The sequence below is a fragment of the Melissospora conviva genome, assembly GCF_049523535.1.
GTDB classification, from domain to species: domain Bacteria; phylum Actinomycetota; class Actinomycetes; order Mycobacteriales; family Micromonosporaceae; genus Melissospora; species Melissospora conviva.
Genome location: NZ_JBLLDT010000002.1, coordinates 451,511 through 506,231, shown reverse-complemented (window position 1 = coordinate 506,231; position 54,721 = coordinate 451,511). Strand labels below are relative to the sequence as shown.

Annotated in this window: 56 protein-coding genes (2 of these 56 cut by a window edge); 32 read left to right on the top strand and 24 right to left on the bottom strand. The window is 72.0% G+C overall.

All coding sequences use genetic code 11. The features are described from left to right. Window positions 1-2,786 carry the 5' portion of a penicillin acylase family protein gene (locus ACK8GG_RS07440; protein ID WP_440355911.1) on the bottom strand. 442 nt of this gene lie to the left of the window's left edge, so only the first 2,786 of its 3,228 coding nucleotides appear in the window; it begins with the start codon at window positions 2,784-2,786; its stop codon lies off the left edge, out of view. A gap of 193 nt (window positions 2,787-2,979) precedes the next feature. Between ACK8GG_RS07440 and ACK8GG_RS07435 the strand changes: the two genes are divergently transcribed. Further along, on the top strand, window positions 2,980-3,633 hold the full coding sequence (locus ACK8GG_RS07435; protein ID WP_440355910.1) for an acVLRF1 family peptidyl-tRNA hydrolase: 654 nt from the start codon (window positions 2,980-2,982) through the stop codon (window positions 3,631-3,633). Window positions 3,634-3,690: 57 nt separating this feature from the next. Here the strand turns inward: ACK8GG_RS07435 and ACK8GG_RS07430 are convergent, their stop codons facing one another. Beyond that, entirely contained in the window at window positions 3,691-4,107 is a 417-nt protein-coding gene (locus ACK8GG_RS07430) for a PPOX class F420-dependent oxidoreductase (protein WP_440355909.1), read from the bottom strand. 74 nt (window positions 4,108-4,181) lie between these two features. After that, window positions 4,182-5,102, bottom strand: a complete 921-nt coding sequence (ypfJ, locus tag ACK8GG_RS07425; protein WP_440355908.1) for a KPN_02809 family neutral zinc metallopeptidase — start codon at window positions 5,100-5,102, stop codon at window positions 4,182-4,184. Window positions 5,103-5,354: 252 nt separating this feature from the next. On the opposite strand from ypfJ, the gene ACK8GG_RS07420 reads away from it, so the two are divergent. From ACK8GG_RS07420 to ACK8GG_RS07405, 4 genes are all read left to right on the top strand, one after another. Then, window positions 5,355-6,959 (top strand): ABC-F family ATP-binding cassette domain-containing protein, encoded by a 1,605-nt coding sequence (locus ACK8GG_RS07420; RefSeq protein ID WP_440355907.1) that lies wholly within the window; start codon window positions 5,355-5,357, stop codon window positions 6,957-6,959. Between the two features lie 175 nt (window positions 6,960-7,134). Next, window positions 7,135-7,362, top strand: a complete 228-nt coding sequence (locus ACK8GG_RS07415) for a helix-turn-helix domain-containing protein (RefSeq protein ID WP_007462679.1) — start codon at window positions 7,135-7,137, stop codon at window positions 7,360-7,362. A gap of 46 nt (window positions 7,363-7,408) precedes the next feature. Further along, window positions 7,409-8,173 carry an enoyl-CoA hydratase/isomerase family protein gene (locus ACK8GG_RS07410; protein ID WP_440355906.1) on the top strand — a complete coding sequence of 255 codons (765 nt, stop codon included), beginning with the start codon at window positions 7,409-7,411 and terminating at the stop codon, window positions 8,171-8,173. 111 nt (window positions 8,174-8,284) lie between these two features. Then, the gene (locus ACK8GG_RS07405) at window positions 8,285-10,261 is read left to right on the top strand and encodes an ABC transporter ATP-binding protein (RefSeq protein WP_440356082.1); all 1,977 of its coding nucleotides are present in this window, start codon (window positions 8,285-8,287) and stop codon (window positions 10,259-10,261) included. 66 nt (window positions 10,262-10,327) lie between these two features. Here the strand turns inward: ACK8GG_RS07405 and mug are convergent, their stop codons facing one another. The 6 genes from mug to ACK8GG_RS07375 form a co-directional block, all read right to left on the bottom strand. After that, the gene (gene mug, locus ACK8GG_RS07400) at window positions 10,328-10,897 is read right to left on the bottom strand and encodes a G/U mismatch-specific DNA glycosylase (protein WP_440352830.1); all 570 of its coding nucleotides are present in this window, start codon (window positions 10,895-10,897) and stop codon (window positions 10,328-10,330) included. Next, window positions 10,897-11,658 (bottom strand): SDR family oxidoreductase, encoded by a 762-nt coding sequence (locus ACK8GG_RS07395; RefSeq protein ID WP_440352831.1) that lies wholly within the window; start codon window positions 11,656-11,658, stop codon window positions 10,897-10,899. The genes mug and ACK8GG_RS07395 overlap by 1 nt, the downstream gene beginning before the upstream one ends. A gap of 32 nt (window positions 11,659-11,690) precedes the next feature. Further along, the gene (locus ACK8GG_RS07390) at window positions 11,691-12,134 is read right to left on the bottom strand and encodes an SCO6045 C-terminal-like domain-containing protein (RefSeq protein WP_440355905.1); all 444 of its coding nucleotides are present in this window, start codon (window positions 12,132-12,134) and stop codon (window positions 11,691-11,693) included. Next, window positions 12,131-12,952 carry an MbnB/TglH/ChrH family RiPP precursor modification enzyme gene (locus tag ACK8GG_RS07385; protein ID WP_440352833.1) on the bottom strand — a complete coding sequence of 274 codons (822 nt, stop codon included), beginning with the start codon at window positions 12,950-12,952 and terminating at the stop codon, window positions 12,131-12,133. Before ACK8GG_RS07385 ends, ACK8GG_RS07390 begins: the two co-directional genes overlap by 4 nt. Before the next feature lie 78 nt (window positions 12,953-13,030). After that, entirely contained in the window at window positions 13,031-13,957 is a 927-nt protein-coding gene (locus ACK8GG_RS07380) for a TIGR04222 domain-containing membrane protein (RefSeq protein ID WP_440352834.1), read from the bottom strand. Window positions 13,958-14,045: 88 nt separating this feature from the next. Continuing rightward, complete coding sequence (locus ACK8GG_RS07375) at window positions 14,046-14,630, bottom strand: TetR/AcrR family transcriptional regulator (RefSeq protein ID WP_440352835.1); 585 nt, start codon at window positions 14,628-14,630, stop codon at window positions 14,046-14,048. A gap of 93 nt (window positions 14,631-14,723) precedes the next feature. Between ACK8GG_RS07375 and ACK8GG_RS07370 the strand changes: the two genes are divergently transcribed. After that, window positions 14,724-15,578 (top strand): carbon-nitrogen hydrolase family protein, encoded by an 855-nt coding sequence (locus ACK8GG_RS07370; RefSeq protein WP_440348956.1) that lies wholly within the window; start codon window positions 14,724-14,726, stop codon window positions 15,576-15,578. 177 nt (window positions 15,579-15,755) lie between these two features. After that, window positions 15,756-16,400 (top strand): HAD family hydrolase, encoded by a 645-nt coding sequence (locus tag ACK8GG_RS07365; RefSeq protein ID WP_440348955.1) that lies wholly within the window; start codon window positions 15,756-15,758, stop codon window positions 16,398-16,400. Between the two features lie 4 nt (window positions 16,401-16,404). Here ACK8GG_RS07365 and ACK8GG_RS07360 read toward each other — a convergent pair whose 3' ends face one another. Beyond that, complete coding sequence (locus tag ACK8GG_RS07360) at window positions 16,405-16,650, bottom strand: DUF2630 family protein (RefSeq protein WP_440348954.1); 246 nt, start codon at window positions 16,648-16,650, stop codon at window positions 16,405-16,407. Between the two features lie 377 nt (window positions 16,651-17,027). Between ACK8GG_RS07360 and ACK8GG_RS07355 the strand changes: the two genes are divergently transcribed. The 7 genes from ACK8GG_RS07355 to ACK8GG_RS07325 all read left to right on the top strand — a co-directional run bounded on the left by ACK8GG_RS07355 (window position 17,028) and on the right by ACK8GG_RS07325 (window position 25,127). Further along, window positions 17,028-18,422, top strand: a complete 1,395-nt coding sequence (locus ACK8GG_RS07355; protein WP_440348953.1) for a cytochrome P450 — start codon at window positions 17,028-17,030, stop codon at window positions 18,420-18,422. Then, window positions 18,419-19,336 (top strand): terpene synthase family protein, encoded by a 918-nt coding sequence (locus tag ACK8GG_RS07350; protein WP_440348952.1) that lies wholly within the window; start codon window positions 18,419-18,421, stop codon window positions 19,334-19,336. The genes ACK8GG_RS07355 and ACK8GG_RS07350 overlap by 4 nt, the downstream gene beginning before the upstream one ends. Then, window positions 19,333-20,934: a prenyltransferase gene (locus tag ACK8GG_RS07345; RefSeq protein ID WP_440348951.1), complete on the top strand. Its 1,602-nt coding sequence runs from the start codon at window positions 19,333-19,335 to the stop codon at window positions 20,932-20,934. The genes ACK8GG_RS07350 and ACK8GG_RS07345 overlap by 4 nt, the downstream gene beginning before the upstream one ends. Before the next feature lie 207 nt (window positions 20,935-21,141). Next, window positions 21,142-23,634: a sensor histidine kinase gene (locus tag ACK8GG_RS07340; protein ID WP_440352837.1), complete on the top strand. Its 2,493-nt coding sequence runs from the start codon at window positions 21,142-21,144 to the stop codon at window positions 23,632-23,634. A 90-nt stretch (window positions 23,635-23,724) separates the two neighbouring features. Beyond that, window positions 23,725-24,147: a roadblock/LC7 domain-containing protein gene (locus tag ACK8GG_RS07335; protein WP_440348949.1), complete on the top strand. Its 423-nt coding sequence runs from the start codon at window positions 23,725-23,727 to the stop codon at window positions 24,145-24,147. Window positions 24,148-24,151: 4 nt separating this feature from the next. After that, window positions 24,152-24,538, top strand: a complete 387-nt coding sequence (locus ACK8GG_RS07330) for a DUF742 domain-containing protein (protein WP_440348948.1) — start codon at window positions 24,152-24,154, stop codon at window positions 24,536-24,538. Then, window positions 24,519-25,127 carry a GTP-binding protein gene (locus tag ACK8GG_RS07325; protein ID WP_440348947.1) on the top strand — a complete coding sequence of 203 codons (609 nt, stop codon included), beginning with the start codon at window positions 24,519-24,521 and terminating at the stop codon, window positions 25,125-25,127. Before ACK8GG_RS07330 ends, ACK8GG_RS07325 begins: the two co-directional genes overlap by 20 nt. A 101-nt stretch (window positions 25,128-25,228) precedes the next feature. Here ACK8GG_RS07325 and ACK8GG_RS07320 read toward each other — a convergent pair whose 3' ends face one another. Beyond that, the gene (locus ACK8GG_RS07320) at window positions 25,229-28,081 is read right to left on the bottom strand and encodes an aconitate hydratase (RefSeq protein WP_440349230.1); all 2,853 of its coding nucleotides are present in this window, start codon (window positions 28,079-28,081) and stop codon (window positions 25,229-25,231) included. A 177-nt stretch (window positions 28,082-28,258) separates the two neighbouring features. On the opposite strand from ACK8GG_RS07320, the gene ACK8GG_RS07315 reads away from it, so the two are divergent. Beyond that, window positions 28,259-28,618 (top strand): VOC family protein, encoded by a 360-nt coding sequence (locus ACK8GG_RS07315; RefSeq protein WP_440355904.1) that lies wholly within the window; start codon window positions 28,259-28,261, stop codon window positions 28,616-28,618. Window positions 28,619-28,760: 142 nt separating this feature from the next. Next, window positions 28,761-29,159 (top strand): DUF302 domain-containing protein, encoded by a 399-nt coding sequence (locus ACK8GG_RS07310; RefSeq protein WP_440355903.1) that lies wholly within the window; start codon window positions 28,761-28,763, stop codon window positions 29,157-29,159. Window positions 29,160-29,221: 62 nt separating this feature from the next. Here ACK8GG_RS07310 and ACK8GG_RS07305 read toward each other — a convergent pair whose 3' ends face one another. After that, window positions 29,222-30,187, bottom strand: a complete 966-nt coding sequence (locus ACK8GG_RS07305; protein ID WP_440355902.1) for an alpha/beta hydrolase family protein — start codon at window positions 30,185-30,187, stop codon at window positions 29,222-29,224. Between the two features lie 228 nt (window positions 30,188-30,415). Between ACK8GG_RS07305 and ACK8GG_RS07300 the strand changes: the two genes are divergently transcribed. Next, a complete protein-coding gene (locus ACK8GG_RS07300; RefSeq protein ID WP_440355901.1) occupies window positions 30,416-30,916 on the top strand; it encodes a hypothetical protein in 501 nt (166 codons plus the stop codon). Between the two features lie 106 nt (window positions 30,917-31,022). Here ACK8GG_RS07300 and ACK8GG_RS07295 read toward each other — a convergent pair whose 3' ends face one another. Next, a complete protein-coding gene (locus ACK8GG_RS07295; RefSeq protein WP_440348942.1) occupies window positions 31,023-31,661 on the bottom strand; it encodes a C39 family peptidase in 639 nt (212 codons plus the stop codon). Window positions 31,662-31,927: 266 nt separating this feature from the next. Next, on the bottom strand, window positions 31,928-32,113 hold the full coding sequence (locus tag ACK8GG_RS07290) for a hypothetical protein (protein ID WP_440348941.1): 186 nt from the start codon (window positions 32,111-32,113) through the stop codon (window positions 31,928-31,930). A 19-nt stretch (window positions 32,114-32,132) separates the two neighbouring features. Between ACK8GG_RS07290 and ACK8GG_RS07285 the strand changes: the two genes are divergently transcribed. Then, window positions 32,133-32,807: a hypothetical protein gene (locus ACK8GG_RS07285; protein ID WP_440348940.1), complete on the top strand. Its 675-nt coding sequence runs from the start codon at window positions 32,133-32,135 to the stop codon at window positions 32,805-32,807. Window positions 32,808-32,855: 48 nt separating this feature from the next. Then, complete coding sequence (locus ACK8GG_RS07280; protein ID WP_440352841.1) at window positions 32,856-33,245, top strand: DUF6841 family protein; 390 nt, start codon at window positions 32,856-32,858, stop codon at window positions 33,243-33,245. A 72-nt stretch (window positions 33,246-33,317) separates the two neighbouring features. Here the strand turns inward: ACK8GG_RS07280 and ACK8GG_RS07275 are convergent, their stop codons facing one another. Beyond that, window positions 33,318-34,799: an aminopeptidase P family protein gene (locus tag ACK8GG_RS07275; protein WP_440348938.1), complete on the bottom strand. Its 1,482-nt coding sequence runs from the start codon at window positions 34,797-34,799 to the stop codon at window positions 33,318-33,320. Window positions 34,800-34,909: 110 nt separating this feature from the next. On the opposite strand from ACK8GG_RS07275, the gene asnB reads away from it, so the two are divergent. Continuing rightward, entirely contained in the window at window positions 34,910-36,871 is a 1,962-nt protein-coding gene (gene asnB, locus ACK8GG_RS07270; protein ID WP_440348937.1) for an asparagine synthase (glutamine-hydrolyzing), read from the top strand. 112 nt (window positions 36,872-36,983) lie between these two features. On the opposite strand, the gene ACK8GG_RS07265 is transcribed toward asnB, so the two are convergent. Further along, complete coding sequence (locus ACK8GG_RS07265) at window positions 36,984-37,496, bottom strand: nuclear transport factor 2 family protein (RefSeq protein WP_440348936.1); 513 nt, start codon at window positions 37,494-37,496, stop codon at window positions 36,984-36,986. 58 nt (window positions 37,497-37,554) lie between these two features. On the opposite strand from ACK8GG_RS07265, the gene ACK8GG_RS07260 reads away from it, so the two are divergent. Continuing rightward, window positions 37,555-38,490, top strand: coding sequence for a carbohydrate kinase family protein (locus ACK8GG_RS07260; RefSeq protein WP_440348935.1), 936 nt, complete (start codon window positions 37,555-37,557; stop codon window positions 38,488-38,490). Between the two features lie 37 nt (window positions 38,491-38,527). Here ACK8GG_RS07260 and ACK8GG_RS07255 read toward each other — a convergent pair whose 3' ends face one another. The 5 genes from ACK8GG_RS07255 to ACK8GG_RS07235 all read right to left on the bottom strand — a co-directional run bounded on the left by ACK8GG_RS07255 (window position 38,528) and on the right by ACK8GG_RS07235 (window position 41,918). After that, on the bottom strand, window positions 38,528-39,352 hold the full coding sequence (locus tag ACK8GG_RS07255; RefSeq protein WP_440348934.1) for an MBL fold metallo-hydrolase: 825 nt from the start codon (window positions 39,350-39,352) through the stop codon (window positions 38,528-38,530). Further along, the gene (locus ACK8GG_RS07250; RefSeq protein ID WP_440348933.1) at window positions 39,349-39,771 is read right to left on the bottom strand and encodes a thioesterase family protein; all 423 of its coding nucleotides are present in this window, start codon (window positions 39,769-39,771) and stop codon (window positions 39,349-39,351) included. Before ACK8GG_RS07250 ends, ACK8GG_RS07255 begins: the two co-directional genes overlap by 4 nt. 61 nt (window positions 39,772-39,832) lie before the next feature. After that, window positions 39,833-41,167, bottom strand: coding sequence for a PH domain-containing protein (locus tag ACK8GG_RS07245; protein WP_440348932.1), 1,335 nt, complete (start codon window positions 41,165-41,167; stop codon window positions 39,833-39,835). After that, complete coding sequence (locus ACK8GG_RS07240) at window positions 41,164-41,691, bottom strand: PH domain-containing protein (protein ID WP_440348931.1); 528 nt, start codon at window positions 41,689-41,691, stop codon at window positions 41,164-41,166. Before ACK8GG_RS07240 ends, ACK8GG_RS07245 begins: the two co-directional genes overlap by 4 nt. A gap of 2 nt (window positions 41,692-41,693) precedes the next feature. Next, window positions 41,694-41,918 (bottom strand): hypothetical protein, encoded by a 225-nt coding sequence (locus ACK8GG_RS07235; protein ID WP_440348930.1) that lies wholly within the window; start codon window positions 41,916-41,918, stop codon window positions 41,694-41,696. A gap of 120 nt (window positions 41,919-42,038) precedes the next feature. On the opposite strand from ACK8GG_RS07235, the gene ACK8GG_RS07230 reads away from it, so the two are divergent. From ACK8GG_RS07230 to ACK8GG_RS07220, 3 genes are read left to right on the top strand one after another with little or no spacing between them, the layout of a single operon-like run. Then, window positions 42,039-43,142, top strand: a complete 1,104-nt coding sequence (locus ACK8GG_RS07230; protein WP_440348929.1) for an AAA family ATPase — start codon at window positions 42,039-42,041, stop codon at window positions 43,140-43,142. Beyond that, entirely contained in the window at window positions 43,139-44,122 is a 984-nt protein-coding gene (locus ACK8GG_RS07225) for a DUF58 domain-containing protein (RefSeq protein ID WP_440355900.1), read from the top strand. The genes ACK8GG_RS07230 and ACK8GG_RS07225 overlap by 4 nt, the downstream gene beginning before the upstream one ends. After that, window positions 44,119-45,069 carry a VWA domain-containing protein gene (locus tag ACK8GG_RS07220; protein ID WP_440355899.1) on the top strand — a complete coding sequence of 317 codons (951 nt, stop codon included), beginning with the start codon at window positions 44,119-44,121 and terminating at the stop codon, window positions 45,067-45,069. The genes ACK8GG_RS07225 and ACK8GG_RS07220 overlap by 4 nt, the downstream gene beginning before the upstream one ends. Before the next feature lie 22 nt (window positions 45,070-45,091). Here ACK8GG_RS07220 and ACK8GG_RS07215 read toward each other — a convergent pair whose 3' ends face one another. Next, window positions 45,092-45,244, bottom strand: a complete 153-nt coding sequence (locus ACK8GG_RS07215) for a hypothetical protein (RefSeq protein ID WP_440348926.1) — start codon at window positions 45,242-45,244, stop codon at window positions 45,092-45,094. Between the two features lie 368 nt (window positions 45,245-45,612). Here ACK8GG_RS07215 and fabG point away from each other — a divergent pair, with 368 nt between their 5' ends. The 4 genes from fabG (at window position 45,613) to ACK8GG_RS07195 (ending at window position 49,052) form a co-directional block, all read left to right on the top strand. Continuing rightward, window positions 45,613-46,317: a 3-oxoacyl-ACP reductase FabG gene (gene fabG / locus ACK8GG_RS07210; protein ID WP_440348925.1), complete on the top strand. Its 705-nt coding sequence runs from the start codon at window positions 45,613-45,615 to the stop codon at window positions 46,315-46,317. A gap of 42 nt (window positions 46,318-46,359) precedes the next feature. Beyond that, window positions 46,360-47,127: an enoyl-ACP reductase FabI gene (gene fabI / locus ACK8GG_RS07205; RefSeq protein WP_440348924.1), complete on the top strand. Its 768-nt coding sequence runs from the start codon at window positions 46,360-46,362 to the stop codon at window positions 47,125-47,127. A 94-nt stretch (window positions 47,128-47,221) separates the two neighbouring features. Continuing rightward, a complete protein-coding gene (locus ACK8GG_RS07200; RefSeq protein WP_440348923.1) occupies window positions 47,222-48,250 on the top strand; it encodes a ferrochelatase in 1,029 nt (342 codons plus the stop codon). A gap of 61 nt (window positions 48,251-48,311) precedes the next feature. Next, window positions 48,312-49,052, top strand: coding sequence for an HAD-IIA family hydrolase (locus tag ACK8GG_RS07195; RefSeq protein ID WP_440349229.1), 741 nt, complete (start codon window positions 48,312-48,314; stop codon window positions 49,050-49,052). A gap of 70 nt (window positions 49,053-49,122) precedes the next feature. Here ACK8GG_RS07195 and ACK8GG_RS07190 read toward each other — a convergent pair whose 3' ends face one another. Continuing rightward, a complete protein-coding gene (locus ACK8GG_RS07190; protein WP_440348922.1) occupies window positions 49,123-49,914 on the bottom strand; it encodes an Rv1486c family protein in 792 nt (263 codons plus the stop codon). 186 nt (window positions 49,915-50,100) lie between these two features. Between ACK8GG_RS07190 and ACK8GG_RS07185 the strand changes: the two genes are divergently transcribed. Further along, entirely contained in the window at window positions 50,101-50,922 is an 822-nt protein-coding gene (locus ACK8GG_RS07185; protein WP_440348921.1) for a DUF3097 domain-containing protein, read from the top strand. 82 nt (window positions 50,923-51,004) lie between these two features. On the opposite strand, the gene ACK8GG_RS07180 is transcribed toward ACK8GG_RS07185, so the two are convergent. Next, a complete protein-coding gene (locus tag ACK8GG_RS07180) occupies window positions 51,005-52,327 on the bottom strand; it encodes a serine hydrolase domain-containing protein (protein WP_440348920.1) in 1,323 nt (440 codons plus the stop codon). Between the two features lie 172 nt (window positions 52,328-52,499). Here ACK8GG_RS07180 and ACK8GG_RS07175 point away from each other — a divergent pair, with 172 nt between their 5' ends. The 3 genes from ACK8GG_RS07175 to ACK8GG_RS07165 form a co-directional block, all read left to right on the top strand. Further along, window positions 52,500-52,976, top strand: coding sequence for an NfeD family protein (locus ACK8GG_RS07175; protein ID WP_440348919.1), 477 nt, complete (start codon window positions 52,500-52,502; stop codon window positions 52,974-52,976). 3 nt (window positions 52,977-52,979) lie between these two features. Further along, entirely contained in the window at window positions 52,980-54,092 is a 1,113-nt protein-coding gene (locus ACK8GG_RS07170) for an SPFH domain-containing protein (RefSeq protein WP_440348918.1), read from the top strand. 240 nt (window positions 54,093-54,332) lie between these two features. Then, window positions 54,333-54,721, top strand: partial view of a hypothetical protein gene (locus ACK8GG_RS07165; protein WP_440348917.1) — the start only. 397 nt of this gene lie beyond the right edge of the window; only the first 389 of its 786 coding nucleotides appear in the window; it begins with the start codon at window positions 54,333-54,335; its stop codon lies off the right edge, out of view.

Below are 54,721 nucleotides of genomic sequence, written 5' to 3'. Positions count from 1 at the left end.
TGCCAGGCGATCACCGGGTGGGTGATGCCGCCCAGCGGCGACTGGACGATTCCGTCGGCGCACCACTGGTCCCCGGCCGCGCAGTACCCGTCACCCGGGTAGACGGTGGCGGCCGGCTGGGCGAGCGCGGCGCCGAGGGTCTCCAGCAGCATCTGCCGGCAGGCGCCGGGCGACCCGTTGCCGCAGTAGGTGCGCCCCAGACCGCCGGCGACCGGTTCGCCGAGCACCGCCCGCAGGTCCTTGTGGACCCAGCCCCACCAGCCGTACTGGAAGGCGGAGCCCTTGTGGGTCTGGGCGGTGGCGGCCGAACCGGGCAGGGTGGAGACGTCGCCGGCCTGGTGCCCGGAGGGCGACTCGTTGACCTGTAGCGCGTTTACCAGGGACTGGTAGAGGCCGTCGCCGAGGGCGGCCTTGAACTGGCCGCGGACCAGCAGCGGCCACCAGGCGTCGAAGATCCGGATCGCCTCGGCGTGCCGGTACGCCTTGCTCCCCTTGGTGGTCTCCACCCGCAGCGCACCGTCGGCGCGCCAGGCCCGCAGCTTGGCGACCGCGTCGGCGAGCGCCGGGTCGGTGACCGCCTGGCGCTGCACCACCCGCAGCAGCACGTCGAGCACCTTGATCCCGCGCAGGTCGGTCAGCCCCGCCCGCTGCACCAGGCTGGTCAGGCTTGCCCGGTCGAACTTCTGCCCGGAGTCCAGCGCCGCCCGGATCGGCGCGTCGAGCAGGTCGCCGCGGTGCACCGCCCCGAAGCTGTAGTTGCCGTCGGCGGCGCCGAAGTCCCGGGCCTGCTTGTTGTTCCAGGAGACGTAGTAGTCCTGGTTCACCGAGTACGGCCGGCTCGCCAGCGGCGCGTACGTCGCGGTGTTGGTTGCCGGGTCGTAGCCCTGCCACTCGTATGCTGCCTCGCCCTTCATCGGCAGGTTCGGGTTGGAGCCGGCGGCGCGGACCGGGTTGAGCCCGGAGGTGAAGAAGGCCGACTGGTCGGCGTTGACGTAGAACCAGTTGAAGGCGTACCCGACGTTCGCCGCCGAGGCGCGGAAGGCGGCGGCGTCGCCCATCGCGGCCGGGTCGTTGAACATCTGGAACCCGATCGCCGAGTCGGCCTCGTGCCGGTAGGTGGCGCGCAGCTGGGTGAAGGCGTGTGGCCGGCCGTTCACCGTGCCGCGCCAGGCGACCAGCCCGAGCGCGGTCCGCCGCGCCACCAGCTTGTACGACCCGGCCGGGGTGGAGTCGGCGGCGGTGGGGGTCCAGGAGTTGCGGTGCGACAGCTCCTCCATCGGCCGGCACTGGCCGCGGTGCTGATAGTGGTTGCTCGCCAGGGTCGGCGCGCTGCCGTCGGGGGTGCAGAGCGCGACCGCGTACGTGTCGGTGATGTCGTGGGTGGAGGAGGTGGCGCTCCAGGCGTAGTCCTGGCCGCGGCCGAGCAGCACGTAGAGGTTGACGCCGGCGAAGGCGGCGCCGCGGGCACTGATTCCCGGTCCCTGGAGTTCCTGCACCATCAGCAGCTGCGGGGCGAAGTAGCCGGTCTGCGGGCCGAAGACCGCCACCGGATGGCCGCTGGTGGTGTGCGCGCCGGAGACCACGGCCGCGTTCGACATGCCCCGGTTCGCCGAGCCGATGGTGAGTCCGCTCAGGGCTGCGGCCAGCTCCGACGAGCCGGTGACGGCGTTGCTGCGCGCCGACCCGGTCGGGTCGGTCACCACCGGTTCCGCCATGGGTGAGCCGGCGTCGGGGAGCACCACGCTCGCCGCGTCCGGGGAGCCGGAGCCGTACGGGAAGCTCTGCCCGTCGTGCAGGGTCAGCACGGTCTCCGGGTCGTTCTGGGAGCGGAACGCCGTCCAGACCCGGTCGCCCTCGGTGTTGCCGTACTTCGCGCGGGCGGCGATGCGTACCAGCGCGGATTCCATCTCGTGGCCGCCGCCGCCACCGAAGAGGCCGCCGACGACGCCGGCGACGGCGATCAGGTCGGTCATGGTGAAGGCCTTCGGCCCGCCGGCGTTGGTGATGGCGTCGAGGTGGCCGGTGAGGACGTACTCGCCGGGGCAGTTGCGGTCGGCCATGCACTTCGTGATGTACGCGTTGACGCCGGCGATGTAGCTCGCCACGTCCTGGTAGAGCTGCTCGCCTCGCGCGCCCTTGCTCCGCAGCGCGGTGACCTGCGCCTGGAGGTCGGCCTCGGTGTAGGGGGAGTTGCGCCAGACGCTCTGCTCCAGGGCGCGGTTGCCGGGGGCGCCGCCGGCGAAGGGGGTGAGGGTGCCGCGCCCGACGTGCCGGAGCAGGTCCATGGTGAAGAGCCGGTCCTCGGCGCCGGCGTACCCGGCGCCGAACATCGTGCCGGAGCGGGTGGTGCCGGTGACGTGCGGGATGCCGGCGGCTTTGTCGCGGACGATGGTGACGTCCGAGCGGGGGGAGTAGCTGCGTTCGACCTGGTTGGCCGGGACTCCGAAGGATGCGTCGTTGAAGAAGGTGCTGATCTGGTCCTCGCGCAGCCCGGCGTAGCCGTAGACGAGGTTGGCGTACTTGTCGAGCTGGTCGCGGGAGTGGGCCGGCAGGGTGCCGACGGTCTGGTGCAGCAGGATGCCGGCCAGGGTGGCGTTGCCGTTCTGGCCCGGCGGCAGGATGTCGGCGCACTCGCCGAGGCAGTAGTCGGTGGGGGTGAAGGCGGCTGCGGCGGGGGGCGGCGCCGCCAGGACGGCGATCGCCAGGCTGCCGGTGACGACGACGGCGGTGGCGGCGGCGAGAAGCCGGTGGGGGAGACGGACGGGAAGGGGCTGGCGTCGGGGCATGAGGGACCTCGCAGGAGGAGTGGGACCCGTATCCGAGAACCGTTCAGCCCATGAATGTTAACGACGAATTCGCATGTATGAAACATTCTTTGCGGATGGCGCGTCTAACGGCTCGGCCCTTGGCCGGTTCGTCCCCGTCACAGTCGGCAGGCTGGCCACCCCGGGTGCTGGTGCCGCCGGTACGGTCGGTGCCATGAGCAGCAGACCCGCCGCAGGCGGCGGCCGGTGGGTGCCGGTGGCCCCGCAGCGGTTGACCCGCTGGATCGCCGGCTTCAGCGAACGGCATGGTCCCGTCACCGAGCTTGTCCAGCCGTACGGGGTCCTGCTGCGCGCCGAGGACGGCGCCGCCGCCGAACTGCACGCCTCGCCCGGCGCGACCTCCACGGGTGACGTGGACGGTTTCGTGGCGGAGGCGAACCGGCCCCGCCGGATCGGGTTGCTGCTGGCCCGCAAGGGCGCGGTGGCCGTCGGCGTCGCCGACGGCACCGAACTGGTCGCCTCGAAGGTCGACCGCGCCTACGTGCAGGGCCGCACCGCGGCCGGCGGCTGGTCCCAGCAGCGCTTCGCCCGCCGCCGCGACAACCAGGCCAAGGCGGCGCTGGGGGAGGCGGCCGAACTGGCCGTACGGATCCTGCTGCCGGAGGCCGGCCGGCTCGCCGCGCTGGTCACCGGTGGCGACCGGCGGGCGGTGGACGGGGTGCTCGCCGACCGGCGGCTGGCCCCACTTGCGCCGCTGCGCGCCGACCGCCTCCTCGACGTCCCCGAACCCCGCCACGCCGTCCTGGTCGAGGCGATCGCCGCCGCCCGGGCGGTGCAGATCCTGGTCCGCGAACCGGCCGGGGAGTGACGGGCGGCGGCCCTGGTCGACCGCCTCCGAGTAGTGCCCGGCCGGTGGTCCGGCGCCTCAGGCCTGGTCGTTGTCCTTGAGCGCGCCCCAGCCGTGCCAGCGGTCGATCTCGATCACCGCGCTGAACCGTTCCCGGTCCCGGCGCGGGTAGGGCCTGCCGGTGTAGTGCCGGGAGATGCGGTCGATGTCGGCCAGGTCGGTGTCGGGGCGGAACTCGACCACCCGGCCGATCAGGCTCACGTGGGTGTACCAGCTCTCATCGTCGAGCACGGTCAGCGTGGTCCGCGGATCGGCGCGCAGGTAGTCGAGCCGCTTGCGTCCGCCGTCCATGTTCACCAGGATCCGGCCGTCGTCCCAGAGGTACCAGGTCGCGGTGGAGACCGGCTGCCCATCGGGGCGCAGGGTGGTGATGACGGCGGGGTTCGCCTTGCACAGCATCGCGACGGCTTCCTCGGGCAACGGCGGCTTCGACATCTCGGCTCCTTTACGGCGGGTGCGATCTTTTCACCGTAGTGCCGTCATGCCCGGACAGCAGGGAGCCATCCGGATCAGACGGCGCCGCCGAAGGTGTCGCAGCCGGCCGGGTCGCCGCTGGTGTAGCCCTTGTTGAACCAGTCCCGGCGCTGCGCCGACGAGCCGTGGGTGAACTCGTCCGGGTTGACCGGCCGGTCGGCGCGCTTGGAGATGGCGTCGTCGCCGATGCGCTCGGCGGTGTCGATCGCCTCGGCGATGTCCTGCTCGGTGATGCTGGTGAAGATCTTCTGTCCGCGGTCGTCGGTGGTGCCGGTGGCGTTGCGCGCCCACGCGCCCGCGAAGCAGTCGGCTTGCAGCTCCAGCCGCACCGAAAGGTCGTTGGCGTTGCCCGGGTCGCGCTGCTGCTGGCGGGCGACCTGGGCGTTGGTGCCGAGCAGGTTCTGCACGTGGTGGCCGTACTCGTGGGCCAGCACGTACGGCTGCGCGAACTCGCCTTCGGCGCTGAGCTGGGTGCTGAGCACCTCGTAGAAGGCGACGTCGATGTAGACCTGCGAGTCGGCCGGGCAGTAGAAGGGGCCGACGCCGGAGTCGGCGCGGCCGCAGTCGGTGTTGACGGCCTGCTCGAAGAAGACGGTCCGGGTCGGCTTGTACTGCTCGCCGAACGCCTCGGGCAGGGCCGTCTGCCAGTACGCCTGGATCGAGTTGACGTAGAGGGTGTTGCGGCAGTCGAGCTGCTCGAGCGCGTTCTCGGCCGCGCAGCGCTCCTCGAGCTGGGTGTTGTCGCCCTGCTCGGAGCCGCCGCCGAGCACCTGGTTGAGGCCGAAGCCGCCGCCGAGCAGCATCACCACGACGGCCACCAGCAGGCCGACGATCCCACCGCGCCCACCACCGCCGCCGCCGCCGATCGGAATGCCGAGACCGCCGCCTCCGCCGCCGGAGCCGCGTCGGTCGTCGATCTGGCTGGTGTCGATCCGTGCGCCCTTGTTCAGTTCCATGATGACCTCGACCGTCCCTGATCCGCTCTCGTGGTGCCGGGCCTCCCGGCGTGCGACCGGGATGGCACAGCGGTACCCGATGATCTTGAACGGTAATCCGTGCGCCCCGTTCAGCCCGGCCCGGTACAATCGGTGCCGTGCTGCGCTGCGAAGGCTGAACCGCCCCGCGCCGACGACCGATCCGATCTCGTCGGCGCTTTCGCGTGCCCTGAATCAGCCCTTCCCGAGCCCCCCGAGAGCGAGTTCGCCGAAATGATCACCGCCACCGGCCTGGAGTTGCGCGCAGGCTCCCGGATTCTGCTGTCCGACGCCACCCTGCGGGTCCAGCCCGGCGACCGGATCGGCCTCGTCGGCCGCAACGGCGCCGGCAAGACCACCACCCTCAAGGTCCTCGCCGGGGAAGGGCAGCCGTACGCGGGCCAGATCGACCGGCGCAGCGCGATCGGCTACCTGCCGCAGGACCCGCGTACCGGCGATCTGGACGTCACCGGCCGCGACCGGGTCCTCTCCGCCCGCGGGCTGGACGTGCTGATGTCCGAGATGAAGGCGATCGAGGAGAAGCTCGCCACCGACGCCTCCGACAAGCTGGTCCGCCGCTACGGCGCGCTCGAGGACCAGTTCGCCGCCCTCGGCGGGTACGGCGCCGAAGCCGAAGCCGCGCGCATCTGCGCCAACCTGGGGCTGCCCGACCGGGCGCTCGCCCAGACCATCGGCACCCTCTCCGGTGGTCAGCGCCGCCGGGTGGAGCTGGCCCGGATCCTCTTCCGCGACGCCGGCGAGAACGGCGGCGGGATCCTGCTGCTCGACGAGCCCACCAACCACCTCGACGCCGACTCGATCGCCTGGCTGCGCAGCTTCCTCGCCAACCACAAGGGCGGGCTGATCGTGATCTCCCACGACGGCGACCTGCTCGAGGCCGTCGTCAACAAGGTCTGGTTCCTCGACGCCACCCGCAGCGTCGTCGACCAGTACAACCTGGGCTGGAAGTCGTACCTCGAGGCGCGTGAGACCGACGAGCGCCGCCGCCGCCGGGAGCGCGCCAACGCCGAGAAGAAGGCCGGCGCCCTGATGGCGCAGGCCGACAAGATGCGCGCCAAGGCCACCAAGACCGTCGCCGCGCAGAACATGGCCCGCCGCGCCGAGCGCCTGATGTCCGGCCTGGAGGAGGTCCGCAGCTCCGACCGGGTGGCCAAGGTCCGCTTCCCGAACCCGGCGCCCTGCGGCAAGACCCCGCTGACCGCGGCCGGCCTGAGCAAGTCGTACGGGTCGCTGGAGATCTTCACGGACGTGAACGTCGCGGTCGACCGCGGCTCGCGGGTGGCGATCCTCGGGCTCAACGGCGCCGGCAAGACCACCCTGCTGCGGATGCTCGGCGGGCTGCTCGAACCCGACACCGGCGAGGTGCGGGCCGGCCACGGGCTGCGGCTGGGCTACTACGCCCAGGAGCACGAGACCCTGGACGTCGAGCGCACCGTGCTGGAGAACATGCGCAGCGCCGCGAGCGAGCAGACCGACACCGAGCTGCGCAAGATCCTTGGCGCCTTCCTCTTCTCCGGCGACGACGTCGACAAGCCCGCCGGGGTGCTCTCCGGCGGGGAGAAGACCCGGCTGGCGCTCTCGACGCTGGTCTGCTCCGGCGCCAACGTGCTGCTGCTCGACGAGCCGACCAACAACCTCGACCCGGTCAGCCGCGAGCAGGTCCTCGACGCCATCGCCCGCTACCCCGGCGCGATCGTCCTGGTCACCCACGACCCCGGCGCGGTGCTGGCGCTCAAGCCGGACCGCGCGATCCTGCTGCCCGACGGCGACGAGGACGCCTGGAGTGACGATCTGCTCGAACTGGTCGAACTCGCCTGATCCGACGGCACGCCCGCGAGTCCGTCGGCCCGACCCGGACGATCACTGATCGGGTACCCGACAAATGCTCTGCGTGTCGATTGGCGAATGGTTGTTGGCTGGCGCATGATCGTTCGAGGCGGTCTAATAGGTGGGACCGTATCGAACCGCACAGTCTGGGACGTGAGGAATCAGCATGGCAGCCACTGGCACAGCCACCAGCACTGAGAAGGGTCGCCGGATCGTCGGAGCCGAGCGGCAGACGCTCGCCAAGGACCTGGTCAAGCGGTACACCTCCGGGGAGAGCATCCGTGCTCTGGCGGCCTCGACCGGCCGTAGCTACGGATTCATCCACCGGGTGCTCACCGAGTCCGGCGTCCAGCTCCGCCAGCGTGGCGGCGCGCGACGACGCAAGAAGGCGTGACCAACAACCTGACCGGGCCGAGCCCGGTTCCGAACCGGTAGGAGCCATGACCGCAGGAATCGGCGTTCGGCTGGAATGCGACGGGCCGGTCGCGACAGTGACGTTGTGCCGGCCCGACGTGCTCAACGCGCAGACGCCCGCCATGTGGCGGCAGATGCGCGAGTTCTCCCGGGACCTGCCCGGGGACGTACGAGTGGTCGTGGTGCGCGGGGAAGGTCGGTCGTTCTCGGCCGGCCTCGACCTCGGCGTTGTCCGCGGCGACGGCGAGGACTCCTTCGCCGGGCTCACCATGCTCCCGCCGCAGGAGTGCGCGGACCGCATCGCGCAGTTCCAGGAGGCGTTCACCTGGCTGCACCGGCCGGACATCATCTCCGTCGCCGCAGTGCAGGGGCACGCCATCGGCGCCGGCTTCCAGCTCGCGCTCGCCTGTGACCTGCGGGTGCTCGCCGAGGACGCCCGTTTCGCCATGGCGGAGGTGACCCTCGGCCTGGTCCCCGACCTGGCCGGCACCAAGCGCCTGGTCGAGCTGGTCGGCTACGCGCGGGCGCTGGAGATCTGTGCGACCGGCCGCCGGATCGAGGCCACCGAGGCACGCCGGCTCGGTCTGGCCACCGTGGTGGTCGCAGGCGGCGACCTCGACGAGGCCGTCGCGGACCTCACCTCGGCGCTGCTGGCCGCGGACCGTGCCGCGGTGATCGAGATCAAGGCGCTGCTCGCCGGCGCCGCCGGACGCACCCACGCCGAGCAGCAGCGCGTCGAGCGGGAAGCGCAGACGCGCCGCTTCCGGGAGATCGCCGGCATCGAGGACTAGCGGGAGGCGCCGGGAAGAAGCGGGGCGCGGTACGCGTTGTACCGGCGTCGGCCAGAATTGCCAGGTCGGCTGCGAACCCGCTCGGACCGGAGGTAACCGTTGTCCCACCCAATGCCCGGCGGCGGCGGCATGGGGGGCCGGAGCATGCTCCGCTCCATGCGCAGCCAGGACGAGGTCGACGGCCACACCCTGCACCAGGGCACCGCCCGCCGGGTGCTGGAGTTCGCCCGCCCCTACCGGCGTGACATCACCGTCTTCCTGGTCACGGTGGTGCTCGCCGCGGTGATCGGGGTGGCGACCCCGCTGCTGGCCGGCTCGGTCATCACCGCCATCGGCGACCAGCAGGGTTCGATCGTGATCCGCCTCGCGCTGGTCATCGCCGGCCTGGCCGTCGCCGAGGCGCTGCTGTCGCTGGCCCAGCGCTGGTACTCCGCGCGCATCGGTGAGGGGATCATCCTCGACCTGCGGACCCGGGTCTACGACCACGTCCAGCGGATGCCGTTGCAGTTCTTCACCCGTACGCAGACCGGCGCCCTGGTCAGCCGCCTCAACAACGACGTGCTCGGCGCCCAGCGCGCCTTCACCTCCACCCTCTCCGGTGTGGTCAGCAACGTCATCCAGTTCACGCTCACCGCCGGGGCGATGTTCATCCTCTCCTGGCAGATCACCGCGCTGTCGCTGGTGCTGCTGCCGATCTTCATCATCCCGGCCCGCCGGGTCGGCAAACGGCTGGCCGAGATCACCCGGGAGTCGTACCAGCTCGACGCCAAGATGAACGCCACCATGACCGAGCGGTTCGGCGTCTCCGGCGCGCTGCTGGTCAAGCTCTTCGGTGAACCGGAGGCGGAGGCCGAGCGCTTCGGGCGACGTGCCACGCGCGTACGCGACATCGGCATCCTCTCGGCGATGTACTCCCGCACGTTCTTCGTCGCGATGCTCCTGGTTGCCTCGCTGGCCCAGGCGCTCACCTACGGACTGGGCGGCTGGTTCGCCGTCCAGGGGGCGCTGGAGGTCGGCACCGTCGTGTCGATGGCGATGCTGCTGACCCGCCTCTACGGCCCGCTGACGGCGCTGTCCAACATCCGGGTGGACGTGATGAGCGCGCTGGTCTCCTTCGACCGGGTCTTCGAGGTGCTGGACCTGAAGCCGGCGATCGCCGAGAAGCCCGCCGCGGTGACGATTCCGCGCGGCGACGGCCGGGTGGAGTTCCGCGACGTCGTCTTCCGCTACCCGAGCCCCGCGGAGGTCTCGCTGGCCTCCCTGGAGGACGTGGCGACGCTGGACCGCACCGTCTCCGAGCCGGTACTCAAGGGCGTCTCGTTCACCGTCGAACCGGGTCAGATGGTGGCCCTGGTCGGTCCCTCCGGCGCCGGCAAGTCCACCACCTCGATGCTGCTCTCGCGCGTCTACGACGTCACCTCCGGGCAGGTCCTCGTCGGCGGCGTCGACGTCCGGGACGCCACCTTCGGTTCGCTGCGCGACGAGATCGGCGTCGTCACCCAGGACTCGCACCTGTTCCACGAGACCATCGCCGAGAACCTCCGGTACGCCAAGGCCGACGCCACCGACGCCGAGATCTGGGCCGCCCTGGACGCCGCCCAGGTCGGCGACCTGGTCCGGGACCTGCCCGACGGGCTCGAAACGGTGGTGGGGGAGCGGGGTTACCGCTTCTCCGGCGGCGAGAAGCAGCGCATCGCCATCGCCCGGCTGCTGCTCAAGGCCCCGTCGATCGTGATCCTCGACGAGGCGACGGCCCACCTCGACTCCGAGTCCGAGGCGCAGGTGCAGCGGGCGCTCGCGGTGGCGCTGGCCGGGCGTACCGCCCTGGTGATCGCCCACCGGCTCTCCACCGTCCGCGACGCCGACCAGATCCTGGTCCTGGAGGACGGCCGGATCGTCGAGCGCGGCCGGCACGAGGAGCTCATCGCCGCCGGCGGGCTCTACGGCGAGCTGTACCGCACGCAGTTCGCCGTGGCCGGCTCACCGCAGCCGTACCTGGAGCAGAGCGGACCCGCGCCGATCTCCAGCGTGCCGATGCGCGACTACGCCGCCGACGACGTCCTGCCGGCGACCCCGGCGGGAAGCTGACCGGCCCGGCGCGACGCGGGCGGGCAACCTTCCCCGGCGGCGGCGCCGGTCAGGGCGGCGTACGCCTCAGCCGGCCTCCGTGGCGCGGCGCAGTTCGGCGAAGGCCGCCCCCAGGGTGACCGGGGTGAAGTGGGCGTTCAGCCCACTCGGATTGGGCAGCACCCAGCACCGGGCGCCGCCGATCAACTCCGGCTGCTCGCCGAAGCCGGCCTTCGGGCGGGCGAACCCGATCCGGTACGCCGTAACCCCGACCACCGCCACCCAGGCCGGGGTGTAGCGGCGTGCCTTCGCCGTTAACTGCGCCGCGCCCTCGGTCAGCTCGGCCGGGGTGAGCTCGTCGGCCCGGGCGGTGGCCCGGGGCACCACGTTGGTGATGCCCAGCTCCAGGTCGAGCAGGTCGTGCTGCTCGCTGGGGTGCAGCTGCCGGTCGGTGAAGCCGCCGAGGTGCAGCGCCGGCCAGAAGCGGTTGCCCGGCCGGCCGAAGTGCCAGCCGGTGGCCGCGGTGTAGAGGCCGGGGTTGATGCCGGCGAAGAGCACCCGCAGCCCTGGCGCGATGACGTCGGGAATGGTCCGCCCCGCCGCGGCGGCCAGCTCGTCCCGGCTGATCCGCGGAAAGCGGGGCTGCTCGCCGGCCATCAGAAGGCGCGCAGCGCGCCGCCGTCGACCGGGACGGCGACGCCGGTCAGGTAGCCGGCCGCGGGGGAGAGGACGAAGGCGGCGACCCGGCCGAACTCGGCCGGCTCACCGAGGCGGCGCAGCGGGATCGCCGCCTCCGCCTGCGCCCGGGCCCGCCCCGGGTCGCCGGTGGCGGCGAAGAGCTCCCGGTTGCGGTCGGTGAGGATCCGGCCGGGCAGCAGACTGAGCACCCGTACGCCCCGCGGGCCGTGCTCGTCGGCCAGTTCCTTGGCGACGGCGGCGAGTCCGGGGCGCAGCCCGTTGGAGATGCCGAGCCCGGCCAGCGGGGCGCGGACCGAACTGGAGAGCACCAGGGCGACGGAGCCGCCGGCGCCAAGCTCGGCGGCGAAGGTACGTGCGGCGCGGACCGTGCCGAGGAAGACGGTCTCGAACGACGTCCGCCACTGCGCGTCGTCGGTCGCGCTCGCAGTGCCGGGCGGTGGGCCGCCGACCGAGACCAGCGCGCCGTCCAGTCGTCCGTAGTGCTGCCGGGCGAGGGCCACCAGCCGCTCGGCGGTGTCGGCGTCGGCGAGGTCCGCGCCGAGGCCGACGGCCCGCTCCGGTCCGCCCAGCCGCTGCGCTGCCGCGGCGACGCGCTCCGCGTTGCGGCCGGCGAGCACCACCCGTGCGCCGTCGGCGACCAGTTGCTCCGCGGTGGCGAAGCCGAGCCCGCGGGAGGCTCCGGTGAGCACGTAGACGCGATCGGCGAGTCCGAGATCCATACCGTTGATCCTGCCGTACGGGCCGGGGGCGGTCAGCGCCGCCGGTACGTCACGCGGATCTGCCCGCGCGCCTGGACTGCGATCGCGCCGTCGACGCGCCGCACTGTGGGCAACCGGCGGTGTACCGGAGGTCGCCGGCCGTCGTACCGGGCGCCGGCCTCCCGGCCGGCGAGCTCCCGCGCGCCGAGAGCCGGCAGGTCGCCTGCTGCGTGCAGGCTGCGGGCCAGGTCCCAGCCGTCGCGCAGTGGTCCGTTGCCCGGCCGGGTCGCCGCCCACGCGGTGAAGACCTCGTGCCACCTCCTACCCAGCCCGGTCGCGAGCAGTGGCCAGTAGCGGGCGGCGAGGTCGGCCCGTTTGTGCAGCAGCGCCTGCCGGGCCAGGCCAACCCGGACCGGGTCGAAGCCGGGCGGGACGGCGGCGCCGCAGGCGATCGCCGCCGCGAGTTCCGTCTGCCGGGCGGCCAGCCGGTCGTTCATGTCGTCGCCGGGCATCCGGCCGCTGCGGCGATCCGGTCGAGTTCGGCGCGGAGCTGTGCCGCGGGCGGATAATTCCCGTCGCGTTCGAGCATTACCGCCGGCGGCCTGCGCCGGGCGCAGAGTTCCCGCAGCAACGCCAGCACGGGTTCGCCGATCGGATCGGTGTGGGTGTCGTGGTAGACGCCGTCGCTCTCCCGGCCGCCGGCGACGTGCACGTACGCGACGCGTTCCAGCGGCAGCCGGTCCAGCAGCGCCACGGGATCGGTGCCTCGGTTGACGGCGTTGGCGTAGACGTTGGCGATGTCCAGCAGCAGCCATGCGCCGCTGCGGTCGAGGATCTCGGTGAGGAAGTCGGCTTCGTCGAGTTCGTCGTCGGGCCAGTCGAAGAGTGCCGCGATCGGTTCGAGAGCGAGCGGCACGCAGAGTTCGGCCTGGGTGCGGTCGATGTTGGCCACGAGGGCGTCGATCGCCTCCCGGGTACGCGGTACCGGGAGCAGGTGCCCCGCCTCGATGCCGCCGGCCCGGACGAAGGCGATGTGTTCGCTGACCATCGGTGCCTGCAGGGTCCGTGCCAACGCGGCGAGGTGGGCGACCCGGGCCGGTTCGACCGGCTCCGCGCCGCCGAGTGAGAGCCGGGTGCCGTGCGGTACGACGGCGATGCCGCGGGCGCGCAGGCCGGCCAGTGGAGGCGGGAGCGGGCCGGCCGGTTCGAGCGTCTCGGCGATCACCTCCACGAAGCTCAGGCCGGGCAGCCCGGCGACGATCTCTGCGATCTCCGGTCGCCAGCCGATGCCGATTCCGGTGCCGTCAGACGTCATCTGCCCTGGCCTCCGCGTCCCGGTCGATGGACGGACGCCGACACCCTGCCTGTCGACAACGGGACCGGGGGCGCCGTCTCAGTTGCCACCGCCGCCGCCACCACCGCAGCCGCCACCGCCCCCGCAGCCGCCGGAGCAACCGCCGGAGCAACCGCCTCCACCTCCACCGCCGCTGTAACCGCCGGTGTAGCCAGCGTGACTGTAGCCGTTCGAGTACGTCAGCTCCTGTTGTGGGATGCCGGCGTGTTCGGCGAGTTCGGCGTCCAGTTGCCAGAGCGTGACGGGTCCGTAGAGGGCGACGCCCCGTGCCGCGTCGCCGGGCTTGGTGGGCAGATCGGTGTAGCTGCGCGGATACGCCGAGCGCATCGAGTGCAAGGCCTGCTTCGCTGTCAGGGTGACCCGGGGGATGGTGACACCGCGGAGGGCCACCACGCCGATCACATGGACCGCCAGGAATGCGCCGACCAATCCCCAGGGAGTGTCCGTGACGATGCCGGCGATCATTCGGACGAGCCCGATCCCGATGAGGGCGAATGTCAGCAACCGGAGCGCCTTCGCGATCCGGCGGGTTCCTGCGGTGAGGACCAGACCGGCGGAATCGGCTTGCCGCCGCAGCCGGTGGACGGAGGCGATCACTTCGTCATCGATGGCGAGCCTCCGTGCCTCGATTCCGCGCCGGGCGGCCCGGTGCACCGCCCGTTCCAAGTCGGTACGTCCGCCTTGGGGTTGCTGGGCGGAGAGTCGTCCGCTCGTGGTCACCGCTATGGCGCCGGCGACCCAGAGCTCGGCCAGCGCGGCGTGGACCGGGGCCGCGCGGCCTCCGGTGAGGTAGGCCGCGATCTCGGGTTGCAGGTACCGATTGCGGAGGGCACGGGGTCCGGTGAATCGGAGACGCTGGTGCAGCAGCGTGACGACGAGCAGGACCGCTGCGGCGATCGCGTAGAGGATGAGGAAGTGGGGGCCGGAGATGCCCCAGATCTTTGCGGCTGCGCTCGAGACACCCATCGGCGCTCCTGTCCCATAGCGGGAAGTCAATTCTCGCCGGGAGGGACGCCAGAGGGAAGTGTCGGTTCGCCGACCAGGTGCTTTCGGGTCAGTCCTGGGGTGTGCGGCGGCGTACGGCCTCTTCGACCAGGTCGAGCACCGGATCGAGGTCCCCGGCCGGTCGGCCCATGGCCAGGTGCAGCACCAGGCCGTCGTAGGCGAGCTCCAGGAACTGGGCCAGGACGTCGATCGGTACGTCGTCGCGCAGCACGCCGGCCTCGCGTTGACGCACGAGCCGCTCCCGGGTCGCGTCGGCGACGGCCGCGGCGCGTTCGGCCCAGCGGCGGGCGAAGGCGGGGTCGGTGCGCAGCCGGCGGGAGACCTCGAGCTGGCTGCCGAGCCAGCCGGCGGTGTCGGGGGAGGTCGCGCTCTCCAGCAGCTCCCGCATGACCTGGACCAGGCCGTTGCGGGCGACGGTCTCGACCATCGTCGCCGCGTCGTCCTCGGCGACCGCCAGGAAGAGCGAGTCCTTGTCACGGAAGTGGTGGAAGATGGCGCCGCGGGAGAGCCCGGTTGCCTCCTCGAGCCGGCGAACGGTGGCGCCCTCGTAGCCGTGCCGGGCGAAGCAGCCACGCGCCGCGGCAAGAATCTCCTGGCGGCGTGCGTCGAGCTGGTCCTGGCTTACCCTGGGCACGCAGCCGATCGTTCCAGGCCACCGCATACTTTGCAAACCGTACGTACGGCTTGTTCTCGCTCGTCGGCGTCGATGGCTGCCTATGATCGCCGGGTGAGCCTCGCCCCGGCACCTTCCGCGCCCCTCACCGTCGCGACCATCCAGGCCGACCCGGTCCCGGGCGACCTGCCCGGCAACGCCCGGCGCGCGGCCCGGCTGGTGACCGAGGCAGGTGCGGCCGGGGCCGCACTGGTGGTCCTGCCCGAGCTCTTCCTGTCCGCGTACCACCTGCCGGTTCTGGCTGCCGATGCCGGCACGGATGTCGCCGCCGACGCCGGCCGGCGGGTCGACGACCCGCGGCTGGACCCGCTGCGGGCCGCCGCCGACGCAGCCGGCGCGACGGTCGTCGTCGGCGCCGCCGTACGGCATCCCGACGCCCGGCGTACCTGCTCGGTGCTGGTGCTGCGGCCCGGCGGCGAGTGCGTCGCCGGATACGACAAGCAGCACCTCTGGGCCGACGAGCGGAAGATCTTCGTCCCGGGCGACCGCGGCGCGACCCTGGTGGTCGCGGGCTGGCGGTTCGGCCTCGGGGTCTGCTACGACGGCTGCTTCCCGGAGCACGGGCGCGCGGCGGCCGCCGACGGCGCGCACGGCTACCTCTGCCCGAGCGGCTATCTGCGCGGGTCCGAGCATCGGCGCGACCTGTACTACGCCGCCCGGGCGCTGGACAACACCATGTACGTCGTCTTCGCCAATTCCGTCGACGGGACCGCTCCGTGGTGTTTCAACGGCGGCGCGGCGATCTACGACCCGGAAGGGCGGGCGCTGGTGCGCGGCGCCGACAGCGGCGAGGCGGTGTTGACGGCGCGGCTGGATCCGGTGCGCCTGACCCGGGTGCGCGCGGCGCACACCATGCTCATCGACCGGTTGCCGGCTCAGGGGTCGCCCGGACGGGCACTGCTCACCTGATCGGCCGCCCCGGCAGGCATCGGTTTTCCCGGCCGGCATCCATCAGGGTTCCGGGCTGCAATTCGTCGTTCTCGCGGCCGGAATTGACGACTTTCACGGCCGGAATTCATGGCTTTCATGGCCGCCTTGCGACGGTGAGCTATTCCCAGCACGCCGGGGCTGCCGTAACCTGCCCCCGTGCCACTGCTCCTCCTCGATATCGACAACACGCTGCTCGACCGCACCGGGGCACTGCGGGCGTGGGGTGACCGTTTCCTCGCCGACCTGAACGCGCCGGCGGAGGACATCGACTGGCTTCTGGACTTCGATGCCGACGGGCTCACCGACCGCTGGGACCTCGCCGACGCGATCCGGCAGCGGTATGACCTCCGCACGCCCTCGATCGACCTGGTGGAGGCGATCGAGGAGGGGATAGCGGCGAACCTGCGCCTGGATCCGTTGCACGCGTGTGCGCTGCGGATCGCCGACGCCGCAGGGTGGGTGCCGGTGGCGGTCAGCAACGGCAGGACCCGGGAGCAGGAGCGGCTCATCCGGCTCACCGGGCTCGACCGCTACCTCGCGGACTGGGTGATCTCGGAGGAGGCGGGGGTGAGCAAACCCAATCCGCGCATCTTCACCCTGGCGGCGCAGCGGGCCCGGATGACGATGCGGGGCGCCTGGGTCGTCGGTGACGGCCCGGAGGGGGACATCGGCGGCGCGGCGGCCGCCGGTCTGCGCAGCGTCTGGTTGCACCGCGGGCGACGCTGGACCGAGCAGCGCTTCGCCCCGACCTGCGCCGCCGACGGCCTGATCGCCGCCATCGCCGCGGTGCTCGCCGGATGATCCGTTACTGCAGGTAGCTCTCGACCTCGGGCTTGGGTCGCGGCCCCGTCTGGTCGGGGTCGGCGCCGGACTGACGCGCCGCGCGGCGGCGGCGGAGCAGATCCCAGCACTGGTCCAGCGATTCCTCCAGTTCCCGCAGTCGGGTCTGGGCCGAGCCCGTGCCCTCCTCCGCCTCCTGGGCCTCGGCGCGCAGCCGGTGTTCCTCGTCGACCAGTTCGTTGATCCGCTGCAGGATTGTCGTGTCGTCCATGCTCCGAGCCTGGCACAGCCCGGCCGCGCTCGCCCGGATTCGGCCATCGATCTCGCTGCGGCCACCGGGCGGTACGACCCCGCGCGTGCTGCAGCGGCCCGGCCGGGCGCTCGGCGGGGTGACGACATCCTCCTGCGTCGATCGCACGACCCGGGCCGTGCGGCCGCTCGTCTCCAACCGTGACGCTGACTGAGCAAACAGTCAGCAGGAAAACGGATCCAAAGTGGAGATATGAGTCACCGGTGTCGCGGATTTTCCCAGCGGTATCTAGAGAAGGGCTCATGTTGGTGGCATGCTGTCCGCGATCGTAACGCCGCATGACCGTTCAAACACTCAGCGGGTTTTCCGCTGCGTGTGGTGCAGGATGGAGAACAATCATGACCGAGGCGAGCGCCGACGCGCGGCCAACCACGACCGCCGAGGCCCCGTTCGTTCCGCTGCGGAAGATGCTTCGCGGTGGTCTGCTACGCGACCCGCTGCAGACGCTCATCGACGCGGCCGACGAACACCCCGGCAAGGTCGTCCAGCTCAGCCTCGGCACCGTCCGCGCCTTTCTGGTGAGCGAGCCCAGGCACGTGCAGCACGTGCTACGGGACAACGCCAAGAACTACACCCGCGCGGGCGACAACATGCTCTACAAATCCGTGCGCAAGCTCTCCGGCGAGGGCATCTTCTCCGAGGGGGAGGTCTGGGAGGCGAGCCGACGGCGGATGCAGCCGCACTTCACCGCCAAGCGGATCGACTCCTACATCGAGCCGATGTCGCGGGCGGTCAACGCGGCCCTGGACGACCTCGCCATCCCGGCGGAGGGCGCCACTCTGGACGCCGGGTCCACGACCTCGCGGATCATCTGCCAGACCATGACCACGGTCTTCTTCGGCGGCAAGATCCCGCTGTCGGACGCCATGACCATCATCGAGAACCAGGAGGTCGTGGCGAACACGTTGCGGTACCGGCTGCTGGTTCCCTTCTACCCGAACGCATTGCCGTTCCCGGGCGACTTCGCGTTCGCCCGGGCCGTGAAGAACATCGACGCGGTGGTCTACCCGCTGATCCGCAAGGAGCGGGCCAACCCCAGCGGCGACCCGGATGCCCTCTCCACCCTCGCCACCGCCGTGGACGCCGACGGCAATCTCCTGCCCGAGCGGCAGGTCCGCGACGACATCGTCTCGATCTTCGCCACCACCACGGAGACGACCTACAACCTGCTCGCCTGGCTCTGGCCGGTGCTCGAGGCGCACCCGGCGATCGCCGCGCGGATGCAGGAGGAGATCGACAGCGTCGTCCGGGCCGGTGAGCCGATCACCCAGGAGCAGCTCGGCCGGCTGCGCTACTCCAAGATGGTGATGGACGAGCTGGTCCGGCTCTACCCCTCCGGCTGGCTGATTCCGCGTACGTCGGTGGAGGACGACGTCATCGACGGCGTCCACATCCCGGCCGGCTCGCACATCGCGCTGAGCCCGGTCACCACCCACCGGCTGCGGGCGTACTGGGACCGGCCCAACGAGTTCGATCCCGAGCGCTTCGCTCCGGAGCAGCCCAAGCGGCAGCACCGCTACGCGTACTACCCCTTCGGCGGCGGTGGCCACCAGTGCATCGGCATGTACCTCTTCGGCATCGAGGCACCGCTGGTCGCGGCGGCGATCCTGGCCCGCTACCGGGTCAAGATGACCGAGCCGGGCATCCCGGACTACAAGCTGGCGGCGTCGCTGCGTCCCAACAAGCGCATCTACATGACGGTGACGCCGGCCCAGCAGCCGGTCGGGGCGTGAGCACACCGATGAACACCTCTACACCCGTCGGCCGCGAGGCGCTGCTCGCCGCCACCGAGCACGGGCGCATCTGCGCGGTGGCGGCCAAGGGCCAGCGCGATCTGCAGCGGTGCGCCGCGGCGTACCCGGAGCTGTTCTCACCGAAGGCCTTCGAGCCGGCGCTCTTCAGCAACGTGGCGATGGCGATCACCTTCGGTGCGCCCTGGTGCAGCGCCGAACAGCTGCGGCTGACAAACCGGGCAGTGCTCTGGGGCTTTGCGCTGGACTATCTGGTCGACCACGAGGCGCAGTCGCGGCACGAGATCGACCGGCTCACCGAACGCTGCCTCGCCGTCGCCGACGGCGGTACGCCGGAGCCCGACGACGCGCTGGGGCGCCTCCTGGCGGAGCTGCGTGACGAGCTGGCCGCCGGGCCGGCGTTCGCCGCGTACCGCGGGGTGTGGCGCGAGGAGCTGCGCAAGGTGCTGGAGTCGATGGCCCGGGAGTGGGACTGGAAGACGGCGGCGCAGACCGACGGCCCGGCCCTGCCCGGCCTCGACGAGTACCTCGCCAACGCCGACAACCTGGCCTGCACCATCGTCAACGTCACGCACTGGATCTCCAACGACGACCGGTCCGCTCTGACGCATCTCGACGCGCTCGTCGAGGCGAGTGCCGAGGTGCAGCGGGTGCTGAGGCTCGTCAACGACCTGGGCACCTACGAGCGCGACCTCCGCTGGGGTGATCTCAACGCGATCATGCTGGTCAGCGACCGCTCCGATGTGGAGCGCAAAATCGAGGAGCTGGTGGCGCGCTGTCACGAGCTCTTCGCGCCGCTGGCGCCGGCCTGCCCGCAGGCCGTCGAGTACCTGGCCCGCCAGGTCGGCTTCTCCAGCGGCTTTTACCGGGGGACCGACTTCTGGGGGCAGATGTGACCATCAGCGAGGAACGGGTTGCCCCAGCGGATCTGCACGACCAGGTGCGCAACCTGCTCGGGGGGATGGAGCTGCGCCCGCAGGGGCAGGTCTCCCCGTCGGTCTACGAGACCGCCCGGGTGGTCAGCCACGCGCCGTGGCTGAACGGGCAGGCCGGCCGCATCGGTTATCTGCTCGCGACGCAGCGTCCGGACGGGGCCTGGGGTGCGCCGGGCGGCTATGCCCTGGTGCCGACGATCAGCGCCACCGAGGCGCTCTTCGCCACCCTGCACGACATCGCCGCCGGCCGGCAGCCCGGCGAGCGGCGGGCCGAGATCGCCCGCGCCGTCGACCGGGGCCTGACGGCGCTGGCGCACCTGGTGGCGACGCCCGCGCTCGCCATGCCGGACCTGCCGGCGGCCGACCTCATCGTGCCGGTGCTGACCGAACGGATCAACCACCATCTGGCCGAGCTCGGAGCACGGCCGCTGGCGGAGCTGACAGCCCGGCGCGGGGGTGAACCACTGCCCCTGCCGCAGGCGATGACCGACCGGCGGCTGGTCATGGTGCGGCAGATGGTGGCCTCGGGGCAGCCGCTGCCGCAGAAGCTGGTGCACGCGCTGGAGATTCTCGGCGAGCAGGCGCGCGGCTTCGCGGGCGTGCGGCCGGTGGGTGGCGCGATCGGGGCGGCTCCCGCCGCGAGCGCGGCCTGGCTGCGCGGACCGCAGGACAACAGCGTGGTGGTGCAGTATCTCGCCACCGCCGGCCGCGCCTCGGACGGTGCGGTGCCGTGCACCACTCCGATCAGCGTCTTCGAACGGTCCTGGGTGCTGGCGAGCCTGGTCCGGGCCGGGGTTCCGCTGGAGGTGCCCTCGACGCTGGTCACCAGCCTCGTTCAGAGCCTGGGGGCGACCGGCGCGGCCACCAGTCCCGGGCTGCCCGACGACGCCGACACGACCTCGGTCACGCTCTACGCCCTGGCCCGGCTCGGCTACCCGGTCGCGCCGGAGAGCCTGTGGCACTACGACGTGGGTGGGTACTTCTGCACCTGGCGCGGTGAGGACGGCAGCTCCATCACCACCAACGCCCACGCACTGGAGATGCTCTGCTGGTGGTCGCGGCACGCCGGCCGGGACGACGCGCGCTGGGCGACCGCGGCGGAGTCGGTGACCGGCTGGCTGCTCGCGCAGCAGTGCGCCGACGGGCAGTGGGACGACCGGTGGCATGCCTCGCCGTACTACGCGACCTCGTCGGCGGCGGTGGCGCTCGCCGGCTATGGCAGCGGCACCGATGTCGCGCCGGCCGTCGACCGGGCGGTGGAGTGGATGCTGCGCACCCAGCGGGCCGACGGGTCGTGGGGACGGTGGGACGGCACGGCCGAGGAGACGGCGTACGCCCTGCATCTGCTCTGTGTCGCCGACCCCGCGCGGCATCCCGGAATCGACGCGGCCATCGCCGGCGGCGCCGAATTCCTCGACCGGGTCGATCTCGACGCCGAGCAGCCGGCGCTCTGGCACGACAAGGACCTCTACCATCCGACCGCGATCGTGCAGGCTGCGGTCCTCGCGGCCCGCCACGTCTGCGCGACGCGGAGCCGGTTGAGTGCCGAGTCAAGGTAACGTCTACATTGGACAAAGCAGTGAGCGGAAAGATCATCAGGCTTGAGTGGCACTAGTGGACGCTGCTAGCGTGCGCGGGGCCGGTCTCCGAGGCCGGCCCCGCGCGCTGCGGCCGAAGGTCGGCGGCGAGCATCGGACATGTACATGAAAAGCACGGGCCGGGACGGTGTAATGGGTATCCGCGGCGCTAGCCTGCGTACGAAAATTGTGGCCCTTCTTGTTTCGCTGGTCGCGCTCTGGGCCTTCGCTGCCTATGTGACGTTGCGAGACGGTCTGAACCTGCTCGGCATCACCACTCTTGACACCAATGTCGCCGCGCCGAGTGAGCCGGTCCTCGCGGAGCTGCAGGCCGAGCGGCGGCTGACCGCCGCCTACCTCGGCAAGCCGCGCGCGGACACCGCCGCGGAACTCGCCGAGCAGCGCTCCCGCACCGACGCGGTGGTGGAATCGTTCCGGGAGACCTCGCAACTCTGGCAGGTCCGGTTCGCCGGCAGTGACGAGCTCAACGAGCGCGTCGACCGCACCATCACCGAGCTGGACTCCCTCGCCGGGATCCGCGGCAACGTCGACGGCCTGTCAATGGACCGTTCGGAGGCGATGCGGGAGTACAACGACGTCGTCGACCAGCTCTTCACCATCTACGGCGCCATGGGCTCGCTCGACGACGAGCGGATCACCAAGGACAGCAGGACCCTCACCCAGCTCAACCGCTCCCTGGAACTGCTGTCACGGCAGGACGCCCTGGTCAGCGGTGTGCTCTCTGCCGGACGGATCACCGCGGCGGAGTACGGCGAACTGTCGCGGCTGGTCGGCGCCCAGCGCTTCCTGGCGGCCGAGGCGGTCGTCGAACTCTCCGACGCCGACCGGGCCGAGTACGACGCGATCGTGGCCGGGAGCAACTTCACCCGGCTCGCGGCCGTGCAGGACCGGCTTCAGCAGGCGGACTCTGCCCGGCCGCCCGTCGGCCCCGCGGAGTGGCGCTCCGCCATGGGGGCCACCGAGGACCTTCGCGACTGGACTCTCGGCAAGGGCGACGACCTCGTCGACCAGGCCATGCCCGTCGCCGTCGGCGTGGTGCTGCGGATGGTGCTGGCGGCCGGCCTCGGTCTCCTCGCCGTCATCGCCTCCATCATCGTCTCGATCACCACGGCCCGATCCCTGATGCGGCAGCTGGAGAAGCTGCGCGACGCCGCACACCAGCTCGCCGAAGAGCGGCTGCCGTCGGTGGTCGAGCGGCTCGGCCGCGGTGAAGAGGTGGACGTCGCCGCGGAGGCGCCGCCGCTGCGCTTCGGTGACGACGCGATCGGCGAGGTGGGACAGGCGTTCAACGCCGTGCAGGAGACCGCGGTGCGTACCGCGGTCGAGCAGGCGGAACTGCGGCGCAGTGTGCGCGACACCTTCCTCAGCCTCGCCCGGCGTACGCAGGCCCTGGTGCACCGGCAGCTGACGCTGCTGGACGCCATGGAGCGCCGTGAGCACGACGCCGAAGAGCTGGAGGACCTGTTCCGGGTCGACCACCTCGCCACCCGAATGCGGCGCAACGCCGAGAACCTGATCGTGCTCTCCGGCTCGACCCCCGGCCGGGCCTGGCGGCGCAACGTCCCGATGGTGGACGTCGTCCGCGGCGCGGTGGCCGAGGTCGAGGACTACACCCGGGTCAACGTGCACCCGATGGGTGCTGCCACCCTCGCCGGCCGCGCTGTCGGTGACGTCATCCACCTGATCGCCGAGCTGGTCGAGAACGGCCTCTCCTTCTCCCCGCCGCACACCACTGTCGACGTGCGCGGTCAGCTCGTCGCCAACGGTTTCGCGCTGGAGATCGAGGACCGCGGCCTCGGAATGAGCGAGGAGGACCTGGCCCGCGCCAACGAGCGCATCCAGGACCAGTCCGAGCTGAACCTCGCCAACGCCACCCGCCTCGGCCTCTACGTGGTGAGCCGGCTCAGCGAGCGGCACGGCATCCGCGTACAGCTCAAGGAATCGCCCTACGGCGGCACGACCGCAGTGGTGCTGATTCCGGCCGGCCTGGTCAGCGACGGCGACCCCGGTGCGGAGCCCACCCGGTCCGGCGCCCCCACCGGCACCGGAGCTGCCAGGACGCCGGGTGAGCAGCCCGCCGCGTCGCCGGCGGAACCGGCCACGGTGGCGACCATCGCAGCGGGGCCCACGACGGCAGTCGCCGAGCGCAACGGCAGGCCGGCGATCGAGACCGACCTGCCGGTGCGCCGGCCGTCCCCGGTACCGCCGGGCGGCACGGCCCCGCAGGCCGACGGCGGCGCCGGCCTCCCGGCCCGCCCGCCGCGGGTGCGCGACGAGTCCGCCCTGGACGGTCCCACCCACGCCATCGGCCTGCCCGCGATCACTCCGAAGCCAGCCGAGGAGGGACCGATGAAGGCCAGTTCGGAGCCGGGTGACGAGACGCCGGTCCCGCAGACCCAGTCGGGGCTGCCGGTCCGGGTCCGACAGGCGAACCTGGTGCCGCAGTTGCGTGACGGCGGCGACGCCGACGACTCCGCCGACGAGGTGGAGGAAGCGCCGCGGCCGCCCGAGAAGGTGCGCCGGATGATGGATTCGTACCAGAGCGGTACGCGTCGTGGCCGCACCGACGCCGCCCGTCTGCTCGGCAGCGGCGGCGACGGTGACGGCGAGCAGGCGGGCGAGCCCGACACTGCGGAGGAGCCCGGCGCCCGGCCCGAGTGAGCCGGACGCCGATACGAGGACACGTGCGAGAACGGCCAGTAACTGGCCTGGGGACACGGCGGGATCCGCCGGGGGAGAAGAGGACGACGAGTGGCACAGAAGACGGCTTCGAGTGCCGACCTGACGTGGTTGCTGGACGACCTGGTCGGCCGGGTCAAGCAGGCGGAGCATGCGGTTGCCCTCTCGACGGACGGCCTGCTGATGGCATCGTCCAAGGGGCTCACCCGTGATGACGGCGAGCACCTGGCGGCCCTGGCCGCCGGCATCCAGAGCCTGGCCCGCGGTGCGGGCAAGCGGTTCGGCGGCGGACAGGTGCAGCAAACCATCATCGAGATGCAGTCGTCGTTCCTCTTCGTGACGGCCGCCGGGCGCAACGCCTGCCTGGCGGTGCTGGCCTCGGAGGAAGCCGACGTCGGCCTGATCGCCTACGAGATGGCGATGCTGGTCACCCGGGTCGGCAAGTTCGTGGCCTCACCCTCCCGCTCAGCCGAGCTGTCACCCGAGGAGAAGTAACCGGATGGCCGTCTCAGGCGAGTCACCAGACGAAAAGTGGGTCGACGACCACGCCGGCCCCGTGGTGCGGCCCTACGCCGTCACCCGGGGCCGGGCGCGGCCGGTGGCCGGCAAGTTCGATCTGATCTCACTGGTCATCGCGGTCCGCCGGGATCCGGCCCAGGAGGCCGGCCTGGGGCCGGAGCATCACGCCATCATCGCGCTCTGCCAGCGGATGATGTCCGTCGCCGAGGTCGCCGCGCACCTGGACCTTCCGGTGGGCACCATCCGGGTCCTGCTCGGCGACCTGGTGGCCCGGGACCTGATCCGGGTACGCGAGCCGATGATCACCAGCGGCCTTCCGGACGACAGCATTTTCGAGGCGGTAATCAATGGACTACGAGCGCTCTGACCGGGCGGCGGGGACCGACGCGCTCCCCACCGCTATCAAGATTCTCATTGCCGGGGGCTTCGGCGTCGGCAAGACCACGCTGGTCGGCTCGGTGAGCGAGACACAGCCGCTGCGCACCGAGGAGGTCATCACCGAGAGCAGCGTCGGCGTCGACGACCTCTCCGGGGTGGAGGCCAAGACGACCACGACCGTGGCGATGGACTTCGGCCGGATCACGATCAACAAGGATCTGGTGCTGTACCTGTTCGGCACGCCCGGCCAGGACCGATTCTGGTTCGTCTGGGACGAGCTCTCCATCGGGGCGGTCGGGGCGGTCGTGCTGGCCGACACCCGGCGGCTGGCGGACTGCTTCCCCTCCATCGACTATTTCGAGGGGCGGGGCACGCCGTTCATCGTGGCGGTCAACTGCTTCGAGGGCGCCCGCCAGTACGACCTCGCCGAGGTGCGCGCCGCCCTCAACCTCGACCCCGAGGTGCCGGTGGTGCTCTGTGACGCCCGGCAGCGCGCGGCGAGCAAGGAAGCGCTGATCAGCCTCCTGGAGCACGCGATGAAGAGCCGCAGCGCCAAGCGGGCCGCAGTCGTCGCCTGACGCCCCCACCGGCCCCGCCGGCGCGCCGGCCACGGTACGCGCACCGCGGACACGAAAGGACCCCTGCTCACCTGGAGCAGGGGTCCTTTCGTTGTGCCGGATCAGGCAGCGATCATGCGCCGCAGCACGTACTGCAGGATGCCGCCGTGGCGGTAGTAGTCCGCCTCCCCGGGGGTGTCGATGCGCACCACGGCGTCGAACTCGACGCCGGTGTCGGTGCTGACCTTGACCGTGCGGGGGATGTCACCGTCGTTGAGGGCGGTGACGCCCGAGATGGTGAAGGTCTCGGTGCCGGTCAGCCCCAGCGACTCGGCGGTCACGCCCGCCGGGTACTGCAGCGGCAGCACACCCATGCCGATCAGGTTGGAACGGTGGATCCGCTCGTACGACTCGGCGATGACGGCGCGCACACCCAGCAGCATGGTGCCCTTGGCCGCCCAGTCGCGCGACGAGCCGGAGCCGTACTCCTTGCCGGCGAGGATGACCAGCGGCAGGCCGGCCTCCGCGTACGCCACCGAGGCGTCGTAGATGGAGGTCTGCTCGCCGGTGAGGTGGTTGACCGTGAAGCCGCCCTCGATGCCCGGCACCAGCTGGTTGCGCAGCCGGATGTTGGCGAAGGTGCCCCGGATCATCACCTCGTGGTTGCCCCGGCGCGAGCCGTACGAGTTGAACTCGTGGCGCGGCACACCGTGCTCGGCGAGGTACCGGCCGGCGGGGGAGTCGGCCTTGATGGCGCCGGCCGGCGAGATGTGGTCGGTGGTGACCGAGTCGCCGAGCTTTGCCAGCACCCGGGCGCCGGCGATGTCGACCACCGGGCTCGGCTCCTGCGCCATGCCCTCGAAGTACGGGGGCTTGCGCACGTAGGTGGAATCGCCGGCCCAGGCGAAGGTGTCGCCGGTCGGGGTGGGCAGCGACTGCCAGCGCTCGTCACCGGCGAAGACGTCGGCGTAGGCCTCACCGAAGCCGGTGGCGCCGAGCGCGGAGGCGATGACGTCCTGGATCTCGGCGTTGCCGGGCCAGATGTCGCGCAGGAAGACGGGGTTGCCCTCGGTGTCGGCACCGAGCGGCTCGTTGGCCAGGTCGATGTCCATCGTGCCGGCCAGCGCGTACGCCACCACCAGCGGCGGGGACGCCAGGTAGTTCATCTTGACGTCCGGGTTGATCCGGCCCTCGAAGTTGCGGTTGCCGGAGAGGACCGAGACGGCCGCGAGGTCGTTTTCGTTGATCCCGGCCGAGATCTCCTCGGGCAGCGGACCGGAGTTGCCGATGCAGGTGGTGCAGCCGTAGCCGACCAGGTTGAAGCCGAGCTTGTTCAGGTACGGCGTGAGGCCGGCCCGCTCGTAGTAGTCCATGACGACCTTGGAGCCCGGCGCCAGCGTGGTCTTGACCCACGGCTTGCGGGTCAGGCCCTTCTCCACCGCGTTGCGGGCCAGCAGCGCCGCACCGATCATGACCTGCGGGTTGGAGGTGTTGGTGCAGGAGGTGATCGCGGCGATCACCACGGCGCCGTGGTCCAGCTCGAACTCGGTGCCGTCGGCGCCGGTGACCCGGATCGGGTTGCTGGCGCGACCGCCCGCGCCCACGGCAGCGGTGACCAGGCTGTGCGGCTTGTCGGCGGCGCTGCTCTGGTCGTTGGCCGGAGCGTCGCTGGCCGGGAAGGACTCGGCGCTCGCCTGGTCGGCCGGGCTCATCGCGGTGGTCGGCGCGTTGTCGGCCACGCCCTCCGCGCCACCCTCGCCGGCGTCGGCGGAGTCGTCGGCGACGTAGTTGGTCAGCACCGAGCGGAACAGCGTCTTGGCGTTGCCCAGCGGCACCCGGTCCTGCGGCCGCTTCGGGCCGGCAAGCGACGGCTCGATGGTGCTCAGGTCCAGTTCGAGGCGCTCGGAGTAGTCCGGCTCGGCGGCCGGGTCGTGCCAGAGGCCCTGCTCCTTGGCGTACGCCTCGACGAGCGCCACCTGCTGGGCGTCGCGGCCGGTCAGCTCGAGGTAGCGGATGGTCTCGTCGTCGATCGGGAAGATCGCGACGGTGGAGCCGTACTCGGGGGACATGTTGCCGATGGTGGCGCGGTTGGCCAGCGGCACGGCGCTCACGCCCGGGCCGTAGAACTCGACGAACTTGCCGACCACGCCGTGCTCGCGCAGCATCTCGGTGATGGTGAGCACCAGGTCGGTGGCGGTGGTGCCGGCGGGCATCTCACCGTTGAGCTTGAAGCCGACCACGCGCGGGATCAGCATGCTGACCGGCTGGCCGAGCATCGCGGCCTCGGCCTCGATGCCGCCGACGCCCCAGCCCAGCACACCGAGGCCGTTGACCATCGTGGTGTGCGAGTCGGTGCCGACCACGGTGTCGGGGTAGGCCTGGCCGCCGCGCTCCATGATGGTGCGGGCCAGGTACTCGATGTTGACCTGGTGCACGATGCCGGTGCCCGGCGGGACGACCTTGAATTCGTTGAACGCGGTCTGGCCCCAGCGCAGGAACTGGTAGCGCTCCTTGTTGCGCTCGTACTCCAGCTCCACGTTGCGCTCGAAGGCGTCCTCGCGGCCAAAGAGGTCGGCGATGACCGAGTGGTCGATGACCAGCTCGGCCGGGGCCAGCGGGTTGACCTTGGTCGGGTCGCCGCCGAGGTCGCGTACGGCCTCGCGCATGGTGGCCAGGTCGACCACGCAGGGCACGCCGGTGAAGTCCTGCATCAGCACCCGGGCCGGGGTGAACTGGATCTCCACGCTCGGGTCGGCGGCGGCGTCCCAGCCGCCGAGCTGGCGGATGTGGTCGGCGGTGATGTTCGCGCCGTCCTCGGTCCGCAGCAGGTTTTCCAGCAGGATCTTCAGGCTGTACGGCAGGCGTTCGTGCCCGTCCACCTTGTTGATCTTGAAAATCTCGTAGCTCGCGTCTCCGACGCGTAGCTGGGTCTTCGCACCGAAGGTGTCGAGGCTCGCCACGTCGTACTCCTTCATCACCAGCGACTGTGAGTAGTCCTGAGTCTTTCGCACCAGCCGGGGGCCCGTCCGGTTAGGTCAGGCTTACCCGATGATGACGATGTCAATAAAACCGTACGTCCGTCTTGCTATGCGCGCAACCCGGTGTCAGGCTCTGGGACATCGTTCGCATCGACCGGGATAGGGGGAACTGGCGTGATCCATCACGTTCAGCTCGCCGCGCCGCGCGGCTCCGAGAGCGCTCTGCGCGCGTTCTACGCAGGTCTTCTGGGCCTTGTCGAGGTGCCGAAGCCGCCGCCACTGGCCGCTCGGGGCGGTTGCTGGTTCGCCGGCCACGGTGTCGAGCTTCACCTCGGCGTCACCGACGACTTCCATCCGGCCGAGAAGGCCCACCCGGGACTGCTCTGGCCGGACCTCGACGCCCTCGCTGCGCGGCTGACCGCCGCCGGCTACCCGGTGACCTGGGCGGACGAGGGCGAACTGCCCGGTCTACGGCGCTTCCACACCGCCGACGTGCACGGCAACCGCCTGGAGTTCCTCGCCCCGACCGGGTGAGGCGGGTGACGGCCGGGTTGTCGGGGTGGCGGCCCATCGGCAGGCCGCGCGGGCAGGTGGGCCCGGGGGCGTCGAATCATCGGCCGCCCTCCGGGAACCCATGCGGGGCTCAGGCAAGTCGTCGACCTATCGGGGGTTGGTCATGAACGGCCTGAAGAGCGCACGCAGCAGCATGAACGTGCCCGCGACGGTGGAGGCGCTGCGCCGGTGCATCGACGAGCAGGGGGCGACCGTCTTCGCTGTCATCGACCACGGCGCCGCCGCGGCGCAGGGGGACCTGCGCCTGCCGGCGACCCAGCTGGTGATCTTCGGCCGGCCGTTGACCGGTACGGCGCTGCTGCAGGACTGCCCGCAGCTCGCCATCGACCTGCCGCTGCGGATCCTGATCCGCGACGACGGCGCCCAGGGCGCGGTGGTGACCTGGCAGGACCCGGAGTTCGTGGCGCGGCGCTTCGGGCTCACGGCCGAGGAGAGCAGGCCGTTGCACGCCGCCGGCGAGGTCGTCTCGGCGGTGCTGGAGCAGCCGGTGAGCGCGTACTGACCGTTCGCGCAACCGGACGGGCCCGCCGCCGGAGCCGGTCAGGCTCCGGCGGCGGGTCGTTGTCACGGGCGGTGCTGGACGGTCACGTTGCTGTCGGCAGCGTCGCCGTGGCCGTAGACGTAGGCGGCGGCGGCGTCGTCGCCGAGCTGCGCACGCAGGTAGAGCGCGCTCCAGCGGGCGGCGGTCTCGATCGAGACCTGCTGCGGCAGGACCTGCGCCGAGGGGTCCGGCTCGGCGCCCGACGGGGCCGGGCTGTCGGTCAGGCCGTAGTGGTTCGCGCCATTGACGGTGATCAGCGAGGCCGGGCCGCCGGAGAAGGCGTCGTAGGTGCCCTGCGCCTCGGCGGGGGTGGAGACGCCGTCGACCGAACCCTGGATCAGCGCCACCGGGATGCCGGCGGTGTTGATCGGGTCGATCCCGCCGTCACCGCTCGGGTCGACGGTGTTCGCGCCGTAGAAGGCCGCGGCCTTCAGTTCCTTCGGGCGCTGGTTGCCGCCGAGCCAGCAGAACGGGATCTGGCAGTTGCCCTGCACGGTGTAGAGGCCGGTGGCCGCCCCGAAGGAGTGGCCGAGCAGGGTGAACGACCCGGTGTCGATCCGGTTGCGCAGCGGACTGAGCGGGTTGACGTTCTCCACGTGCGCCCAGATCGCGGTCTGGATCGCCTGGCCCTGGTGGGAGAAGAGACCGTAGTCGACGAAGACGAGCCGCCAGTGGTTCGGCACGACCACGACGAAGCCGTACGAGGCGACGGTGCGGGCGTAGGTGGCGTACTCGTCGCGGTCGACGTCGGCGCCCTGCAGCAGCAGCGCCACCGGCAGCTTCCCGGTGCCGGTGGTGGGGTAGTAGACGGTGCTCGCGTCGGTGTGGATGTTGGCGTAGTAGGACGCGACATCGCTGCTGACGGTGACGGCCGACGCGGCCGCCGACGGTGCGGCGGAGGCGGCGGGGGCGCCGGCGAGGGCACCGACGGTGAGCGCCAGCGCCGCCGCGGCGGCCGCGACGCGGGACATCCTGCGGGTACGGGACAAGAGAATTCCTCTCGGGGGGTAGAGGGGCCTGTTTCCACTTAGGAAACGGCGTTTCGTTCCGCTTCAGATAACACTGTTTCGATGGACGGGACAAGATGTTCGGCGCAACATCTTTACCCGTCGAGACTTTTCGCAGCTCCGCGCGTCGGCGACTTCCGGCACCGGCCGGCACGGCGGCACCGGCCGGTGCCGGGCCCGGCGAACGCCGCCGGTGCTAATGTCCGGCGGGTGACCGAAGCAGCCGTGCACCTTGACGCCCAGCCCCGTATCGACACGCTGGTCACCGGCTTCCCCGCCGGTGACCAGAAGCTGCGGACCGACTACGCCGGAGTGGCCTGGCTCGGCGACCAGCCCGACGCCGACAGCGGCATCATGGGCCCGGAGTACCGCCGGCGTCCGGTGGAGAGCCGGCTCTTTCTGCCCGACACCCACTGGTACGACGTCGACGCGCTCGACGACGTCGAGGTTCAGGTCACCGGCGGTCTGCTCCAGATCCCGGCCACCGCACAGCAGACCCAGGGACTGGTCGGTTCACTCGCCGAACCGGTGGTCGAGTTCTTCGAGCATCCGGAGGGGGAGCCCGGTGTCGGCATCTGCCTCTGGCTGCGCGGCGACATCTTCTCCAACGTCGGTCTCACCTACCGGGTGACCGTTCTCGCCCCGCGCGGCGCTCTGTTGCGCACCGGTGACGCCGCCGCCGAGCCCGCCGGTGAACCGGACAGCATCTGACTCAGGGCCGGCGCCCCGGCGCTGTGGGGTTCGCCGCCCGCGAGCGATCACGGCACGAAAAAAGGGCCGGTCCCGTGACGGGACCGGCCCTCTGCCGGGTAGCGGATCAGTGGGAGTAGCCGCGGGTGGCGATCCACTCGGCGACCTGCTCCACGTCCACCCAGTACGTGCCGCGATCCGGCTTCGCCGGGTCGGCGATCTTCACCTGCTCACCGCCGTCGCGGTAGCCGACGACCGCCACGTAGTGCCCACCCGGGTACGAGTGACGCACGCCGTCGGTGTCAACGACAGTGCCGGCGATGTTGATGACCACCGCACGCTCGTCGTTGATCGTCTCGGTGATGTCGGACTGAAGTTCGTCGTGGTGACGCTCGGCAGCGGCCTGGTCGGGGATCACGGTGGTCTCGTAGTCTTCCCCGGTCAGGTCCTCGAGGACCCGCGTGGTGTCCTCGGCCGAGTTGGTGCCGTTCTCGGTCGTGCCGAGATGACGGGCCACCTCGTCCTGCGACGGGGTCTTGTCCTGTGCGGACAGCGCGATCCGGGTCGAGGCCGGACCGCAGTAGTAGTAGTTCTCCTGCGCCTTGTACTGCACATCCAGTTCCTTGACCGCGCTATGTCGCTCGGCCGGGGCCGCGTGGGCGCCGTCATTGGCCAGCGCCGGAGCGGCGATGGGGCCGACGACCGCACCGGTGGTGGCGGCCAGACCGGTGAACGCGAGAGCGGCCTTGCGAATAATCGTCGTCATTGTCAATCGCCTCTCATCCGGGGGTCTGCCCGGCGAGGTCGGCGCGCACCCGAAGGGGACGGATCACGTCCGGGGGATCGGGCGGCACGCGCTCGCCGCCGGGCGCTGGGCGCCGCGGACCGTCACCGGGTCCTGCGGCGTTCACCAGGTATAACCGGCCGGGGCCCCCGGCCATGCCCCGATCATGGCCTGATCCGGCGGGATTTACAGGCATGTACCGGGATGAACCGCCCATTGGGCCGGGTCGGCCGATCCGTCCGATCCGGTCAATCCGGGAGGTTCTGCGCGAGCGGGTCGGTCCCCGCCGCGGACTCCAGGTGCCGTTGCCGCAGCCGGTCCCGGATCTCCTCCGGCGTGTACGCCCGGCGGCGCCGCTGGGCCCGGGCAACCGCCACCCCGGTCGCGGCCACGCCCACGAAACCCGCCACGCCGAGTACCTTCCACCACCGCATGCGCCTAGGGTAAACGGACATGAGCATGAGCCTGGATGCCGCGCTGGAATTGACGCGCACCGGAGACATCTGGGTCTTCCGCGGCCGCAGCGGCGCGGACCGGGCGATCCAGCTGACCACCAACAGCCCGGTCAACCACGTCGGGATGGCGGTCGTGCTGGAGGACCTGCCGCCCCTGATGTGGCACGCCGAGCTCGGGCGCTCGCTGCCGGACATGTGGTCCGGAACCCACCAGCGCGGCGTGCAGCTGCACGATCTGCGCGACGCCGTCTGCGTCTGGGGCAACCGCTACGGTCAGCGCGCCTGGCTGCGACAGCTCGACCCACCGGCCACCCGGGACATGGAGAACGCCGCGTTGCGGACCATCGCCCGGCTGGACGGCACGCCCTTCCCCTCCACGGCGCAGCTCTTCTGGCGCTGGGCCCGCGGACGGGTGCCACAGGTACGGCTGCCGCGCCCCGGCCATCGCTCGCCCGGCGGTTCGCCGGCGGCCGACGACGCCCAGCAGCGCAGGCTGGAGACCGCCTACTGTGCCGAGGTGGTGGCGGTGACCTACGAGGAGATGGGGTTGCTGCCCGCGGGCCGCCGGCCGAACTGGTACGACCCCGGACGGTTCTGGAGCGGCGACGACCTCCGGCTGGCCGGGTCGGCGGGGCTCGGCGCGGAGATCGAGGTGGCGATACCGCGCCGGTGACCGGCGCGCGAGGTTTGCCCCGGCGGCGCCCTGGAAATTCACCACGGCGTGAACGCCTCCACGGACTTGAGCACGCTCAGCGACTTCTTCGACCGGTACGGCGCGGCCCTGACCGCCGCCGACGTGCCGGCCATCGCCAACTGTTACGCGTTGCCGGGTCTGGTGGTCGCCAACACCTACAGCTTCTCCTTCTCCTCGCCGGCGGCGATCGCGCTCTCCTTCGTCGGCGCTGCCCCCGACTACCAGGAGCGGGAACTGATCGCCGCCCACGCCCAGATCCAGGACGTGCAGCAGATCTCCGCGCTGCTGGCCGAGGTGGCCGTGCAGTGGGAGTACCTGGACAGCCAGGGCCAGGCCGTGCCGGGGGAGCGCTACCGCTACCTGCTGCGGATGACCGACGACGGACCGGCCATCTGCACCGTCATCCGCACCGGCTGATCGGGCGGACGCCGCTCTGCCGGGCAGACGCGACATCTGCCCGGCCGACGGCGCAGCGGGGCGGAACGCCGCTCAGCCGGGCAGCCGCGGACCGGCGGCCCGCTGCTCGGCGAGCCAGGTCTCGACCTCGTCCGAACGCCGCGGCAGCGCCGCCGAGAGGTTCACCGGCCCGTCGGCGGTGACCAGGATGTCGTCCTCGATCCGGATGCCGATGCCGCGCAGCTCCTCGGGGACCAGCTCGTCCTCCGGCTGGAAGTACAGGCCCGGCTCCACGGTCAGCACGTACCCCTCGCCGAGGGTGCCGTCGCGGTAGTGCTCGGTGCGCGCGTTGGCGCAGTCGTGCACGTCGATGCCGAGCATGTGGCTGGTGCCGTGCAGCGTCCAGCGCCGGTAGACCGACGAGGCCGGGTCCATCGCCTCGTCAACGCTGACGGGGAGCAGGCCCAGGTCGGAGAGGCCCTCGGCGAGCACCCGCATCGAGGTCAGGTGGACGTCCTTGAAGGCGACGCCGGGCCGGACCGCCTCGATGCCGGCCTGCTGCGAGGCGTACACGATGTCGTAGACCTGGCGCTGCAGGTCGCTGAAGCGGCCGTCGACCGGCAGCACCCGGGTGACGTCGGCGGTGTAGAGGTGGTGGCCCTCGACCCCCATGTCCATCAGCAGCAGCTCACCCGGGCGGGTGGTGCCGTGGTTGTGCACCCAGTGCAGGATCGTGGCGTGCTCACCGGCGCCGACGATCGAGCCGTAGCCGACATCGTTGCCGTCGTGCCGGGCGCGGAGCCCGAAGACCCCCTCCAGCAGCCGCTCGGAGACCCCGCGGTCGGCCGGCAGCGCCCGCGCCACGTCCTCGAAGCCCCGTACGGTGGCGTCCACCGCCTCCTGGAGCTGGGCGATCTCCCACTCGTCCTTGACCAGCTTCAGCTCGCTGATCGTGGCGGCCAGCTCCCGGTCACGCTCGGCGGGACCGTACGGCCGTACGGCGGTGTCCACGGCCGGGTCGAGACCGCGCAGCACCCGGGTACGTCCCGGCGCGCAGTCGGCCAGCGCCCGGTCCAGCTCGGTCAGGTCGGCGGTCTCCACGCCCAGTTCGGCGGCGCGTTCGCGCAGCGTCGGGCGGCGGCCCACCCAGAGCTCGCCGTGGCGGCTGCGGAAGAACTCGTCGTTGTCCCGGGACGAGCGCGGCCGCAGGTAGAGCACCGCGTCGTGCCCGGAGCCGTTGGGGCGCAGAATCAGCACACTGTCCGGCTCGTAGTCGCCGGTGAGGTACGCGAAGTCGCTGCCCGGCCGGAACGGGTAGGCGGTGTCGTTGGCGCGGGTCTTCTCCGGGCCGGTGGGGATCACCAGGGTCTCGCCCGGGAAGGCGGCGGCCAGAGCGGCCCGGCGCTTGGCGTAGTGCGGGACCTCCGGCCGCGGGGAGGTCGGCAGCTCGGTGTCGCGCCACCCGTCACGCATGAAGGCGAGGAATCGCTCCGGGAAGGCCGGATCGTGCGACTCGGTGCCGTCCGACCCGCTCTGCTGCGGATCCTGCGGAATCTGCTGCTGTCCCTCGGTCATGCGCCATCCTCCCGGTACGTCCCTGGCCACGACGGTACCCCGCGGGTCCACGGTAACGGTCCCCAGCGGTGCCGCACCGGGCGCTGCGCGCGCGTGGAAAGATGACCACCATGTGCGGACTCTTGGCATTCTTCAGCGCCCGTGGTGACGCCGGCGCGCATCGCGACGCCATCACCACCGCGTTGGAATCCCTGCATCACCGTGGGCCCGACGAGACCGGGGTCGATCTGGTCGGGGACGTCACAGGGCAGTACATCGACGGGGTCTTCGGCCACAAGCGGCTGTCGATCATCGATGTCGCGTCGAGTCACGAGCCCCTGCCCTACGCCGACGGCCGGTACCTGCTGACCTTCAACGGTGAGATCTACAACTACATCGAGCTCCGCAACGAGCTGATGCGCGACTTCGGTGCGCGGTTCGCCACCAACGGCGACGGCGAGGTGATCGTCGCCGGTTTCCACTACTGGGGCGAGCAGGTCCTCACCCGGCTGCGCGGGATGTTCTCCTTCGTCATCTGGGACCGCCAGACCCGCCGCGCGTTCGGCGCCCGGGACAACTTCGGCATCAAGCCGCTGCACTACCTGGAGACCGTCGACGGGCTCTACCTGGCCTCGGAGAAGAAGGCACTGCTGCCCTTCGCCCAGTCGGCGTACGTCGGTGACGCCGGTATCGACACCGCAAACCTCTCGCACTACCTGACCCTGCAGTACGTCCCGGAGCCCGGCACCCTGCACAAGGGGATCAACCGGATCGGCTCCGGCGAGTACCTGACCTGGAGTCCGGGGCAGCGCCTGGAGGTGCGGCGCTGGTACCGCCCGGTCTTCCGGCCCCGCCCCGTCGACGACCCGCAGCGGCTCTACGACGAGATCCGGGAGACGCTGCGGGAGAGCGTCCGCATGCACATGCGCGCCGACGTACCGGTCGGCTCCTTCCTCTCCAGCGGAATCGACTCCACCGCCGTGGTGGCGCTGGCCCGGGAGTTCAACCCGAACATCCTGACCTTCACCGTCGGCTACGACGTGCCGGGCTATTCCGAGATCGACGTCGCGCAGGACTCGGCCCGGCACCTCGATGTCACCACCATCCCGACCAAGATCGGGCCGCAGGACATGATGGATGCCCTGCCCCGCATCATCTGGCACCTCGACGACCCGGTCGCCGACCCGGCCCTGGTGCCGCTCTACTTCGTCGCCAAGAAGGCCGCTGAGCACGTGACCGTGGTCCTCTCCGGCGAGGGCGCCGACGAGTTCTTCGGCGGCTACACCATCTACCGCGAGCCGCTCTCCCTCGGCGCGGTCAACGGCCTGCCCGGCGGCGTGCAGAAGGGGCTGCGGGCCGTCTCCAAGGCCATCCCGCAGGGCGTCAAGGGCAAGAGCTTCCTGGAGCGCGGCACCACCCCGATCGAGGAGCGCTACTACGGCAACGCACGGATGTTCACCGAGGAGGAGAAGCGGCACCTGATGCGCCGCTACGACCCGTCGGTGCGCTACACCGACGTGACCGCGCCGATCTACGCCGAGTGCGCCGAACTCGACGACGTCACCAAGATGCAGTACGTCGACCTCTACACCTGGCTGCGCGGCGACATCCTGGTCAAGGCCGACCGGATCTCGATGTCGCACTCGCTGGAGGTGCGGGTGCCCTTCCTCGACAAGGAGGTCTTCGAGGTCGCCGCGAAGATCCCGGTCGAGCTGAAACTGCCGCCGCGTTCGGACGCCACCAAGTACGCCATGCGCCAGGCCCTGCAGGGCGTCGTCCCGCCGGCGATCGTCAACCGCCGCAAGCTCGGCTTCCCGACCCCGACCCGGGTCTGGCTGCGCGGCGAGATGTACGAGTGGGCGCGCAACATCCTCGCCACCTCCGGCGCCGGCGAGCTGCTGGACCTGCCGTACGCGATGCGGCTGCTGGAGGAGCACAAGCGTGAGGAGGCGGACAACTCCCGCAAGGTCTGGACCGTGCTGATCTTCTGCATCTGGCACGCGATCTTCGTGGAGAAGTCGCTCAATCCCGGCATCCAGCGCAACCAGTCGGCACTGCTCACCAAGCCGGTCGTCGGCTCGATGGTGCGCTGACCCCGAGTCCCGTCGCCCGGGTGCCCGCTGCTGTCGGCGGGCGCCCGGGCGATCTCGGTGGACCAACAGGGGAGCGGGGCTGACACCGGGTGCCGTCCAGCCGCGGCCCCGTTCAGTACCGCTCGGCGAGGTGCTCCCGTCCGGCCGGCGGCTCGTACGGCTCCGGCCAGAACTCGGTGATCCGCACGATCAGCCCGGCCTCGTCGAAATCGAAGAACGAGGCGGCGGGCAGATCCTTGTCGCCGGCCCTGAGCCGGACCCAGCTCGCGGCGGTGCCCGTCGCGCCGATGACGCGCTCCACCGTCAGCTCCCAGTCGCCCGGGTACTCGGCGTTGAACCGGACGAACCGGTCGCGGCCGTGGATGCGCTCCCGGCTCTGCGGCAGGTCGTAGACGACCTCGGAGGCGAGCAGTTCGCCGAAGCCCGTCCAGTCCCGCGCGGCGCAGGCGGCCCAGTACGCCGCCACCGCAGCACCCGCGTCGAGGGCGCGTCCGGCGCGGTGCGCGTGGCGTCCGGCGGGGTTCTTGTCGGCGGCATCCCGGCGAGGCGCGGGGGCGGCGGCGGTCTCCGCGCCGGCGCCGGCCGTGCCGGCGCGTTCCAGGTCTGCCGTACTGGCGGTATCCATGACGGCCATTATGGTGGCGGACACCGGCAGTGATCGCCCGCCCCGCCGAGGAGGAACGATGGCGTACGCGATGGTGCTCGGCGAGGCGCTGATCGACCTGCTGGAGACAGCCGACGGCGCCGAGCCGCTCTACCGGGCCGTCGTCGGCGGCGCGCCGCTCAACGTCGCGGTGGGGGCGTCCCGGCTCGGGGCGGCGGTCGAGTTCGCCGGCTCCCTCGGCGACGACGCCCTCGCCGACCGGATCGGCCGGTTCCTGGCCGACAACGGCGTCGGTACCCGGGGCGTGCTGCGGGCTGCCGCCCCCACCGCGCTGGCCGTGACCACCTTCGCCGGCGCCGAACCCGACTTCCGCTTCTACGGCGCACCCCCGTCGTACGGGCTGCTCGACGTCGCCGGGCTCGACGCCGCCCTGCCGGCCGGGGCGGCGGTGCTCTACTGCGGCTCCATCGCGCTGCTCTGCCCGCCGGTGCTGGCCGCCGCCCGCCACGCCTGGGCTGCCACGCCCGCCCTGCGGGTCTTCGACCCCAACGTCCGGCCGCGCCTGCTCACCGGCGCCGGCGATGTCGAACGGCAGCGGGCGGTCGCCGCGGAGTTCGCCGCCACCGCGGACCTGGTCAAGCTCAGCGCCGCGGACGCCGCGGTGCTCTATCCGGACAAGCCGGCCGAGGCCGTCGCCGGGCTGCTGCGGGAGCTGGGCGCGGGGGTGGTCGTGCTCACCCTCGGTGCCCGGGGCGCGCTGGTCGCCGCCGGCGCGCAGCTGTGCCGGATGCCGGCCCCTGCGGTACGGGCGGTCGACGCCACCGGCGCGGGGGACGCGGTGATGGCGGCGCTGATCGCCGACCTGCTCGCCGGCGGCGTCCCGGCCGATCCGGCGGGTTGGCGGCGGCGGGTCGAGTTCGCGCTGCGGGTCGCGGCCCTGGTCTGCGAGGCGCCCGGCGGGGCCACCGCGATGCCGACCCGGGCCCAGGTTGCCGCCCGCTTCGGCCCGGCCTGACGGCCCGCGACCAACCCGTTCCGGGGTGAGGTGGCGTTCAGGCGGTGCCGTCGAGTTCGGCGAAGCCGCGGCGGGCGGCGATCAGGGCGGCCCGGGCCCCGAAGGGCGCCTCGGCGGCGACCCGTTCGGCGGTCGTGCCGCCGGTGTGCGCGGCGCGGATCAGCCAGGCGAGATCGCTGAACTGCCGGTGCTGCTGCACCACGAAACCGCGGTCGGTGGGCGCGCCGTGGCCGGGGATCACCACCGTCTCGTCGCCGACCAGCCGCAGCACGTCGGCGAGGCTCTCCGGCCAGGCCAGCGGATAGCTCTCCTCGAAGGCCGGCGGTCCGCTCGACTCGACCAGGTCACCGGCGACCAGGACGTCGGCGTCGGGCACGTGCACCACCAGGTCCCCTGCCGTGTGCCCCCGGCCCGGATGCCGCAGCAGCACCGCCCGCCCACCCACGTCGAGCAGCGTCTCGGTCTGCACGGTCCGGGTCGGCGCGAGCAGGTCGACGTCGGCGAGTTCCGCGGCGAGCGCCGGCTCGGCGTCGGCCATCTCCGCGTACGCGGCGCGGCGTGCCTCCTCCGGCCGGCGCAGCGCCCCGGCGGCGTTCTCGTGGGCGTACACCGGACACGGCGGTGAGCCGGCGAGCGTGGCGTTGCCGAAGCAGTGGTCGAAGTGGTGGTGGGTGTTGACGATGCGCCCCGGCCAGGGCGCGACGCGGCGGATCTCCTCCGCCAGCGCGGTCGCCTGCGCCGGGGTGGAGAGGGTGTCGACCAGCAGGGCCTCGCCGGCGCCGACGATCAGCGTGGCGTTGACGTCGAGCACCGGATGCCGCAGCACCCAGACGCGGTCGGCGACCTCGGTCAGGCCCGTCATGCGACACCCGTCGCTCGGGCCACGAAACGCTGCCGGTCGACCAGGAGGCGTTCCACCACCCCCTCGGCGATGGTCGTCTCACCGTCGGTGAGCAGGACGTCGAAGACGAGTCTGCGGCCGTCGACCTGACTGAGCCGGGCGGCGGCGACGACGGTGCGGCCGATCGGCGTCGGCGCCCGGTGCTCCAGCTCCACCCGCGTGCCGACGGTCGTCATGTCCGGCGGCATCCGGGTGGCGGTCGCGGCGACCGTCGCGGCCTCGGCCAGGGCGAGAGCCCGGGGGGTGCCGAGCACCGGCACGTCACCGGAGCCGAGTGCCTGGGCGGTGTCGGCGACGGTGACTGTCAGCTCCACCCGGGCGGTCAGCCCGGTAGTGAAGACGTCCGTGTGCTGCCGGCTGCGGTCCCGCTGCTGCTCCATGCAGGAGAGCCTAGGTCCTGCCCGGCTCCCGCACGCCGACCCGGCCGGGAAACGTCCGCGCTCAGCCCGGGCCGCGCCGGGCCGCCTGGGCCCGTTCGGTGAGGGCGGCCGCCAGCATCCAGGCTTCGGCGAGGTCGCGCCCCTGCGCGGCGGCGCCGGCGCCACCGGCGGTGTCGACGTGCACGGTGGCCAGACCCAGCGCCCGCTGCAGCGGTCCCCGCACCACCCGCACGCTCTGGATCCGCGCGTACGGGACGATCACCAGTTCGCGGGTGAGCGCGCCGCGGCGCGCGGCGAAGACCCGCTCACCGAGACCGGCGCCGAGCACCGGCTGGGCGAACGGATGCAGCCAGCGCGCCCGCCGCGGCACCCCCGTCAGCGGCACCGTCAGCAGGTCCACCCCGGGGAGCACCTCGAAGGTGACGAAGCGGGCGTCGGCGAGTGTCCCGACCGGCAGCAGCCGGTCCGGTCGGTTGTTGTCGTCGGATTCGGCGGAGAAGCCCGCCACCTCCAGCCGCATCCGCAGCCACCCCTTGGCCCGCCAGAGCAGCGGCCAGGTCACCGCCACCGCCTGCACCCGGTCCAGCGGGACGGTCTGCGCGCGGGTCTCCAGCAGACCGCGATGCACCCGCAGGCCCGACTCCTGCATCGACAACCGGAAGTTCCAGTCGCTGAGCACGCGGCGGATCGGCTGCAGCATGATGCCGGCCGTGGCGGTCAGGGTGCTGGCAACCGCGATGAACGACCACGAACCCGAGGTGAGGAACTCGGTCAGCACCACCGTCACTCCGATGGGCAGGAAGAACGCCTGCGGGGTGAGCAACTGGCTGACCAGCACCTCGCGGTTGGCCACCAGGCGCAGCAGGCGCTCGGCCGGTGGCGCCGCCGGCAACGGCGCGTCGTCGCCGGGCACCGCGGCGTCCGGTACGGGTGACTGCCCCCGGCCTGCGAGGGTGAGCAGCCGGTCCCGCAGGGCCGCCGCCTCGGCCACCGTCAGGAACGACAGGGGAGCTTCGGTCTGGCCGCCCCCGACCACCTCCAGCCGCAGCTCCGCCAGGCCGGTGAGCTGGGCCAGCAGCGGACGTACCACCTCGACGGCCTGGAGCCGCTCCAGCGGGATCGCCCGGGTCCGGCGCCAGAGCAGCCCCTCGTGGATGCGCAGCTCCCGGCCGACGATGTGGTAGCCGGTGTTGTACCAGCTGACCACCGCGAGCACGGTCGCCCCGACGACGAGCACCGCCACCAGGACGGCGAACCAGCCCAGCCCCACCCGCGACAGCGTCGACCAGGAGAGCGCCGCGATGGCCACCACGATCGACTTCGCGCCCTGCAACAGCGGCGTCAGCGGATGCAGCCGGCGCCGGGGCTCGGCGACGACGTCGCCGGAGACGCTCACAGACCCTCCGCGCGATCTTCGCCGAGCGCGGTCAGCCGGTCCCGCAGCCGGGCCGCCTCCGCCGGGGGCAGGCCCGGGATCCGGGCGTCACTGGCCGCAGCCGCCGTGTGCAACTGCACCGTGGCCAGGCCGAAGGCGCGCTCCAGCGGGCCGGCGCTGACGTCGACGAACTGCATTCGCGCGTACGGCACGATCGACAGCCGGCGGATCAGCAGACCGTGCCGTACGAGCAGGTCGTTGTCGCGTTCGGCGTAGCCCCAGGCACGGACGGCCCGGAAGATGGTGGAGACCCGCAAGACGGCGAGCACACCCAGCAGGATCAGCGCCACGGTGAAGCCGCGCCCGCCGACGAGGACCGACCCGACGACGAGGCCGACGGCCACCGTCAGGACCAGGGAACCGAAGCTGATCAGCTCGACCCAGATCAGGTTCCGGGAGACCGGCTGCCAGCGGACCGTGTCCGGCCAGGGCTCCAGGGCACTGACGGGTTCGGGGCGGGGCGCTGGGCCGGTCTGCTCGGTCACGTCTAGAGCGTAGGGGATCCGGTCGCGGGCGCCACCTCGCGCAGGAAGCCCCGCACGGTGAGGAACTCACCGAGGGTCTCCCGGTGGATGTCGCAGGCCAGCCAGGTCTTGCGCCGGTCGGGGGTGTGCAGCTTCGGGTTGTTCCACCGCAGCTCCCAGCGGGCCGCCGCCGGGCAGCCCTTGGCCGAGCAGACCGGTTCGATGGTGGGCGCGATCTCGTCGGTCATCGGCAGAGTCTATGGTTCGCCGTCGCATCGCCGCGAGTGCCGCCCACGCCGCGCGGGCGGCATGGCAGTCTTGTCGGCAGCACCTCATCCGACTCAACCGACCCACGCTGTGGAGGACCGGTGGCCCAGCCGACCACACCCGACGCGCCGACGCCGACGCTCGGCAGCGCGCCGCACTCCGCTCCCGAGAGCACCCCCGCCGTCGACGCGACCCTGCTCGAACGCGCCATGTTCGAGGTCAAGCGCGTCATCGTCGGGCAGGACCGGATGGTCGAGCGGATGTTCGTCGCGCTACTCGCCCGCGGGCACTGCCTGCTGGAGGGTGTGCCCGGGGTGGCCAAGACCCTGGCGGTGGAGACCCTGGCCCGGGTTGTCGGTGGCAGCTACGCCCGGGTGCAGTTCACCCCGGACCTGGTGCCGGCCGACATCATCGGCACCCGCATCTACCGGCAGGGTTCGGAGACCTTCGACGTCGAACTCGGACCGGTCTTCGTCAACTTCCTGCTCGCCGACGAGATCAACCGGGCACCGGCCAAGGTGCAGTCCGCCCTGCTGGAGGTGATGGCCGAGCAGCAGGTCTCCATCGGCGGCCGGACCTACGAGGTGCCGCACCCGTTCCTGGTCATGGCCACCCAGAACCCGATCGAGCAGGAGGGCGTCTACCCACTGCCGGAGGCGCAGCGCGACCGGTTCCTGATGAAGATCGTCGTCGGCTACCCCAGCGACTCCGAGGAACGCGAAATCGTCTACCGGATGGGCGTACGCGCGCCGGAGCCGAACGTCGTCTTCAGCCCCACCGATCTGGTGTCCCTGCAGCGCAAGGCCGACGAGGTCTTCGTGCACAACGCGCTGGTCGACTACACCGTCCGGCTGGTGCTGGCCACCCGGGCCCCCGCCGAACACGGCATGCCGGACGTCGCGCGCCTCATCCAGTACGGCGCCAGCCCGCGCGCCTCGCTCGGCATCATCCGGGCCAGCCGGGCGCTGGCGCTGCTGCGCGGCCGCGACTACACCCTGCCCCAGGACGTGCAGGACGTCGCCCCGGACATCCTGCGCCACCGGCTGGTGCTCAGCTACGACGCCCTCGCCGACGACGTGCCCGCCGACCACATCGTGGCGCGCATCATGTCCACCATCGCGCTGCCCTCGGTCACCCCGCGGCAGCAGGCGGGCGTCGGCGCGCCCGGCGGCCAGGGCGGCGGCTGGCCCGGACGCCCGGCGTGAGCGCACCGGCGCCGCTCTCCCCGCAGGTGGCCGGCCCGTCCGAGGCGGCGCTGTCCCGGCTGCAGCTGATGGTCACCCGCAAACTCGACGGGCTGCTGCAGGGCGACTACGCGGGACTGCTGCCCGGACCGGGCAGCGAGGCCGGCGAATCCCGGGAGTACCGCCCCGGTGACGACGTCCGGCGGATGGACTGGCCGGTGACGGCCCGTACCACCGTGCCGCACGTACGGCGCACCATCGCCGACCGGGAGCTGGAGACCTGGCTGGCGGTGGACCTGTCGGCCAGTCTGGACTTCGGCACCGGGCGGTGGCTCAAGCGCGACCTGGTGGTCGCCGCCGCCGCGGCGATCACCCATCTGACCGTGCGCGGTGGCAACCGCGTCGGCGCCGTGCTCGGCGTCGGCGCCGAGCAGCCGGCCGCGCCGGGCCGGCGGCGCGGCCCGGCGTCCGCGCCCGGGCCCGGCACGCTGACCGTGTTGCCGGCCCGGCCCGGCCGCAAGGAGGCGCAGGGGCTGCTGCGCCGCATCGCCGGCGCGCCGGTACGCCCCGGCCGCGTCGACCTCGGCGCCCTGGTCGAAGCCCTCAACCGGCCGCCGCGCCGCCGGGGCGTCGCGGTGCTGATCTCCGACTTCCTCGCCCCGCCGCAGCAGTGGACCCACCCGCTGCGGCGGCTCGCAGTGCGCCACGACGTGCTCGCCATCGAGGTCGTCGACCCCCGTGAGCTGGAACTGCCCGACGTCGGCGTGCTGCCGGTGATCGACCCGGAGAGCGGTGAACTGCACGAGGTGCAGACCGCCGATCCGAAGCTGCGCGCCCGGTACGCGCAGGCGGCGGCCGCCCAGCGCGACGCCATCTCGGCGGCGCTGCGTGGTGCCGGGGCGGCGCACCTGCGGCTGCGTACCGACTCCGACTGGCTGATGGATATGGTGCGGTTCGTGGCCGCGCAGCGGCATGCCCGTACCCGAGGGACGACTCGATGATCCGCTTTCTGCAACCCTGGTGGCTGCTGACGCTGCTGCCGGTCCTGGCCCTCGCCGCGGCGTACGTCTGGCGGCAACTGCACCGGCAGGCCTACGCGGTGCGGTTCACCAACGTGGACCTGCTGCGTACCGTCGCCCCGAAGGGGATCGGCTGGCGCCGGCACGTGCCGGCGGTGGCCCTGCTGCTGGGCCTGCTGGTGCTGGCGACGGGGCTGGGCCGCCCGTCGGTCGACACCCGGCAGCCACTGGAGCGCGCGACGGTGATGCTCGCCATCGACGTCTCGCTGTCCATGCAGGCCGAGGATGTGGCGCCGACCCGGTTGGAGGCCGCGCAGGAGGCGGCCAAGCAGTTCGTGGCGGAGCTGCCGGAGAGCTACAACGTCGGGTTGGTCTCCTTCGCCAAGTCGGCGAACGTGCTGGTGGCGCCGACAAAGGACCGCTCCGCGGTGACCTCGGCGATCGACGGGCTGACACTGGCGGAGTCGACCGCGACCGGTGAGGCCGTCTTCACCTGCCTGGAAGCTATCCGCATGGTGCCGGCCGACGGTGCCGAGGGGATCCCGCCGGCCCGGATCGTGCTGCTCTCCGACGGATACCGCACCGCGGGTCGTTCGGTCGAGGAAGCCGCCTCGGCTGCCTCGGCCGCGCACGTGCCGGTCTCGACGATCGCCTTCGGCACCGACGGCGGCACCGTGGACATCAGCGGCCAGCTGCAGCCGGTGCCGGTCGACCGGCCGGCCCTCGCCGCGCTCGCCGAGTCCACCGAGGGCTTCTTCTACGAGGCCGAGACGGTCAGCGAGCTCAAGCAGGTCTACCAGGACATGGGCAGCTCGATCGGGTACCGCACCGAGCCGCGCGAGATCACCCAGTGGTACGCCGGCGGCGCGCTGCTGCTGCTGTTGGCGGCGGGAGCGGCGAGTCTGGTCTGGACGTCCCGGCTGGTCTGACGCGCCGGCCGGGACGCCCCGGTCACGCGGTGCCGCTGGCCATCACGAAGAGCACGGCGATCCAGACGGCGGCGAGGGTGAAGCCCAGCGGGGCGACGTAGCGGCTCATGACGGTCTCCGGGTGGCGCTGGCCGGCAGCGTGGGAGGCGTGCCGGGCGAGGGGCAGGCGGAACACACACGGGACTCGTGACCGGGTTGCGCCCCGCCGGGCACGCCGGACCGGTCACGGCCGGGAAGCCGGCAGACCGGGGTGGGCGTGGTGCGACAGGGAGCGGGCTGGTCAGCTCAGGGCGCGCCGTGGCGGGCTCAGCGGAGCTGACGGTTCGTCCGGCCACGACTGGCAGGATCGCTATCTCGCACAGCGATCACCTCCACCGGTCGTCAGGGCTCGGAACGCGCGCCATCGTACCCTGTTGCCGTTCGCGGTCCGCAGCGGAGGCACACCGGCGCAGGGACCACGCCGCCGGCCGTCGGCGTTAGCGCTTACCTGCGGGTAACGCCTAGTCTGCGCAACGCACGCCCACATATCTGTTAGGGGGAGCCGTGGCTCGGACGGTGCTGGTGACCGGTGGGAACCGGGGGATCGGTCTGGCGATCGCGCATGCCTTCGTCAAGCAGGGAGACCGCGTCGCGGTGACCCACCGCGGCGAGACCGGGCCGCCGGATCTCTTCGGTGTCCGCTGCGACGTGACCGACTCGGCCTCGGTCGACGCCGCCTTCTCCGCGGTGGAGGCGGAGTTCGGTCCGGTGGAGGTGCTGGTCGCCAACGCCGGCATCACCGACGACACGCTGCTGATGCGGATGTCCGAGGAGCAGTTCACCGGTGTTGTCGACACCAACCTGACGGGCGCGTTCCGCTGCGCCAAGCGGGCGTCGTCGAAGATGCTGCGGGCCCGCTGGGGCAGAATGATCTTCATCTCCTCGGTGGTCGGCCTCTACGGCAGCCCCGGGCAGGTCAACTACGCGGCCAGCAAGGCCGGGCTGGTCGGCGTCGCCCGCTCCATCACCCGGGAGCTCGGCGGGCGCAACATCACCGCCAACGTCGTGGCGCCGGGCTTCATCGACACCGACATGACCGCCGCGCTGCCCGACGAGCGCAAGGCCGATTACCTCAAGGCGATCCCGGCGGCCCGGTTCGGCGCCACCGACGACGTCGCGGCCGTGGTGACCTGGCTCGCCGGTGACGGCGCCGGTTACATCTCCGGCGCGGTGATTCCCGTCGACGGCGGCCTCGGCATGGGCCACTGACCGCTCTCCCATCAGTTTCCACGAACGCAGAGGAGCTCCATCTTGTCTGGATTGCTGGCCGGTAAGCGGCTGCTCGTCACCGGCGTGATCACCGACCAGTCGATCGCCTTCTCGGTGGCGAAGCTGGCACAGGAGAACGGCGCGACGGTCGTGCTGACCGGCTACGGCCGGCTCTCGCTGGTCGAGCGGATCGCCCGGCGGCTGCCCGAGCCCGCCCCGGTCATCGAGCTCGACGTGACCGACGCCGGCCAGCTGGCGGGCCTCGCCGACCGGGTCCGTGAGCACGTCGACGGCCTCGACGGGGTGGTGCACTCCATCGGCTTCGCCCCGGCGACCTGCCTGGGCGGCGGTTTCGTCGACGCGCCCTGGGAGGACGTGGCGACCGCGCTGCACATCTCCACCTACTCGTACAAGTCGCTGGCGATGGCGGCGCTGCCGCTGATGGGGCGCGGCGGCTCGGTCGTCGGGCTGACCTTCGACGCCACCAAGGCCTGGCCGGTCTACGACTGGATGGGCGTGGCCAAGGCCGGGCTGGAGTCCGCCTCCCGGTACCTGGCGCTGCACCTGGGCCCGAAGGGCATCCGCAGCAACCTGGTCGCCGCCGGACCGCTGCGGACCATGGCCGCGAAGTCGATCCCGGGCTTCGATCAGTTCGAGGAGGCCTGGGCCGGCCGGGCGCCGCTGGGCTGGGACCTCACCGACCAGGAGCCGGCCGCCCGCGCCTGCCTGGCGCTGCTGTCGGACTGGTTCCCCGCCACCACCGGCGAGATCGTGCACGTCGACGGCGGATACCACGCGATCGGCGCCTGAACTCCCGGCCGAAGGACCCCGCCTCCGTGGCCGTGCCACGGCCGGAGGCGGGGTCCTTTCCGCTGTCCACCCGGCAAAGGGGGAGAATGGGACCATGGGCTACGACGCTGTGGTGCTGCTGTCGTTCGGCGGTCCCGAGGGACCCGACGACGTACTTCCCTTCCTCGAGAACGTCACCCGCGGCCGGGGGATCCCGCCGGAGCGGCTGGCCGAGGTGGCCGAGCACTACCGCAACTTCGGCGGCGTCTCGCCGATCAACCAGCAGTGCCGTGACCTGATCGCGGCGATCCGTGCGGACTTCGCGGCCAACGGCGTGGACCTGCCCGTCTACTGGGGCAACCGCAACTGGCACCCGATGCTCGCCGACACCCTGGCGCAGATGCGCGACGACGGCATCCGCAACGCCCTCGGCTTCGCCACCAGCGCCTACGGCGGCTACTCCTCCTGCCGCCAGTACTACGAGGACATCGCCGCGGCCCGCGCGCTCGTCGGGGCGGACGCTCCCGCGGTGACCAAGCTGCGGCAGTTCTGGGACCACCCCGGTTTCGTGGAGCCGCTCGCCGACGCGGTCCGCGACTCGCTGGCCCGGCTCGACCCGGCGAAGCGGGACACCACCCGGGTCGTCTTCACCGCCCACTCGGTGCCGCTGGCCGCCGCCGCGGCCGCCGGACCCGACGGCAACCGCTACACCGCCCAGCTGGCCGAGGTCGCCGGGCTGGTCGCCGCGCACGCCGGGGTCGACGTCCCGTACGACCTGGTCTGGCAGAGCCGCTCCGGCCCGCCGCAGGTGCCGTGGCTCGAACCGGACATCAACGACCACCTCGCCGCGCTCGCCGCCGGCGGCACCACCTCGGTGGTGGTGAGCCCGATCGGTTTCGTCTCCGACCACCTGGAGGTCGTCTGGGACCTCGACACCGAAGCCGCGGCGACCGCAGGGCAGCTGGGCCTGGACTACGTACGCGCAGCCACCCCCGGTGTCGACCCCCGGTTCGTGGCGATGGTGCGTGACCTCGTCCGCGAGCGCGTCGAGCAGGTGCCGCCGCCGCAGTGGAGCCGGCTCGGCACACTCCCGGCGTGGAACACCTGCCCGGCCTCGTGCTGCCTGCCGACGCGGCGGTCCTGACGTGGCCGGCTACGAACAGCCGCCGACGGTCACCGGCCCGGCGCAGTGCTGGCTCACCGACATGGACGGGGTGCTGGTGCACGAGGGGCAGCCCATTCCCGGGGCACCCGAGTTCATCGCCCGCCTGCGGGCCTCCGGCAAACCGTTCCGGGTGCTGACCAACAATTCCATCTACACCCCCCGCGACCTGCAGGCCCGGCTGGCGCGGGTGGGCATCCAGGTGCCCGAGTCGGTGATCTGGACCTCGGCGCAGGCGACCGCCCAGTTCCTCGCCGACCAGCGTCCCGGCGGCACGGCGTACGTGATCGGGGAGGCGGGGCTGACCACGGCGCTGCACGCCGTCGGCTACGTCCTGAGCGACTTCGCCCCGGAGTACGTGGTGCTCGGCGAGACGCGGACCTGGAGCTTCGAGGCGGTCACCAAGGCGATTCGCCTGATCAACGACGGTGCCCGCTTCATCTGCACCAACCCCGACGCCACCGGTCCCTCGGCGGAGGGGGCGCTGCCGGCGGCCGGCTCGGTGGCGGCGCTGATCTCCAAGGCGACCGGGATGGCGCCCTACTTCATCGGCAAGCCGAACCCGATGATGATGCGGTCGGCGCTCAACAGCATCGACGGCCACTCCGAGGACACGATCATGGTCGGTGACCGGATGGACACCGACATCCTCTGCGGCCTGGAAGCGGGGCTGCGTACGGTGCTGGTCCTGACCGGGATCAGCACCCGGGCCGAGGCGGAGCGCTACCCGTACCGTCCGTCGCGCATCGTCGACTCGGTGGCCGATCTGATCGACGAGATCTGACCCGGCGCGTACGGGGTCGTGGTCAGGGCCGCGCCCGGGGTCGTGGTCAGGGCCGCGCCCGGGGTCGTGGTCAGGGGCGCAGTGGGGCGTTGCAGGCGGCGACCAGCGCACGCCGGCAGGCGGTGGTGAGCGGTCGTAGCGCCGCGTCGCGCTGCTGGGCCTCGTAGCCGTTGACCGCCCCGCCCGGAGCGGCCTGTCCGGCCAGCACCAGCACCCGGTCCAGGACGGCCGCGCGGGCGAAGAGACGCCGGGCCCGAGGGTCGAAGCCCGGCGGCAGGTCGGTAACGCCGTCCGGCCGGCGCAGCGCCGCGAGCGCCCCGGCCAGCTCGGGCCGCCAGGCGGCCACGTCGAGCCGGGTGAGCGTCATCGTCGTCTCCGCCAGCACGCTCGCCAGCTCCGCCTCGGCCTCGGCGGCGCCGGGCATCGTCAGCGACGCGGCGGGTGCGTCCGCAGCCAGCGGGAAGACCCGCCAGAGCACCGTCTCGAAGGTCATCCCGGAGCCGGACGTGTGACTGCGGACCTGCGGCACGAAGCCGAGGCCGGCGGTCACCACGGCCTCCCCGGCCAGCAGCGCCGCGCCGCTGAAGTCGCCCGGACCGGGCAGCCCGCGCGGGTCGCCGGCCGCCGGCAGGACCAGCCGGATGTCGTCGGGGGAGTGCTTGGCCAGCGACGGCAGCGCGTCGGCCAGGGGCACGTCCGTCCACGTTCCCGGGGCGTCGGCGACGAGATGCTCCTCGCCGGCGGCGATCGACTCGGCCACCTCGTCGAAGGGCACGAGCCCGGCGCGCCACGCCCGTACCCAGGCCACGAATCGGCTCGACCGGCGGGCGGTCAGGCTGACGGTGTCGGTCACGGATGACATGCAGGCAAGGGTACGTGCTGACGCCGGTCGTGTCTCGGTCCCGGCGGTGCCGCTTCGCGGCGGGTCCGGACCGGGTTGAATGCCCGCCCGCGGTCGTCCCGGGCGCCCCGCCGGCACCCCTCGGCGGTGGGCCCGTGCGGCGCGTCAACGAGCCGGAAACGGCGCCGGCCGTTAGCCTGTCGGCCCATGAGCGGGCGATATGGAAACGATGTCCTGGCCGGTGACTGGCGGCGTCGCAGGGTCACCCCCGAGGTCGACGCGGAGCTGGACCTGGTGGTGGAGGACGCCGACTCCGGCTTCTGCGGCGCGGTCGTCGGATTCGAGTCCGGCGCGGTGGTGCTGGAGGATCGCAAGGGGCGGCGGCGCAACTTCCCGCTGCTGCCGGCGGCCTTCCTGCTCGACGGCCGGCCGGTGACCCTGCGCCGCCCGGCGCCGACGGCGAGCGCGCCGGTACGACGCCGCACAGCCTCCGGCTCAGTGGCGGTCTCCGGCGTGCCGGCGAAGGTGGCCAAGGCGAGCCGTATCTGGGTCGAGGGCATCCACGACGCCGCCCTGGTGGAGCGGATCTGGGGCGACGACCTGCGGGTGGAGGGGGTGGTCGTCGAACCGCTGGACGGCATCGACGACCTCGACGCGCACATCGGCGCGTTCGGCCCCGGCCCGCAGCGCCGGCTCGGCGTGCTCGTCGACCACCTGGTGCCCGGCTCCAAGGAGAGCCGGATCGTCGCCCGGGTTACCTCGCCGCACGTGCTGGTGACCGGGCACCCGTACGTCGATGTCTGGCAGGCGGTGAAGCCGTCGGCGCTGGGGATCGCCGCGTGGCCGGTGGTCCCGCCGGGGCGGCCGTGGAAGGAAGGCGTCTGCGCCGCGCTCGGGGTGGCGACCCCGGCCGAGATGTGGCGGCTGATCCTGTCGCGGGTCGACAGCTACGCCGACGTGGAGACACCGCTGATCAACGCGGTCGAGCGCATGATCGACTTTGTGACGGTGCCGCCGGCCGGCGACTGAACGAGCGCCTGCGGCGGGGTGGGCCGGCGGCCGGCTCCGTCAGTGGTGGCCGGGGTCCGGCGTGTGGGCCGTCGGCCGCGGGTCAGCGCAGCCGGTCGGGGTCGCGGGTGAAGACGAAGGTGGCGATGTCCAGGGCGGTGACCTGCCCGTTCTCGTCGCGTAGCACGGTCATCGTCTCGCCGTGCTCGTCACCACCGGTGCCGCGCCAGCGGTCGCCCTCCTCGTGTCGGAAGCAGACCTGGCCGCCCGCCGGCTGCAGCCGGGTACGCACCAGCTCGTCGCGGTGCGGGTCCCAGGTGAACTCGTACTCCTCGCCCATCCACCACCAGCGCCCGCAGAGCTGGTCGATCTCCGGGGACGGGCGCTGCGGCCGGGGCCGCCACGGGCTCGTCGGCTCCGGCTCCGCGTCGAGCACGGTGGTGAGAAGGGTACGGGTGAACTCGCCGATCGAGCCGCTCCGCAGGCCGTACGCGTTGGCGAAGGTGACCACGCCGGTGCGCGTCGGCCGGTGCACCGCCAGCCCTGCGACATAGCCGGGCATCGAGCCGCCGTGGCCGGTGTAGACCCGCTCGCCGACGCGGTGCAGTTGCAGCCCGAGACCGTGCCCGGAGCGCCACGAGTCCAGATCGCTCATGATCACCGGTACGCACATCTCGGCGAGGGTCTGCGGGGCGAGCACCCCCGGGTCGGGCGACGCCAGGAACGCGGCCCAGCGGGCCAGGTCCTCGGCCGTCGACCAGAGCTGCCCGGCCGGGGCCATCGCGCCCGTGTCGGTCCGCGGCTCCTCGCGCAGCGTCTCGTGCCAGGGGTGCACGACGTAGCCGGTGGCGTAGGGCGCCTGCTCCAGGTAGGTGGTGCGGGTCATTCCGAGCGGCTCCAGGACACGCTCGGTGAGCAGCTCGGCCCACCCGCGCCCGGTCAGGGCCTCGGCGACCGCGCCGAGCAGGCCGTAGGCGAGGTTGGAGTAGTGGTACGCCCGGTGCGGCGGGTGGCTGAGCTTGCCCGGGGTGAGCCCGGCCAGCAGCGTGGTGAGATCGGCGCCGTCGGCGCGTTCCCACCACTGGCCCTCCGGCTCGCGCTGCAGTCCGCCGGCGTGGCCGAGCAGCTGGCGCAGGGTGACAGCGCCGACGGGTGTGCCCGGCAGGTGCGCCTCGAGCGGGTCGTCGAGGTCGAGCAGGCCCCGGTCGCGCAGCTGCATGATCAGGACCGCGGTCATCGTTTTGGTGATCGATCCGATCCGGTACTGCATGCTCCGCTCGGGGCTGAGCAGCTCACCGGCGGCGGCGAAGTGCACCAGCGCGCCGGCGCGCACGATCCCGGCGACCAGGGTCGGCGTCCGCCCCTGCGCCTGCCCTTCGGCGACGAGCAGGTCGATGCGGCGGGTGGTCTCCATCAACAGCGACACCGGTGCGGCTCCTTCGGGGGCGCGGACGGCGGTCGGACGACCTCCGTCGATGCCGCACGCATTGTATGTGCGGCTCTCGGTGGCGGCCCGGTTCGCCCCGCGTGGGCGGTTGTACCGCACCCATGATCGTTTGGGGTGGTTGGACGTGCGCAGCCGTGACAGAATCCTATGGGTGGAGCTGTTGCTGTGGATCGTTCTGGGCGTGGTGCTGGCGGTTGCCGAGATTTTCACCACCACGCTCTTCCTGATCATGTTCTCGGCGGGCGCGTTCGCCGCCGCGATCGCGGCCGGTCTCGGCGCCCCGGTCCTCGCGCAGGTGCTGATCTTCACCGTCGTCTCCGCGCTGACGGTGGCCGTGGCCCGGCCGACGATCCGCCGCCACCTCGCGTCGCCCACCGAGAGCGGCACTCCGCCGTTCGGGGTCGGTGCGATCGAGGGCTCCACGGCGGAGGTGCTGGAAGCGGTCGACGCGGCGCGCGGTCTCGTCAAGATCGACGGCGAGGTCTGGTCGGCACGCTCCTTCGACACCACTCAGACGTTCGACCCGGGCGACCGGGTACAGGTCATACAGGTCCGGGGCGCCACGGCCCTGGTCTGGCGGGACCAACCTACGACTCCGGTCCAGCTGCCGGAGCGAGAAGGCGAGTGATTGATGGATGGCCTCTTGATCCTGATCGGCGCAATCGCGCTGCTCATGGTGGTGACCCTGGTCAAGGCGGTGCGGATCGTGCCGCAGCAGCGGCAGGACGTCGTCGAGCGGCTCGGTAGGTACAAGCGCACCCTCAACCCCGGACTGAACCTGCTGATTCCCTTCATCGACGCGGTCCGCACCAAGGTGGACATGCGCGAGCAGGTGGTCAGCTTCCCGCCGCAGCCGGTGATCACCTCTGACAACCTGGTCGTGTCGATCGACACGGTGCTCTACTTCAAGGTGATCGACTCGGCCCGTGCGACGTACGAGATCTCCAACTTCCTCCAGGCGATCGAGCAGCTCACCGTCACCACCCTGCGTAACGTGATCGGTTCGCTCGACCTGGAGCGCGCGCTGACCAGCCGCGAGGAGATCAACCGGCACCTCTCCGGCGTGCTCGACGAGACCACCGGCCGCTGGGGCATCAAGGTCACCCGGGTGGAGATCAAGGCGATCGAGCCGCCGCCGAGCATCCGCGACTCGATGGAGAAGCAGATGCGCGCCGAGCGGGACCGCCGCGCCGCGATCCTCAACGCGGAGGGGCACAAGCAGTCGCAGATCCTCACCGCCGAAGGTGAGAAGCAGGCCGCGGTGCTGCGCGCCGACGGTGACCGGCAGGCCCGGATTCTGCAGGCCGAGGGTCAGGCCAAGGCCATCCGTACCGTCTTCGACGCCATCCACACCGCCAACCCGAGCCAGAAGGTGCTCGCCTACCAGTACCTGCAGGCCCTGCCGCAGATCGCCAACGGCACCGCCAACAAGGTCTGGATCGTCCCGGCCGAGCTGACCAAGGCCCTCGAGGGCATGGGCGGCGCGCTGGGCGGGCTCAACCGGATGGTCGGCGACATGCCGTCGCCCGAGGCGAGCGCCGACGCCGGCGCCGTCGAGCGGGAGGCCGCCGAGGCGGCCGAGGCCGCCGCCCGCGCCGCCGCGCAGATCAACGACGAGGTGCGCGCCGCCGAAGCGCAGGTCACCTCGGGTGGCAACGCGCCTCAGGGGCTGCCCGCCCCGGCGCCGGTCTCCCCGACGAGCCTGCTCGGCGACCAGAGCGGCACCGACCAGCGTCAGCTCTGACAGCACGTTGTCACCGGCCCCGGCCGCCCTTGGCGGCCGGGGCCGGTGTGTGTCTGCGAACCGGTACGGTCGCCGCACGTCCGCCGTCATCCGCGGCGCCACCCGAACGACGGCAATTCGGCCAAGCGCCGTCGAGGTGGCCCTGGGGCCTGCCACGATCGTGGCGCAAGGGTCCTGACCGCCGGGGAGTCCGCGTCCGCAGCCGCCCCGGCGCCGGTGAACGGGAACGGGGTGGATCGGATGGCGAGATCCCGGGAGCGGGACGGCGCGGTGTCCGCGACGCGGGGCGGCACCCGTGGCAAACGCGGCCGCAACGGCGGCTTCGGCATCCTGCCGTTCGTGGTGGAACCCTCCCCGTACTCAGCCGCCACCGACGCCACCTGGGCCTGGTCGCTGCGGCGCCTGGCCCGGGTCGCGGTCTGGCTGCTGCCCTGCTACGCCCTGCTCTTCGGCGGGATGGCCCTGTACAGCGACGGCGAAGGGCTCGGCAGCCGTTCGTACCCGCTCGACGGCCGTTCGCTCTACCTGCTCGGCTGGGCGGTCACCGTCTGGGTAGGCCTGCTGGCGGTGCTCGCGTTGACCGCGCTGCTGGTGGTGACCCGGACCCGCTGGTGGGCGGTCGGCGGAAT

Excerpts from the sequence above, each read along its gene's own strand:
- ACK8GG_RS07435 (WP_440355910.1), top strand. The coding sequence starts at position 2,980 with ATGAGCAGCAGACCCGCCGCAGGCGGCGGCCGGTGGGTGCCGGTGGCC.
- ACK8GG_RS07430 (WP_440355909.1), bottom strand. The coding sequence starts at position 4,107 with ATGTCGAAGCCGCCGTTGCCCGAGGAAGCCGTCGCGATGCTGTGCAAG.
- ypfJ (WP_440355908.1), bottom strand. The coding sequence starts at position 5,102 with ATGGAACTGAACAAGGGCGCACGGATCGACACCAGCCAGATCGACGAC.
- ACK8GG_RS07420 (WP_440355907.1), top strand. The coding sequence starts at position 5,355 with ATGATCACCGCCACCGGCCTGGAGTTGCGCGCAGGCTCCCGGATTCTG.
- ACK8GG_RS07415 (WP_007462679.1), top strand. The coding sequence starts at position 7,135 with ATGGCAGCCACTGGCACAGCCACCAGCACTGAGAAGGGTCGCCGGATC.
- ACK8GG_RS07410 (WP_440355906.1), top strand. The coding sequence starts at position 7,409 with ATGACCGCAGGAATCGGCGTTCGGCTGGAATGCGACGGGCCGGTCGCG.
- ACK8GG_RS07405 (WP_440356082.1), top strand. The coding sequence starts at position 8,285 with ATGCCCGGCGGCGGCGGCATGGGGGGCCGGAGCATGCTCCGCTCCATG.
- mug (WP_440352830.1), bottom strand. The coding sequence starts at position 10,897 with ATGGCCGGCGAGCAGCCCCGCTTTCCGCGGATCAGCCGGGACGAGCTG.
- ACK8GG_RS07395 (WP_440352831.1), bottom strand. The coding sequence starts at position 11,658 with ATGGATCTCGGACTCGCCGATCGCGTCTACGTGCTCACCGGAGCCTCC.
- ACK8GG_RS07390 (WP_440355905.1), bottom strand. The coding sequence starts at position 12,134 with ATGAACGACCGGCTGGCCGCCCGGCAGACGGAACTCGCGGCGGCGATC.
- ACK8GG_RS07385 (WP_440352833.1), bottom strand. The coding sequence starts at position 12,952 with ATGACGTCTGACGGCACCGGAATCGGCATCGGCTGGCGACCGGAGATC.
- ACK8GG_RS07380 (WP_440352834.1), bottom strand. The coding sequence starts at position 13,957 with ATGGGTGTCTCGAGCGCAGCCGCAAAGATCTGGGGCATCTCCGGCCCC.
- ACK8GG_RS07360 (WP_440348954.1), bottom strand. The coding sequence starts at position 16,650 with ATGGACGACACGACAATCCTGCAGCGGATCAACGAACTGGTCGACGAG.
- ACK8GG_RS07355 (WP_440348953.1), top strand. The coding sequence starts at position 17,028 with ATGACCGAGGCGAGCGCCGACGCGCGGCCAACCACGACCGCCGAGGCC.
- ACK8GG_RS07330 (WP_440348948.1), top strand. The coding sequence starts at position 24,152 with ATGGCCGTCTCAGGCGAGTCACCAGACGAAAAGTGGGTCGACGACCAC.
- ACK8GG_RS07325 (WP_440348947.1), top strand. The coding sequence starts at position 24,519 with ATGGACTACGAGCGCTCTGACCGGGCGGCGGGGACCGACGCGCTCCCC.
- ACK8GG_RS07320 (WP_440349230.1), bottom strand. The coding sequence starts at position 28,081 with ATGAAGGAGTACGACGTGGCGAGCCTCGACACCTTCGGTGCGAAGACC.
- ACK8GG_RS07310 (WP_440355903.1), top strand. The coding sequence starts at position 28,761 with ATGAACGGCCTGAAGAGCGCACGCAGCAGCATGAACGTGCCCGCGACG.
- ACK8GG_RS07295 (WP_440348942.1), bottom strand. The coding sequence starts at position 31,661 with ATGACGACGATTATTCGCAAGGCCGCTCTCGCGTTCACCGGTCTGGCC.
- ACK8GG_RS07290 (WP_440348941.1), bottom strand. The coding sequence starts at position 32,113 with ATGCGGTGGTGGAAGGTACTCGGCGTGGCGGGTTTCGTGGGCGTGGCC.
- ACK8GG_RS07285 (WP_440348940.1), top strand. The coding sequence starts at position 32,133 with ATGAGCATGAGCCTGGATGCCGCGCTGGAATTGACGCGCACCGGAGAC.
- ACK8GG_RS07275 (WP_440348938.1), bottom strand. The coding sequence starts at position 34,799 with ATGACCGAGGGACAGCAGCAGATTCCGCAGGATCCGCAGCAGAGCGGG.
- asnB (WP_440348937.1), top strand. The coding sequence starts at position 34,910 with ATGTGCGGACTCTTGGCATTCTTCAGCGCCCGTGGTGACGCCGGCGCG.
- ACK8GG_RS07265 (WP_440348936.1), bottom strand. The coding sequence starts at position 37,496 with ATGGATACCGCCAGTACGGCAGACCTGGAACGCGCCGGCACGGCCGGC.
- ACK8GG_RS07260 (WP_440348935.1), top strand. The coding sequence starts at position 37,555 with ATGGCGTACGCGATGGTGCTCGGCGAGGCGCTGATCGACCTGCTGGAG.
- ACK8GG_RS07255 (WP_440348934.1), bottom strand. The coding sequence starts at position 39,352 with ATGACGGGCCTGACCGAGGTCGCCGACCGCGTCTGGGTGCTGCGGCAT.
- ACK8GG_RS07250 (WP_440348933.1), bottom strand. The coding sequence starts at position 39,771 with ATGGAGCAGCAGCGGGACCGCAGCCGGCAGCACACGGACGTCTTCACT.
- ACK8GG_RS07235 (WP_440348930.1), bottom strand. The coding sequence starts at position 41,918 with ATGACCGACGAGATCGCGCCCACCATCGAACCGGTCTGCTCGGCCAAG.
- ACK8GG_RS07220 (WP_440355899.1), top strand. The coding sequence starts at position 44,119 with ATGATCCGCTTTCTGCAACCCTGGTGGCTGCTGACGCTGCTGCCGGTC.
- ACK8GG_RS07200 (WP_440348923.1), top strand. The coding sequence starts at position 47,222 with ATGGGCTACGACGCTGTGGTGCTGCTGTCGTTCGGCGGTCCCGAGGGA.
- ACK8GG_RS07195 (WP_440349229.1), top strand. The coding sequence starts at position 48,312 with ATGGACGGGGTGCTGGTGCACGAGGGGCAGCCCATTCCCGGGGCACCC.
- ACK8GG_RS07190 (WP_440348922.1), bottom strand. The coding sequence starts at position 49,914 with ATGTCATCCGTGACCGACACCGTCAGCCTGACCGCCCGCCGGTCGAGC.
- ACK8GG_RS07185 (WP_440348921.1), top strand. The coding sequence starts at position 50,101 with ATGAGCGGGCGATATGGAAACGATGTCCTGGCCGGTGACTGGCGGCGT.
- ACK8GG_RS07170 (WP_440348918.1), top strand. The coding sequence starts at position 52,980 with ATGGATGGCCTCTTGATCCTGATCGGCGCAATCGCGCTGCTCATGGTG.